47 protein-coding genes are annotated in these 57,149 nt (G+C 65.0%); 22 read left to right on the top strand and 25 right to left on the bottom strand.

Going from position 1 to position 57,149, the window contains the following annotated elements; all coding sequences use genetic code 11:
- Positions 1-84 precede the first annotated feature (84 nt).
- Positions 85-918 carry an AraC family transcriptional regulator gene (locus Q8O96_RS21770; protein WP_102864572.1) on the top strand — a complete coding sequence of 278 codons (834 nt, stop codon included), beginning with the start codon at positions 85-87 and terminating at the stop codon, positions 916-918.
- On the opposite strand, the gene Q8O96_RS21765 is transcribed toward Q8O96_RS21770, so the two are convergent.
- From Q8O96_RS21765 to Q8O96_RS21750, 4 genes are all read right to left on the bottom strand, one after another.
- Positions 915-1,499 (bottom strand): LysE family translocator, encoded by a 585-nt coding sequence (locus tag Q8O96_RS21765; protein ID WP_250330196.1) that lies wholly within the window; start codon positions 1,497-1,499, stop codon positions 915-917. The genes Q8O96_RS21770 and Q8O96_RS21765 overlap by 4 nt on opposite strands.
- 92 nt (positions 1,500-1,591) lie before the next feature.
- Entirely contained in the window at positions 1,592-1,921 is a 330-nt protein-coding gene (locus tag Q8O96_RS21760; protein ID WP_060839043.1) for a DUF6388 family protein, read from the bottom strand.
- 61 nt (positions 1,922-1,982) lie between these two features.
- Positions 1,983-2,915, bottom strand: coding sequence for a chemotaxis protein CheV (locus Q8O96_RS21755; protein WP_102864570.1), 933 nt, complete (start codon positions 2,913-2,915; stop codon positions 1,983-1,985).
- A 69-nt stretch (positions 2,916-2,984) separates the two neighbouring features.
- Positions 2,985-4,550, bottom strand: a complete 1,566-nt coding sequence (locus Q8O96_RS21750) for a PAS domain-containing methyl-accepting chemotaxis protein (protein ID WP_102864569.1) — start codon at positions 4,548-4,550, stop codon at positions 2,985-2,987.
- A gap of 466 nt (positions 4,551-5,016) precedes the next feature.
- On the opposite strand from Q8O96_RS21750, the gene Q8O96_RS21745 reads away from it, so the two are divergent.
- From Q8O96_RS21745 to dapA, 6 genes are all read left to right on the top strand, one after another.
- A complete protein-coding gene (locus tag Q8O96_RS21745; protein WP_102864568.1) occupies positions 5,017-5,490 on the top strand; it encodes a GNAT family N-acetyltransferase in 474 nt (157 codons plus the stop codon).
- A 184-nt stretch (positions 5,491-5,674) separates the two neighbouring features.
- The gene (locus tag Q8O96_RS21740; RefSeq protein WP_305949376.1) at positions 5,675-6,220 is read left to right on the top strand and encodes a GNAT family N-acetyltransferase; all 546 of its coding nucleotides are present in this window, start codon (positions 5,675-5,677) and stop codon (positions 6,218-6,220) included.
- A 113-nt stretch (positions 6,221-6,333) separates the two neighbouring features.
- The gene (locus Q8O96_RS21735; protein WP_102864566.1) at positions 6,334-6,873 is read left to right on the top strand and encodes a DUF3455 domain-containing protein; all 540 of its coding nucleotides are present in this window, start codon (positions 6,334-6,336) and stop codon (positions 6,871-6,873) included.
- A 107-nt stretch (positions 6,874-6,980) separates the two neighbouring features.
- Complete coding sequence (locus tag Q8O96_RS21730) at positions 6,981-7,538, top strand: sigma-70 family RNA polymerase sigma factor (RefSeq protein WP_371826198.1); 558 nt, start codon at positions 6,981-6,983, stop codon at positions 7,536-7,538.
- On the top strand, positions 7,535-8,254 hold the full coding sequence (locus Q8O96_RS21725) for an anti-sigma factor domain-containing protein (RefSeq protein ID WP_102864564.1): 720 nt from the start codon (positions 7,535-7,537) through the stop codon (positions 8,252-8,254). The genes Q8O96_RS21730 and Q8O96_RS21725 overlap by 4 nt, the downstream gene beginning before the upstream one ends.
- A gap of 352 nt (positions 8,255-8,606) precedes the next feature.
- Positions 8,607-9,470, top strand: a complete 864-nt coding sequence (dapA, locus tag Q8O96_RS21720; RefSeq protein ID WP_115582346.1) for a 4-hydroxy-tetrahydrodipicolinate synthase — start codon at positions 8,607-8,609, stop codon at positions 9,468-9,470.
- A 178-nt stretch (positions 9,471-9,648) separates the two neighbouring features.
- Here dapA and Q8O96_RS21715 read toward each other — a convergent pair whose 3' ends face one another.
- Positions 9,649-10,305 carry a ribonuclease T2 gene (locus tag Q8O96_RS21715; RefSeq protein ID WP_102864562.1) on the bottom strand — a complete coding sequence of 219 codons (657 nt, stop codon included), beginning with the start codon at positions 10,303-10,305 and terminating at the stop codon, positions 9,649-9,651.
- 258 nt (positions 10,306-10,563) lie between these two features.
- On the bottom strand, positions 10,564-11,922 hold the full coding sequence (locus tag Q8O96_RS21710) for an HD domain-containing phosphohydrolase (RefSeq protein WP_102864561.1): 1,359 nt from the start codon (positions 11,920-11,922) through the stop codon (positions 10,564-10,566).
- A 198-nt stretch (positions 11,923-12,120) separates the two neighbouring features.
- Here Q8O96_RS21710 and Q8O96_RS21705 point away from each other — a divergent pair, with 198 nt between their 5' ends.
- Genes Q8O96_RS21705 through Q8O96_RS21690 form a run of 4 tightly spaced genes read left to right on the top strand, consistent with a single transcriptional unit; the run spans position 12,121 to position 18,248 of the window.
- Positions 12,121-14,046 (top strand): bifunctional diguanylate cyclase/phosphodiesterase, encoded by a 1,926-nt coding sequence (locus Q8O96_RS21705; protein WP_250330193.1) that lies wholly within the window; start codon positions 12,121-12,123, stop codon positions 14,044-14,046.
- Positions 14,036-15,031: a cytochrome-c peroxidase gene (locus Q8O96_RS21700; protein ID WP_180988605.1), complete on the top strand. Its 996-nt coding sequence runs from the start codon at positions 14,036-14,038 to the stop codon at positions 15,029-15,031. The genes Q8O96_RS21705 and Q8O96_RS21700 overlap by 11 nt, the downstream gene beginning before the upstream one ends.
- Positions 15,028-16,833 carry a DAHL domain-containing protein gene (locus tag Q8O96_RS21695; RefSeq protein WP_115582343.1) on the top strand — a complete coding sequence of 602 codons (1,806 nt, stop codon included), beginning with the start codon at positions 15,028-15,030 and terminating at the stop codon, positions 16,831-16,833. The genes Q8O96_RS21700 and Q8O96_RS21695 overlap by 4 nt, the downstream gene beginning before the upstream one ends.
- Entirely contained in the window at positions 16,833-18,248 is a 1,416-nt protein-coding gene (locus Q8O96_RS21690; RefSeq protein ID WP_207167760.1) for an ATP-binding protein, read from the top strand. Before Q8O96_RS21695 ends, Q8O96_RS21690 begins: the two co-directional genes overlap by 1 nt.
- Positions 18,249-18,324: 76 nt before the next feature.
- Here Q8O96_RS21690 and Q8O96_RS21685 read toward each other — a convergent pair whose 3' ends face one another.
- The 7 genes from Q8O96_RS21685 to Q8O96_RS21655 form a co-directional block, all read right to left on the bottom strand.
- Positions 18,325-20,895, bottom strand: coding sequence for an EAL domain-containing protein (locus Q8O96_RS21685; protein ID WP_102864557.1), 2,571 nt, complete (start codon positions 20,893-20,895; stop codon positions 18,325-18,327).
- A 237-nt stretch (positions 20,896-21,132) separates the two neighbouring features.
- On the bottom strand, positions 21,133-22,104 hold the full coding sequence (locus Q8O96_RS21680; protein WP_305949375.1) for an NUDIX domain-containing protein: 972 nt from the start codon (positions 22,102-22,104) through the stop codon (positions 21,133-21,135).
- Complete coding sequence (locus tag Q8O96_RS21675; protein ID WP_305949374.1) at positions 22,101-23,090, bottom strand: SMI1/KNR4 family protein; 990 nt, start codon at positions 23,088-23,090, stop codon at positions 22,101-22,103. Before Q8O96_RS21675 ends, Q8O96_RS21680 begins: the two co-directional genes overlap by 4 nt.
- Positions 23,091-23,158: 68 nt before the next feature.
- Positions 23,159-23,470, bottom strand: a complete 312-nt coding sequence (locus Q8O96_RS21670) for an AzlD domain-containing protein (protein ID WP_162884178.1) — start codon at positions 23,468-23,470, stop codon at positions 23,159-23,161.
- A complete protein-coding gene (locus tag Q8O96_RS21665; protein ID WP_115582340.1) occupies positions 23,470-24,168 on the bottom strand; it encodes an AzlC family ABC transporter permease in 699 nt (232 codons plus the stop codon). The genes Q8O96_RS21670 and Q8O96_RS21665 overlap by 1 nt, the downstream gene beginning before the upstream one ends.
- Positions 24,169-24,397: 229 nt before the next feature.
- Positions 24,398-25,594, bottom strand: a complete 1,197-nt coding sequence (gene fabV, locus Q8O96_RS21660) for an enoyl-ACP reductase FabV (RefSeq protein WP_102864552.1) — start codon at positions 25,592-25,594, stop codon at positions 24,398-24,400.
- Between the two features lie 277 nt (positions 25,595-25,871).
- Complete coding sequence (locus Q8O96_RS21655; protein ID WP_102864551.1) at positions 25,872-26,903, bottom strand: lysozyme inhibitor LprI family protein; 1,032 nt, start codon at positions 26,901-26,903, stop codon at positions 25,872-25,874.
- Between the two features lie 211 nt (positions 26,904-27,114).
- Between Q8O96_RS21655 and Q8O96_RS21650 the strand changes: the two genes are divergently transcribed.
- The 4 genes from Q8O96_RS21650 (at position 27,115) to Q8O96_RS21635 (ending at position 32,937) form a co-directional block, all read left to right on the top strand.
- The gene (locus tag Q8O96_RS21650; RefSeq protein ID WP_305949373.1) at positions 27,115-29,607 is read left to right on the top strand and encodes a hypothetical protein; all 2,493 of its coding nucleotides are present in this window, start codon (positions 27,115-27,117) and stop codon (positions 29,605-29,607) included.
- On the top strand, positions 29,604-31,187 hold the full coding sequence (locus tag Q8O96_RS21645) for a hypothetical protein (RefSeq protein WP_305949372.1): 1,584 nt from the start codon (positions 29,604-29,606) through the stop codon (positions 31,185-31,187). Before Q8O96_RS21650 ends, Q8O96_RS21645 begins: the two co-directional genes overlap by 4 nt.
- Before the next feature lie 74 nt (positions 31,188-31,261).
- Entirely contained in the window at positions 31,262-32,002 is a 741-nt protein-coding gene (locus Q8O96_RS21640; RefSeq protein ID WP_102864548.1) for an ABC transporter substrate-binding protein, read from the top strand.
- Positions 32,003-32,124: 122 nt separating this feature from the next.
- Complete coding sequence (locus Q8O96_RS21635) at positions 32,125-32,937, top strand: DeoR/GlpR family DNA-binding transcription regulator (protein ID WP_250330188.1); 813 nt, start codon at positions 32,125-32,127, stop codon at positions 32,935-32,937.
- A 352-nt stretch (positions 32,938-33,289) separates the two neighbouring features.
- Here Q8O96_RS21635 and Q8O96_RS21630 read toward each other — a convergent pair whose 3' ends face one another.
- From Q8O96_RS21630 to ltnD, 6 genes are all read right to left on the bottom strand, one after another.
- Positions 33,290-34,357, bottom strand: a complete 1,068-nt coding sequence (locus Q8O96_RS21630) for an alpha/beta fold hydrolase (protein ID WP_250330187.1) — start codon at positions 34,355-34,357, stop codon at positions 33,290-33,292.
- Between the two features lie 507 nt (positions 34,358-34,864).
- Positions 34,865-35,662: a 2-oxo-tetronate isomerase gene (gene otnI / locus Q8O96_RS21625; RefSeq protein WP_305949371.1), complete on the bottom strand. Its 798-nt coding sequence runs from the start codon at positions 35,660-35,662 to the stop codon at positions 34,865-34,867.
- A 21-nt stretch (positions 35,663-35,683) separates the two neighbouring features.
- Positions 35,684-37,147: an SLC13 family permease gene (locus Q8O96_RS21620; RefSeq protein ID WP_102864544.1), complete on the bottom strand. Its 1,464-nt coding sequence runs from the start codon at positions 37,145-37,147 to the stop codon at positions 35,684-35,686.
- A 186-nt stretch (positions 37,148-37,333) separates the two neighbouring features.
- A complete protein-coding gene (locus tag Q8O96_RS21615) occupies positions 37,334-37,972 on the bottom strand; it encodes an aldolase (RefSeq protein WP_060839012.1) in 639 nt (212 codons plus the stop codon).
- Positions 37,969-39,261 carry a 3-oxo-tetronate kinase gene (gene otnK / locus Q8O96_RS21610; protein ID WP_060839011.1) on the bottom strand — a complete coding sequence of 431 codons (1,293 nt, stop codon included), beginning with the start codon at positions 39,259-39,261 and terminating at the stop codon, positions 37,969-37,971. The genes Q8O96_RS21615 and otnK overlap by 4 nt, the downstream gene beginning before the upstream one ends.
- Before the next feature lie 10 nt (positions 39,262-39,271).
- Entirely contained in the window at positions 39,272-40,177 is a 906-nt protein-coding gene (ltnD, locus tag Q8O96_RS21605; protein ID WP_060843417.1) for an L-threonate dehydrogenase, read from the bottom strand.
- A 559-nt stretch (positions 40,178-40,736) separates the two neighbouring features.
- On the opposite strand from ltnD, the gene Q8O96_RS21600 reads away from it, so the two are divergent.
- The 7 genes from Q8O96_RS21600 (at position 40,737) to Q8O96_RS21570 (ending at position 48,058) form a co-directional block, all read left to right on the top strand.
- A complete protein-coding gene (locus tag Q8O96_RS21600) occupies positions 40,737-41,087 on the top strand; it encodes a hypothetical protein (protein ID WP_102864542.1) in 351 nt (116 codons plus the stop codon).
- Between the two features lie 403 nt (positions 41,088-41,490).
- Positions 41,491-41,781, top strand: a complete 291-nt coding sequence (locus tag Q8O96_RS21595; protein WP_102864541.1) for a hypothetical protein — start codon at positions 41,491-41,493, stop codon at positions 41,779-41,781.
- A 285-nt stretch (positions 41,782-42,066) separates the two neighbouring features.
- Complete coding sequence (gene mgtA, locus Q8O96_RS21590) at positions 42,067-44,778, top strand: magnesium-translocating P-type ATPase (RefSeq protein ID WP_305949370.1); 2,712 nt, start codon at positions 42,067-42,069, stop codon at positions 44,776-44,778.
- A gap of 138 nt (positions 44,779-44,916) precedes the next feature.
- Positions 44,917-45,117, top strand: a complete 201-nt coding sequence (locus Q8O96_RS21585) for a hypothetical protein (protein WP_102864539.1) — start codon at positions 44,917-44,919, stop codon at positions 45,115-45,117.
- A 27-nt stretch (positions 45,118-45,144) separates the two neighbouring features.
- Positions 45,145-46,860 carry a Na/Pi cotransporter family protein gene (locus tag Q8O96_RS21580; RefSeq protein ID WP_305949369.1) on the top strand — a complete coding sequence of 572 codons (1,716 nt, stop codon included), beginning with the start codon at positions 45,145-45,147 and terminating at the stop codon, positions 46,858-46,860.
- A complete protein-coding gene (locus Q8O96_RS21575) occupies positions 46,848-47,198 on the top strand; it encodes a DUF2493 domain-containing protein (protein WP_060839003.1) in 351 nt (116 codons plus the stop codon). Before Q8O96_RS21580 ends, Q8O96_RS21575 begins: the two co-directional genes overlap by 13 nt.
- A gap of 74 nt (positions 47,199-47,272) precedes the next feature.
- On the top strand, positions 47,273-48,058 hold the full coding sequence (locus tag Q8O96_RS21570; RefSeq protein ID WP_305949368.1) for a hypothetical protein: 786 nt from the start codon (positions 47,273-47,275) through the stop codon (positions 48,056-48,058).
- Positions 48,059-48,659: 601 nt separating this feature from the next.
- Here the strand turns inward: Q8O96_RS21570 and Q8O96_RS21565 are convergent.
- The 6 genes from Q8O96_RS21565 to Q8O96_RS21540 form a co-directional block, all read right to left on the bottom strand.
- A complete protein-coding gene (locus tag Q8O96_RS21565; RefSeq protein ID WP_305949367.1) occupies positions 48,660-49,364 on the bottom strand; it encodes an NAD(P)H-dependent oxidoreductase in 705 nt (234 codons plus the stop codon).
- 9 nt (positions 49,365-49,373) lie between these two features.
- Positions 49,374-50,582 carry a pyridoxal phosphate-dependent aminotransferase gene (locus tag Q8O96_RS21560; RefSeq protein WP_305949366.1) on the bottom strand — a complete coding sequence of 403 codons (1,209 nt, stop codon included), beginning with the start codon at positions 50,580-50,582 and terminating at the stop codon, positions 49,374-49,376.
- Positions 50,583-50,609: 27 nt separating this feature from the next.
- Positions 50,610-52,217 carry a 5-guanidino-2-oxopentanoate decarboxylase gene (locus Q8O96_RS21555; RefSeq protein WP_305949365.1) on the bottom strand — a complete coding sequence of 536 codons (1,608 nt, stop codon included), beginning with the start codon at positions 52,215-52,217 and terminating at the stop codon, positions 50,610-50,612.
- A gap of 10 nt (positions 52,218-52,227) precedes the next feature.
- Positions 52,228-54,327, bottom strand: a complete 2,100-nt coding sequence (locus tag Q8O96_RS21550) for an acetate--CoA ligase family protein (RefSeq protein WP_305949364.1) — start codon at positions 54,325-54,327, stop codon at positions 52,228-52,230.
- A gap of 21 nt (positions 54,328-54,348) precedes the next feature.
- A complete protein-coding gene (locus tag Q8O96_RS21545; protein ID WP_060838997.1) occupies positions 54,349-55,509 on the bottom strand; it encodes an acyl-CoA dehydrogenase family protein in 1,161 nt (386 codons plus the stop codon).
- 217 nt (positions 55,510-55,726) lie between these two features.
- Complete coding sequence (locus tag Q8O96_RS21540) at positions 55,727-56,518, bottom strand: enoyl-CoA hydratase/isomerase family protein (protein ID WP_305949363.1); 792 nt, start codon at positions 56,516-56,518, stop codon at positions 55,727-55,729.
- Positions 56,519-57,149: the final 631 nt, after the last annotated feature.

Here is a 57,149-nt window from a genome sequence, read left to right as displayed (position 1 = left end):
TTTCAACGCAGCATCACCGAGTATCAAGGCTTTTCGTACAAAGCCTTATACAATCGCGCCAGCTTTCGCAGACGGACAACCTCAATGAAGCCTGCCCTCACCGCCGACCAGGAACCGCAGTTCTGGCGCGACCCTGCCCTGCCGTTCATCGAAGCCCGCTCCATCGCCGATGGCCGCAAGGTCTGCTACAGCCGCCATGCCCACCAACAGTTCTCCATCGGCAGCATCACCGCGGGTGTCAGCACTTACCTCAGCGGCCACTCGCAGTGGCGGGTCAGCCGCGGCACCGTGGTGCTGATGAACCCGGGGGTGGTGCACGCCTGCAACCCGATCGACGATCAGCCCTGGTCCTATCGCATGCTGTATGTCGACACGCCCTGGCTGACCGCCCTGCAGCAGGACCTGGGCTTTTGCGCCGAGCTGGGCTTTCGGCCGTTTCGCGAGACTCACAGCCGCGACCCGCAGCTGTTCGCCGAGCTGGAGCAGCTGTACCGGACCCTGGTGGCCGCCGAGGCCGAGCCCCTGCTCAAGCACAGCGCCGTGGTGAGCTTTTTCAGCGACCTGCAGCAGCGCCTGAACCCCGCCGAGGCGCCGCCCCGGGGCGACAACCGCAAACTGCAGGAAGCCGCCGACTACATCCGCCGGCATTGCACCCAGGCCCTGAGCCTGGACGACCTGTGCCAGGCGGCGCAGCTGTCACCGTCCTACCTGATCCGCGCTTTCAAGCAGCAGTTCGGCATGCCGCCCCACGCCTACCTGGTGAACCAGCGGGTGCAGTTCGCCCAGGCCCGCCTGCGCAGCGGCGCGCCGATCGCCGAGGTGGCGCTGGAGGCCGGCTTTGCCGATCAGGCGCATTTCCAGCGCGCCTTCAAACAGCACCTGGCGGCCACTCCCGGCCAGTACCGCGGCCAGCGCTAGAACAGCAGATAAGCCGCGCTGGCAGCCAGCAACGCCGCCATGCTGCGGTTGAACAGACGCACCCCCGGCGGATGACTCAGGTAGTGGCGCAGGCAGCTGCCGACATAGGCCCAGCAGGCAATCGACAGGTAGCAGATCACCAGGTACACCGCGGTAAACAGCCACACCTGGCGCAGCTCGCCGTCGGCGGCAAAGGCCCCCATGCCGGCCACGCAGGCCAGCCACGCCTTGGGGTTGAGCCATTGCATCAGCGCGCCATACCAGGCCGAAGGCGCCCGCGCCTGGCCCTGGGTGTCGAGCCGGCCATCGTCGCTGGCCAGTTTCCAGGCCATGAACAGCAGGAAGGCCACGCCAAACAGGCGAATGCCCTGGGTCAGGATCGGCCATTGGCGCAGCAGTTCGTGCAGTCCCAGGCCGATCAGCACCAGCAGCCCGACGAAGCCCAAGGTGGCTCCGGTCACATGGCGCATGCTGCTGCGCAAGCCAAAACGCGCGCCGCTGCTGAGGGCGACGATGTTTACCGGCCCCGGAGTGATGGAAGCGGCCAGGGCAAAGGCCGCCATGGAAAACACCAGGCTCATGTCTTGTTTCTCCAATCTGGGTCGGATTGACCGCCGCCCAGATTAGGGAGCCAGGATCGCAGCGTATTGAAGAAAACTGCCCTCGTCGGCCTCTAGCAGTGCAAGTGATTGAGCTGGCAATACTGGTCCCACTCCATGTCCACCATCTCGGCGATTTCCCGATGCGCCTCAAGGGTCATCCGCTTCAGTTCCTGGGGCGTGCGGGCAATGAACGACAGCGCCAGCTCCCAGTTGCCCATGCCGCGCAAGCGGGCTTCTTCGTCAAACAGCCGACTGGCGTGCTGGATCTGCAACTCGCTCAGGTCCCCGGGTTGCCAGGGGCGCCCCGAGGATGGCCCGAGCCCCAGCTGGGCCGCGAGTTCCGGACGTTCGGCGAGGTAACGCAGCAAGGCTTGCTGATAGTCGAGTTCAGACATTTGCATGGCGCTCACTCCCATCATGAAATCAATCCCGGGCACTGCCTCACTGCCCCGGGGGGCCGGCTCACGCCGGCGTCAGGCTGGCGATCCGGTCCACCACCCGCCCGGCCAGATCGTCGGGGCGGAACTTGGCGAGAAAATCATCGGCACCGACCTTCTTCACCATGGCCTGGTTGAAGGCCCCGGACAGCGAGGTATGGAGCACGATGTAGAGTTGCCTCATGCGCGGGTCGTTGCGCACCTCGGCGGTGAGGGTGTAGCCGTCCATTTCCGGCATTTCGATATCGGAGATCATCATCAGGAACTCCTCGTCCGGGCGCTTGCCCGCGTCGAGCAGGGCCTGCAGGTACTCCAGCGCCTCGCGGCCGTCCTTCAACGACACCACTTGCACCCCGACGCTCTCCAGGCAGCGGGTCACCTGCTTGCGTGCCACCGCCGAGTCGTCCACCGTCAGCACCCGCCAATGGGCCGCAGCGACCTGGGTCTGCGGCGTGATCACCCCCTGGGAGATGTCCTCGCAGACCGGCGACACCTCGGCCAGGACCTTCTCCACGTCGATGATCTCCACCATGCGCTCGCCGACCCGGGTCACCGCCGTCAGGTAGTTGTCCAGGCCGCTGCCTTTGGGTGGCGGGTGAATTTCCTCCCAGTTCAGGTTGACGATGTGCTCCACCGCACTGACCAGGAAACCCTGGGTCTTGTTGTTGTACTCGGTAATGATCACGTAAGCGTTGTCGATATCCTCGACTCCGGGCAAACCGGTGGCCAGTGCCAGGTCAAGTATCGGAATGGATACACCGCGAACATTGGCCACGCCACACACCACCGAATGTGACATAGGCAGTACATTCAACTTGGGGCACTTGAGAACTTCTCTGACTTTAAAGACGTTGATGCCGTACAACTGTGACTCATTAAATCGAAACAACAATAGTTCCAGACGATTCTGCCCGGCCAACTGAGTACGGCTATTCACCGTTTCCATCACACTGGACATACGAGCCCCCTGCCCTGATCTAGTTGATCAATCGGCGATTAAATGAAAGTTGCTGACGGTCATTAGCGTTCAACTATTGAAACGGGTCACCAAGGCGTTCAGTTCGTGAGCGGTGGACTCCAGATCGCCGCCCACGGTGGACGAATGCACGGCAATCTCGGCGTTCTGATCCGAAACCCGGGCAATCTTGGTGATCTGCTCGGAGATTTCCTCAGCGACATGGGCCTGCTGCTCCGAAGCGGCGGCCATTTGCTGGCTCATCTGGTGAATGCGTTCCACCGCCGAGTTGATGCCATTCAGGGCTTCCTGGGTGCTGATCACCTGGGCTACGCCGGAACGCGCTTCGACACTGCCCTGGCGCGCCACTTCCACCGCCTGGGTGGCCACTTCCTGCAGGGTGACGATGATGCGCTGGATGCTCTGGGTCGACTCCTGGGTCTTGGAGGCCAGGGCCCGGACCTCGTCGGCCACCACCGCGAAACCGCGGCCCTGCTCACCGGCCCGGGCGGCCTCGATCGCCGCGTTGAGGGCCAGCAGATTGGTTTGCTCGGCAATGGAGCGGATCATGTTGGCCGCCTGCTGGATCGACTGGGTTTCCGCGGCCAGGCCCTCCACGGACTGGCTGACCGCATCCACGGTGTCCGCCAGCTTCTCGATCACCACCCGGGTTTTCTGGGCTTCCTCGGAGCCCACCTGGGTCAGGTTGTTGACCTGATCGGCGGCCGAGGCGGTGTCGTGGATATGCACCGACACCTCGGAAATCGACGAGGCCATCTGGTTCATCGCGGTGGCCGCCATGTCCGCTTCGTCGCGCTGCTTGCCCAGGGCGGTTTCCGCCTGCTTGGACAGACTCTGGCTGGTGGACGCCAGGGACGCCGCCTGGTTGGCATAGTCGCCAAGCCGGCTGAGGGCGGTGCGGATTTTCGCCGATTCGCTGATCAGGATCATCTGCAACTGGGCCACCGGGCCGTGTTCGTCGGTGTAGGTACGGGCGATCAGCTCGCTGTCGAAACTGCCCAGGGACACCGAGCTGATGCGTTGCAACATCTGCCGCGCGCGATAGAAGGCATATCCCTGTACCGCGAAATAACCGGGAACCGCCGCCCCCAGTGCCGCCCAGGGGCCACCCAGCCAATAGGCCCCGGCCGTAGCCGCGAGGGCCAGCAGCGGCGGCAAGGCAAAGCCGCAAACCCTGGCCACCCGGTAGCTCCAGGGCAAGGCCAGGTTGTCGCTACGCATGCGTTGATACAGTGCGCCGGCGCGTTCCACCTGTTCGCGCTCGGGCTTGACCCGCACCGACTCGTAGCCGGCGATCACGCCCTTGCTGAAGATCGGCGTGACGTAGGCGTTGACCCAGTAGTGGTCACCGTTGCTGCTGCGATTCTTGACGATGCCCATCCAGCTCTTGCCGTCCTTGAGGTAGGACCACATGTGCGCGAACACCGCTTCGGGCATGTCCGGATGGCGCACGATATTGTGCGGGCTGCCGATCAGTTCTTCGCGGCTGAAACCGCTGACCGCGACAAACTCGTCATTGCAGTAAGTGATCTTGCCGTGAACATCGGTGGCGGAAATCAGCCGCTGTTCGGCGGGAAACACCAGCTCGCGCTGGGTCACAGGAAGATTGTTTCTCATTCTGAAATGCCTCGCAGGAAAGTATTCAATTGCTATTCACGATCAAACAACAACTTCCGCATCCTGCGATGACCTGAAGACATCCTCTGCTTACCCGCAGAACTTTCCAGAGCCAAGTCAATTATTGCAAATGGCCACTATCGATCCAGTCGACTTAAGTCTAGATTCGAGCCTTAATCAGGGTGTGAAAACTTCATCAAGCAATCCCACTTGAACGAGCCGAATTAAAGACTTTTATGACTTACATCAACATTCGCCTAAACATAGGAAGCTAGCTTTCTAATTATTGAGAAGCATTATTTCCAAAATACTCAGCGCCGCTGCAAACTCCATCTTCCGCACATGAAAAACAAACTCGTCAAAGCCTTCCCGCGCGCATTGATCAGTGGCAGATTCCCTTTAACACCCCCCATTTTTCACCACCACCCGTTGTGCCTCGGACCGATCGGGGCTGGAGTCGCCCTTGATGGACCATCTTGAACTGCGCCCGGCCGCTCGCGACGACTGGCCCTGCCTGGAAAACCTCATGCAGTTCTATCTCTATGAGCTCAGTCAGTGGCTGCCACTCAAATTCGCAGCCCAGGGGCTGTACGCCATCCAGGCCCTGGACGATTACTGGCGCCACCCGGCCACCCATCCCTGGCTGATCCTGGTGGCGGGGGAGCTGACCGGCTTTGCCGTCGTCGACCAGCAACGCTGCGACAGCGATGCGCGGTACAACCTCGGCTACCTGTTCATCGCCCGACGGCTGCGCCGCCTGGGCGTCGGCCGGCAGGTGACGCAACAACTGTTCGAGCACTACAAGGGGCCCTGGCAGGTGATGCACTTCAGCGCCAACCTGCCCGCCCGGGATTTCTGGCAGGCCATGCTGCCGGGGCAAACCCCGACACCGATCATCGCCCAGGGCTATCCCGCCAGCCTCTACCGTTGGCCAGGCTGACGCCACAGCGGCGGCAAGCGGTTCGTTGCGCAGGCTGGGCCCTGCTCGCGGCTTCCGGCACCGCGCCCTGACGACAATGGCAAAGTCCGGGGCGATCACCTACCTTCTCCGGGACCACCCGCACAGGCCTGACCACCACCTGCCACCCGGCGCTCCATCTCATCTGAAGCAAAGAGCCTCGCCCATGTTGTCGTCCACCACCCGCACCACACGCCTGCTGTTACGTCCACCAACCCTGGCCGACCTGCCGCAGGCCTGTGCCATCCACGGCGACCCGCAGACCCACCGCTTCAACCCCAGCGGCCCCGACAGCGCCGAAGCCACCAGCGACCGGCTGCACAGCTGGATTGCCCATTGGCAGCAGTACGGCTTTGGCTACTGGGCCATCGCCCGGCTGGACGCTCCGCAACAGATCATCGGCTTTGGCGGGCTCATGCGGGCGCACTTCGGGCAGGAGGCCGGGCTGAACCTGTACTTTCGCTTCACCCCCCAAGCCTGGGGCCAGGGTTTCGCCAACGAGATGGCCCAGGCGGCCCTGCAACTGGCCTTCGGCGAACTGCTGGCGCCTCGGGTCACCGGCTTGGTGCGGCCCGACAACCTGCCATCCAGGCGGGCCCTGGAACGCCTGGGGATGACGCTGGACGGCGAGCAGGAGGACTTTCCCGGGCAGCCACCGAGCCTGCTGTACCGGCTCAACGCCCAGGATCACCGGATGACCCGCAGCGGATGAGTTTTGGCTGCGCTGACTATTTTTTCTCGGCGCTGCATCCAGATACGTCGCTCAGGGGTAGTACCCATAGCAGTCCTGAAAACTGCCGAACCGATCCCCAATGGAGAGCCACCATGCACGCCAAACAACGTCTTCTCTGCCTCAGCGCAACCTTGACCATCGCCTGCCTGGGCGCCCTGCCTGTGGCCCAGGCGCAGAGCGCATTGCCCGACAGCATCAAGGTGCCAGAGGGCCACAAAGTTGCCCTGGAAACCGTGGGCACCGGTGAAATCACCTACGAGTGCCGGGACAAGGCCAATGCACCGGGCGAGACCGAATGGGTCTTCGTCGGCCCCAAGGCGGTGCTCAGCGATCGCAGCGGCAAAGTGCTGGGTGACTACTTCGGCCCACCAGCCACCTGGCAGGCCAAGGACGGTTCGAAGATCACCGGGACCCAGGTCGCCGTGGCGCCGTCCAGCGCCGGCAACCTGCCCTATCAACTGGTCAAGGCCAATCCGGCCGAAGGCAAGGGGCTGATGAGCGGCGTCAGCTACATTCAGCGAGTGGCCCTCAAGGGTGGCGTGGCCCCCAGCAGCGCGTGCACCGCCGCTAACAAGGGCACCCGTGAAACAGTGAAGTACCAGGCGGACTACATCTTCTGGGCGGCCCGCTGATTCGCCGCCCAAGATGCAAGGCCAGGCATAGGCAACTGGTCTACGCTGCTGACAGCCACTGCACCGCTTGGGTGGCGGTGGCTGTCATCTGTCGCAGGTAAATGCCCTTGTCTCTACCCGAACCCCTGTTTGACCACGCAGGCTGCATCGCCGCTTGTGCCCGAGGTGAGCGCCAGGCTCTGGAAGCCCTTTATCACGAGGAAGGGCCGCGCTTGCTCGGCGTCGCCAAACGCCTGGTACGCGACACGGCCCTGGCCGAAGACATCCTGCACGACGCCTTTATCCGAATCTGGCAAGGCGCAAGCAGTTTCGACCCGGAACGGGGCAGTGCCCGCGGCTGGATGTTCAGCATCACCCGGCATCTGGCGCTGAATTTCCTGCGCCGCCATGGCCGTGAGGTGCCTATTGAAGAACCTTATGCAGACCACCCGGACACCCTTGACGGGCTGGCCATGAACACAGAGGCGGTCACCGCGCTGGCTGATGCCGGACGTCTTCAGCATTGCCTGGGGCAACTGCCCTCACAGCGCCGCGAGTGTCTCCTGCTGGCCTATCTGGACGGCTATTCACACATGGAGATTGCCGCCAGAATGACCACCCCGCTGGGGACGGTCAAAGCCTGGATCAAGCGCAGTCTCAGTGCCTTACGGGAGTGCCTGGGATGAATATCGGTCCACGGGACGACAGCGATCCCACGCTCCAGACCCTGGCCAGTGAATATGTCCTGGGCACCCTGGACGCCGAACAACGGCGCCTGCTCGAACAGCGCCTGCCCCATGACCCCGCCCTGCGCAGCGCCGTGCAAAGCTGGGAACAGCGCCTGCATCCCCTCACCGCTTTGGCCGATCCCGTCACGCCGTCGCCCTGGCTTTGGCGGCGTATAGAACGCAGCCTGGAGCAACTGGCTGAACCGGAGCCGGTCTCGGCCGCAAATAGCGCCAGGCGCTTCAACCCTCTGGCGCTGTGGCGCGGATTGGCCGCTGCCGGCCTGGCCGCCAGTGTCCTGTTGGCCAGCCTGCTGATGCTGCGCCCCGATGCCCCTCCCAGTTACCTGGTGGTGCTGGTAGCCCCTCAGGACAAATCACCCGGCTGGGTGGTGCAAGCCAATGACACCCGGGAGTTGCAGTTGATTCCACTGGGCAGCATCGAGGTTCCGGCGGACAAGGCCCTGGAGTTCTGGACCAAGGCCGACGACTGGAAGGGCCCGGTGTCTCTTGGGCTGGTCAAGCCCGGCCAGCCGTTGCGTGTGCCGCTTGATCACCTGCCACCCCTGCAAACCAATCAATTGTTCGAGCTGACCCTGGAAGATCGCCAAGGCTCGGCGGTGGGCAGGCCTACCGGCCCCGTGCAGTTCATCGGCCGCGCCGTCAAGACTTTGTGACCAGGGGAGAACCCGCCTTGACCCGGCGTGGCAGCGGCCAATCAACCGAGCCCTGTTCGAGGATTGACAAACTCCGCGCTGGCTTTTAAAACTGTGCGCCTGATTTCAGAGTCTGCCTCAGCCATGTCCCAAGCCCTTACCCTCGATTCTCGCGCCATTGGCCTGCTGGCCAAGGCCGGAGCCTGGGTGGCTTGCAACTCTAAATCGAAGAAACAGTCGCTCATGTGACCGGGGCGCTGTGTCCCGTCAGATGAGCTGACAGGACATCAAGCGCTACGGACACCCGCCCCCTGCTTAACGCCCTTCTACTCTTCTGACGACGACCCGACGGTCAACCATCAGGAGAACACGCATGTCATCGTTTCAAGGAATCTGGGTCCCCATCGTCACGCCCTTTCACAATGGCGCCATCGACTTTGCCGCCCTGCGGCGCCTGAGCGCCCATCTGCTGGAAAGCGGCGTGGCCGGTTTGGTGGTCTGCGGCACCACCGGTGAAGCCGCGGCCCTGGACAAGGACGAACAACTGGCGGTACTCGACGCCGTGCTCGAACAGGCCCCCGCCGGGCGAGTCATCATGGGCCTGGCAGGCAACAACCTGAAATCGCTGCTGAACCTGCAAACGGAAATCCTCAAGCGCCCGGTGGCGGCCCTGCTGGTGCCTGCGCCCTATTACATCCGCCCCTCCCAGGCGGCCCTGGAAAGCTTCTTCCACAGCGTCGCCGATGCCTCCAGCGTGCCGCTGATCGTCTACGACATTCCCTATCGCACCGGGGTCAACCTGGACAAGGACACCCTGCTCAACATCGTGCGTCATCCGCGGATTGCCGCCGTCAAGGACTGTGGCGGCAACCTGGACAAGACCCTGGCGCTGCTGGCCAGCGGCACGGTAGAGGTGCTGTGCGGCGAGGACCTGCAACTGTTCAGCGCCCTGTGCCTGGGGGCTAGCGGAGCCATTGCGGCGGCGGCGCACATTCGTCCGGAGTTGTTCGTGCAGTTGCAGCGCCAGGTCCGCGACCAGCAGCTGGATGCGGCGCGGACCACCTTCCGGCAACTGGTGCCGCTGATTCAGGCGCTGTTCGCCGAGCCCAACCCGGCCCCCGTGAAAGCCTTGCTGGCCCATCAGGGACTGATCGAGCCACACCTGCGGGCACCGATGCACGATTGCAGCGCCGCCACCGCCGTACACCTGCAAAACCTGTTGGCCGACCTGCCCTGATACGGAACATCGGAATTGACGTGCCTGTGGCCCGTAGGAGCTGGCGTGCCAGCGAAAGCGTCCTCAAGCCCGGTGCAAGGTTCGAGGACCTCTTCGCCGGCAAGCCGGCTCCTACGGCAGCGGGGGCACGACAATCTCGATGCCCCGTCAGCGCCGATCGGGCGGTGCGCGCACGCTTTCAGCGGATCGGCGGGATACGGATCTGGCCGGCGCGGCACTGGTTTTTCACGCCTTTGCCGCACGGGCCAAAGTCCAGGTCCTTGGTCAGGCAGACCCGGACTTCGGAAAGCTCGGGGCCGCTGCAGAGAATGGCGATGCCGTTTTCGGCGATCCCCGGGTTGCTCTGGCGAAACTGCTGGGCAATCTGCGTGGCTTCAAAGTAACGCACCGCGGTCGAAGGCTGCAGCGCTTGCGGTATCTGCACCGTCGCCAGGGCCTTGTCCGTCGCATCCAGGTACCCCATGCCCCCCAGGCCACTGCAGGTGCCGTGCTTGGTCCATTCGTGGTTCATCAGTTTGGCGGTGGGAAACAGGGTCAGGCCCTTGGCCCGCTCCTCCTGCGTCAGCGGGGTCAAGGGTGGGCAGGACTGGGGCCAGCCGCCCTTGGCGTATTGCGGCCACAGGCCGTGGAGGACAAACCCATAGCCCTTGCCCGAGCACTGTTCGTTCTCCGGATGCATCAGGCAAAAGGTCGGTGACCAGGACAAAGCCAGCAGGTAGTAGTCAAAAGCCCCCGCCACCGACTCGCGCTGCTGTTTGGGCTGACGTGCGTCGCTGATGCCCACCATCCCCAGGGTCAGCACCAGGGCCGCCATCAGGGCAAAAAACTTTCTCATCGTTACCTCTCCTAGGGAAATCGGATCGTCCTGGCCCCGCCATCGGGTTACTGCGGCAGGCACACAGCTTCACTTTCTTGGCATGCCGGGGTTGCAGGAACATGACATTCGCCGCGCCGTGCCCCGGCAAAGCCGGTCAGGCGCGACGAACGCCGAGCGAACGTCGGCCGAGGCGCCAGCGGGACACTGCGCCAGGGCCTGGGGCGGCGCGCGGTGCGAAAGATGACGGAACAACCGGGCACAGATCAAGAGCGGCGATCAGTGCCCGATGTCCAGAGACGGCCCTGGGGCTTCAGGCACGCTGACAAAAATGCTGTAGTGCCCCCCTTCCATGGCCTCAAAGGCGATCAGCTTCTGCACCAGCGGCTCGCTGATCACCTTGCCGGCATTGAGCAGCAGCATGCCGTTGTCGGCATTGAGGTTGCGCCGCAGGACCATCCCCGCCTGCAGATCACGGGTGCCCAGCACCCGGACCGTCGGATCATCGACGGTCACGTCATTGAGGTAGGCCGCACAGACCCGAACAAAGCCTTCCACCATGTTCGGGTCATACAGACGGCCGGCGTACTTGCGAATGAACAGCAAAGCCTCGTCGCTGTTCATGCGCCGCTCCAGAATCAACCCGCACTGCAACTCGATGAAATCCACCACCAGCTTCAGCAGCCGGGCACCCCAGGGAATCGCCTCGCCCCGCAGATGCTGGGGAAAGCCGCTGCCATCCCAGCGTTCCTGATGATGGAGGATCAGCCGCGCCGCATCCTGCATCGGCTCCAGCGTCATCAGCAGCGACTCGCTCTGGGAGGGATAGGCCCGATAGCGCTCCTGATCGGCGTGCCGCAACAGCTCCGCCGGAGCGGCCAGCATGGCATCGCTCCAGCTCAGCTTGCCGATGTTGTACAAGGCGGCGGCCATGGTCAGGTCACGGCTGGCGGTTTCGTCCAGGCCATAGCTTGCACAGCAGGCGCGCACCAGTTCGATGATCTTGCGGTTGGTCTGCTTGTCCGCCGGCAGGCGCAGGTTGGCCAGCAGCGAGAACACCTCGGTGCCGGTCACATAGCTGTGCTTGAGCTCTTCATAGGCCAGGTCCAGCATGTCGGCGGTCTGTTGCAGCTCGGCGGTCCGGGACGCCACGCGCTTTTCCAGTTCGGCGTTGCTCACCTTGAGCTGGCGGTTCTGCTCCAGCACCAGTTGCTGCAGGCGCTTGAGCTCGCGCTCGGCGTGCTGGTATTCCAGGGTCTGGCGCAGGATCAGCAGCAGCTCTTCGTCGTTCCAGGGTTTGCTCAGGTACTGGTGGATCTGCCCTTCGTTGACGGCCTTGACGATGGTGCTCAGGTCGGCGTAGCCGGTGAGCAGAATCCTGCGGGTGGCCGGGTAGCCCTCGCGCACCCGGGCCAGCAGGGTGGCGCCGTCCATGTCGGGCATGCGCGCATCGCTCATCACCAGGTCAACGGGACGCTGGGCCAGGATTTCCAGGGCCCTGGCACCGCTGTCGGCCAGCAGCACTTCATAGGGCTGGCTGCGTAGCAGGCGCCGCAGGCTGTTGAGGATCGATTCTTCGTCATCCACCAGCAACAGGCTTGGACGCTGTCCTGGTTCGGTGGGCGGCAACGCTTCCATGGTGAGTCCCCCTGTCCTGCATCTCGTTCCCCGGACAGTGCCGCCCGGCCAGCGCCCAGCGGCGCTACAGCCCAGACAATCCTAGCTATTTTTTTGATGTTCACCCGGGAATATCCGCCAAAAAATCCTCTCACGGTGCATGTTCCAGTGACTATGCTCACAGCGTTGGACGCACGCTCAGGACGCTAGGGAAAGTCAATGAACACTGGCTGCGACGCACAGACAAATTCGCAAGACCCCTCGGATACGCCGCCATCTGCGCGAGTCAACCGACGGGTGCTGATTGTGGATGACAGCCTCTCCATTCATGAGGACTTCCACAAAATCCTCATGCCCTCGCAGAACCTGGCCCTGAGCCAGGTCGAAGACCAGTTGTTCGGCAGCGTCAGCCCCCGCCCGCTCCAGGTGTTCAGCCTGGATTCGGCGTTCCAGGGTCGCGAGGCCCTGGCCATGGTCGAGTCGGCCCTGGCCCGTGACACGCCCTATGCCATGGCCTTCATCGACATGCGCATGCCGCCGGGCTGGGACGGCCTGGAAACCATCGAGCAATTGTGGAAGGTCGACCCGGATCTGCAGATCGCGCTGTGTACCGCCTATTCGGACTATTCCTGGGAAACCATGGCCGAGCGCCTGGCCTTTGGCGACCAGTTGCTGATCCTGAAAAAGCCCTTCGACAGCCTGGAAATCCGCCAGATGGCCAGTGCCCTGACCTGGAAGTGGCAGATGACCCAGGATGCGCGGCACAAGCTCGACGATCTGCAGCGCACCATCGAGGAACGGGTCGCGGAACTGCTCAAGGTCTCCCACCTGCTGCACTACGATACCCTCACCGGGTTGCCCTCCAGCGCCTTGCTTGGCGATCGCCTGGGCCAGGCCATGGCCCGGGCCCGGCGTTATGGGCAACAGCTGGCGGTGATGTTCCTCGGGCTGGACCGTTTCAAGCGGATCAACAATGCCCTGGGCTACCCGGCAGGCGACGAGTTGCTCAAGAGGATCGCCCACAGCCTGCAGCACAGCATGCGCGAGTCGGACTCGGTGTTCCGCTACGGCTCCGACGAATTCGTGGTGCTGCTCCATGATCAGGAGCCGCCGCCCCAGGTTCGTAGCGTCGCCGAAAAGCTCCTGGCGACGGTGAGCCAGCCCCACGATGTGGCCGGGCACGACCTGCGGGTCACCGCCAGCCTGGGGATCAGCCTCTACCCCGAGGATGGCCAGGATGCCCTGAGCCTGATCAAGAAGGCCGAGATGGCCATGCGCAACAGCAAGGAGCAGGCACCGGGGGGCTACGGTTTCTTTACCGAGGACATGACCCACCGCGCCCGGGAACGCCAACACCTGGAATCGGGCATCCGCCAGGCCCTGGAGCGCCAGGAGTTGAGTTTGCACTACCAGCCCAAGATCCACCTGGCCTCGGGCCAGGTGGTGGGCGCCGAGGCGCTGATTCGCTGGTTCAGCCCGCAACAGGGCTGGATCAGCCCCGCCCAGTTCATTCCAGTGGCCGAGGACAGTGGCCTGATCAACCGGATCAGTCAGTGGGTCGTGGGCGAAGCTACCCGCCAGTCCCGTGCCTGGCAGCAGGCGGGACTGGCGCCGATCCGCCTGTCGGTCAACCTCTCGGCCAACGACTTCAGGCAACCGCAGCTGCTCCAGCAGTTGCAGCACGCACTGCGGGACAGTGCCCTGGACCCGACCCTGCTGGAACTGGAAATCACCGAAGGGGTACTGATGCAGAACGTCGAAGCCACCCTCGCCACCCTGCAAGCCATCAAGGCCCTGGGGGTGCGCCTGGCGGTAGACGATTTCGGCACCGGCTATTCCAGCCTCAGCTACCTGCGCAAGTTCCCGGTGGACGTGCTGAAGATCGACCAGTCCTTCATCCATGGCCTGAGTCACGAGCCCAAGGACGCCGCCCTGGTCAGCGCGATTATCCAACTGGGGCGCAGCCTGAACCTGAGCATCATCGCCGAAGGGGTGGAAACCCAGGAGCAACTGGCGTTCCTCAAGCAACAGGGCTGCGAGGAAGGCCAGGGCTTTTACTTCAGCAAGGCCCTGCCGGCCGACAGTTTTGCCCGCCTGCTGCGGGCCCAGGCGTCCCAGCAGCAGGTAGTCGACCATGATCGCTGAACAGCAGCCCAGACAACGCCGACGCCGCTCGCACAGCCTCATCGGCCTGCTGCTCTGGGCGATGGCCGCTGTCGCCCCGCCGGCCTTCCCGGCACCGCTGGACGAACCGCTCAAGCCCCTGCCCGCAGTACCCGCCCTCGATCCCCAGCGTGTGGAGCTGGGCCGCCGGCTGTTCAACGAGCCGCGCCTGTCCCTGGACAACAGCCTCTCTTGCGCCAGCTGTCATCGGCTGGACCAGGGTGGGGCCGACGCGCAGGTCAAGTCCCTGGGCATCAAGGGCCAGCTTTCCCAGGTCAACACCCCCAGCGTGTTCAACGCTGCGCTGAACTTTCGCCAGTTCTGGGACGGTCGCGTCGAGACCCTCCAGGCGCAGATCGACAACGTGGTGCAAAGCCCCACCGAGATGGGCAACAACTGGCCCAACCTGCTGCGCACCCTGAATGACGACGCCAGCTACCGCCAGGCCTTCGGCGCGCTGTACCCGGACGCCATCACCGCGGCCAACGTGCAGGACGCCCTGGCCAGTTATGAACGGACGCTGCTCAGTGCCGGCTCGCGCTTCGACCAGTACCTGCAAGGCAACACCGAGATCCTCAGCCGGGAGGAGAAGTACGGCTACCAGCGGTTCAAGGACTACGGCTGCATCGCCTGCCATCAAGGGGTCAATATCGGCGGCAACATGTTCCAGAAGTTCGGCGTGATGAATGACTACTTTGCCGACCGGGGCAACCCCACCGACGCCGATCTGGGGCGTTTCCTGATCACCGGCGACGAGCAGGACCGCAACGTGTTCAAGGTCCCCAGCCTGCGCAATGTGGCGGTCACCGCCCCCTACTTCCACGACGGCTCGGCCACGACCCTGGAACAGGCCGTGGAGGTGATGTTCAAGTACCAGTTGGGCCGTACCCCCAACCCCCAGGACACCCGCCTGATCGTCAAGTTTCTCCAGACCCTCACCGGGCAATGGCAGGGCAAGCCGCTATGAAGTTGCGCCGCCGCTGGCCCTCCATGCTCCTGACCCTGGTGGCCCTGGGCCTGGTCCTGGCGCTGGCGTTGCTCTACTTCAAGACCATGATCGGCCAATCCCCGAACTTCGCCCTGTCCCGGGACCTGATCGGCCAGATCAAGCAATTGAACGCCCAATGGGAAACCGAAGTGCTCAAGGCGCGCATCGCCATTACCCACGACTACGATCCGCTGGTGCAGCCGGTGCAGCAGATCAACCAGCTGTGGCAGCGCTTGGATCAGCTCTCGCAACAGGGTCACAGCGCCCCGGCGGCCTGGCAGGCCAGTCACCAGGCGTTCCTCAATGCGTTCCAGGAAAAAGCCGGCCTGGTGGAACGGTTCAAATCCCACAACGCGGTGCTGCGCAACTCACTGGCATTCCTGCCCTACGCCGAGGACGACATCCAGCGCCGGCTGGCCGACCTCGATGATCAGCAGCGACTGGCGCTGCAGAATTTTGCCATCGACACCTACGACCTGCTGCTCAGCAGCCTGGAGTTCGCCCAGATCTCCAGCAGCGACAAAGCCGCGGACATCCTGGTAGGGCTGAACAAACTGACGGTCAACAAGGAACGCCTGCCCACCGCCATGCACGAACCGGTGGACATCCTCAGCAAGCACGTCGCCGTGGTCCTGCGCGAGCAGCCGGTGGTCAATGAACTGCTGGAGCGGCTCACCTCGGTCCCGGTGGCCGAACGCCTGGACGACATCACCCGCCTGCTCAACAACGACCAGCTCCAGGCCGACCTGCAGGACCAGAAGTCCCACCAGTATCTGCTGGCATTCTCGGTGCTGCTGGTGCTGTTGATCCTCTATCTGGCGATCCGCCTGATCAGCAGCTTTGCCGTCATCCGTCGGGTCAACACCGCCCTGCAGAGCGCCAACGAACACCTGGAGCAGCGGGTCGAGGAACGCACCCGGGAACTCAAGGAGGCCCAGAGCGAGTTGCTGGACGCCGCGCGCCAGGCCGGCATGGCGGAAATCGCCACCAATGTCCTGCACAACGTCGGCAACGTACTCAACAGCGTGAACATCTCCAGCGAGATGCTCAGCCGCACCCTACGCTCCAGCAAGGCTCAGGGCCTGGGCAAGGCGATGGAACTGATCAATCAGCATCAACACGATCTGGGGCATTTTTTCAGTGAGGACGAAAAAGGCAAGCTGCTCCCCGGCTACCTCAACCAACTGGTGCAAGCCATTGCCAGCGAGCAACAGGGCATGAGCGGCGAACTGGCACAGCTTGGGCGCAGCGTCGACCACATCAAGGAAATCGTCGCCACCCAGCAGTCCTACGCCGGGGCCTCGCGGCTGATCGAGCCGTTGCAGGTCGGCGAACTGATCGATGACGCCTTGCGCATGAATTCCGGCGCCCTGGCCCGGCATCAGGTCACGGTGGTCAAGGACTACACCCAGGTGCCACCGGTCCTGGGCGACAAGCACCGCCTGCTGCTGATCCTGATCAACCTGATCAGCAACGCCAAGTACGCCATGTCCGATCTCGACGAACACTCCCGGACCCTGACCCTGAGTGCCCATGTGATCGACAACCGGACCTTGCGCATTCAAGTCCGCGACCGCGGAGAAGGCATTGCCGCCGAGAACCTGACGCGAATCTTTGCCCACGGTTTCACCACCCGCAAGGAAGGGCACGGCTTCGGCCTGCACAGTTGCGCCCTGGCCGCCATGGAAATGGACGGGCAGCTCAGCGTGCACAGTGACGGGCCGGGGCTGGGAGCGACCTTTACCCTGGACATACCGCTGATCAGCGTTGAGGGCCACTGATGGACGATCTGAGCAACCGGCGAATTCTGCTGATCGACGACACCCCGTCGATCCACGACGACTTTCGCAAAATCCTCACCCCGCCTGCGGCGGACGCCAACAGCCTGGACGACCTGGAAGCGCAGTTGTTCGGCGCCCAGGCCAAGCCCCGGCAACAGCCCTTTGAACTGGACTCGGCCTACGGCGGCCAGGAAGGCTTGAACAAGGTCTGCCAGGCCCTGGAGCAGCAGCGCCCCTATGCCCTGGCCTTCGTCGACATGCGCATGCCCCAGGGCTGGGACGGAGCCCAGACCATCGAGCGCCTCTGGCAAGAGGACCCGCGCCTGCAGGTGGTGGTGTGCACTGCCTATTCCGACTACTCCTGGGAGGACCTGCTGGAGCGACTGCACGGCCACAACCGCCTGCTGATCCTGAAGAAGCCCTTCGACAACATCGAAGTCCAGCAGATGGCCAGCACCCTCACCAGCAAATGGGAGATGACCGCCCGTGCCCTGCTGCAGATGCACCATCTCGAAGATCTGGTGGAGCAGCGCACCGAGGACCTGAGACAGGCCGGCGCGGCCCTGCAACAGGAAATCGACGAGCGCAAGCAACTGGAAAACCAGCTGGTGCAATCGGAGAAACTGGCCTCCCTCGGGCAATTGGCGGCCGGGGTCGCCCACGAGATCAACAACCCCATCGGCTTCGTCGCCTCCAATCTCGGCAGCCTGGCGGGCTACCTGGAACAGATCAGCCAGCTGCTCACGGCCTATCGCCAGAGTGAAGAGGCCATCGCCGCGCCGGAGCTGCGCAAGCGCCTGCAAAGCCTGCGCGAAAGCATCGACCTGGACTTTCTCCAGGAGGACATCCCGTTGCTGATCAAGGAGTCCAAGGACGGCATCGGCCGGGTCGAGCAGATCGTCAGGGACCTGAAGAATTTCTCCCGGGTCGACAGCGACCAGCATTGGCAAATGGCGGACCTGCAGCAGGGCATCGACTCGACCCTGAACATCGTCGCCAGCGAACTCAAGTACAAGGCCGACCTGATCAAGCACTACCAGCCGCTGCCAGAGATCGAGTGCCTGCCCTCCCAGCTCAATCAGGTGGTGATGAACCTGGTGATCAATGCCGCCCAGGCCATAGGCCCCGAGCGCGGCACCATCACCCTGAGCAACGGCGTGGCAGGCGAGCGGGTCTGGCTGGAAGTCAGCGACAGTGGCTGCGGCATCGACGAGCAGCACCTGCAGAAGATCTTCGACCCCTTTTTCACCACCAAGCCGGTGGGCCAGGGCACAGGGCTGGGCCTGTCGCTGTCCTACGGGATCGTCAAGAAACACGGCGGGCAAATCAGCGTCCGCAGCCAGTTGGGGGTGGGCAGCACCTTTCGGGTGGAACTGCCGATCCGCCAGGGCCCCCATCGTCCGGACCCGGCCTGAACCGGGTGCGCCCTCCCCGTCCCTGGCGCTGATTGCGAGCGCGGCACAACGGCCAGCGAGTGCTGCAAGGCCCGCCTTAAGTGGTAGAGCGGCTGGCCTGGGACAGCTCGGTGCACAGCCTCACCCAGGCGTCGCTGTCCAGAGGCGGACTCAGGTGCGGCCCCTGGGCCTGATCGCACTGAATGTCCTGCAGCGCCTGGTACTGCTCCGGGCTTTCCACACCTTCGGCAATCACTGTCAGACTCAAGGCATGCCCCAGGTCGACGATGGCCTGGACAATCGAATGCCCGGCCTGATTGCCGCCCAGTCCCGCCACCAGGCTGCTGTCGATCTTCAGGCCGTCCAGGGGAAAGGTCCGCAGGTACTGCAGCGCCGAGTAGCCGCTGCCGAAATCGTCCATCAGCAGTTGCACCCCAAGGGCCTTGAGCCCCTGCATGATCTCCAGCACCTGGCGACCGTCGTCCAGCAGCGCCTTGTCGGTCATTTCCAGCACCAGCCGCGAGGGCGCCAGCCCGCTCTGGCCCAGGACGGTCCTGATCCTGGCCACCAGTTGCCCGCGCTGGAACTCGGCGGCCGACAGGTTGACCGCCAGCAGCAGGCGTTCGGGCCAGGCCCGGGCGGCGCGGCAGGCGGCGTGCAGCACCCAATTGCTCAAGGGCAGGATCAGCCCGGTGTCCTCGGCGATCGGTGAGAACACCTCGGGCCCCAGCAGCCCACGCTGAGGATGCTGCCAGCGCACCACCGCCTCGGCGCCCACCAGCTGTCCGTCCGCCAGCCGATAGCGTGGCTGGAACTGCAGCAGCAACTGATCCTGCTCGATGGCGTGGCGCAGGTCGCGCTCCAGGCCGCGGCGTTCGATGATCCGCACATTCATGTCGCTGGCATAGAACCGCCAGGTACTGCGCCCCGCCGCCTTGGCCTCATACAGGGCGATGTCGGCAAAACGCAGCAGCTCCTCCGCCAGGCTGGCATCCACCGGCGCCCGGGCAATGCCGATGCTGGCACTGATGAAGACTTCATGCTCGGCAATGTAGAAAGGCTCTTCGATCCGCTCGATCAGGCGCCGGCACAGGCCTTCGATCTCGGGTTGGGCAACCTGCCCCGGGACCACCAGGACAAACTCGTCGCCCCCGACCCGGGCCACCAGATCCTCGCCCCGCAGGCATTGGGCCAGACGCTGGGACACCTCATGCAGCACCTGGTCGCCCGCCGCATGCCCCAGCAGATCGTTCACCGGCTTGAAGCGATCGAGGTCGACGCTGAGCATCAACAAGGGCTCCTGCAGGGTCGGCAGGGCCAACAGCTTGCCTTCGAGAAACTCCTGCATGCGCGTACGGTTGGCCAGTCCGGTGAGGGCATCGTGCTGGGACAGGTACTCGATCCGCCGCCTTGCGGCGACCTCCTCGGTAATGTCGCTGGCGGTGCCCCGATAACCACCGGCGGCCATGGCTCGCACCGAAAGGCGGCAGATCCGCGGCTGCCGGTGGCCATCCAGGTAAGCGCATTGCAGGATCGCCTGGGAGCGCCGCTCCGGGGCCGCAAGCCAGTTGAGCAGCGACCCCTGCTCGGAGCTCAGCAGCTCGTTCATCGGCCGCCCCAGCGCGGACTCCCGAGAGAGTCCGGTGACCACCTCGAAACGCTCGGACAGGTAGGTAAAACACAAGTGCCGGTCCACTTCCCAGATCCAGTCGGACGCTGCTTCGGCGACGTCGCGAAAGCGTTCTTCACTGGCCAGCAAGGCGCTACGACTGACCCGCAGGGCCTGGACCTGATCGTCCATGACCCGAGCCGCCGCGCCGGCCCGGCGCAACAGGAAGCCGGCCATGATGCCCGCCAGCAGGCCCGCCAACAGCAGCAACGGCATCACCAGTACCAGCAACTGATGCCCGGGGCGGGTCGGTTGCCATTGCAGGACTCCGGCGCCGTCGGGCAGGGTCAGGGACGGCAGTGCGGCGGCCGGCACGGGGCCGGCCACCTGCAACTGTTCGATGCCCAGTCCCTGCCCCAGCGCCAACAATCGCGACGGTTCCAGGCGCGCAACGAAAATCAGCACCGACTGAGGCCCGCTGTCGGCACGCACTTGCGGGTCGTTGCCTGGGTTCAACAGGTCGGCCACCACCAGCGCCGGGGTCCCGGCGATGGCATGGTAACGGCTGATGGCCTTGCCGCCGGCTTGCGAACGCACCTCCTCCACCAGGGGCGCCAGCTGTTCCCCCAGCCAGTCCCGGGCATCCATCGACGCCAATCGCCCAGCCACCAGGGAATACACGGTGCGGCCTGCCGGACCGATCACGAACACGCCGTCAAAACCCAGATCGTAGTACAGGGTCGGACCGAAGTTCTGCCGGGTGTAGGCCCAGTCGAGGTCGACCCGCAGGTGCAGGTGCTGGTAGGCGTCACCCCACAGGGCATAGTCCTTGAGCGTGGTGCGGGCATTGCTGTCCAGAGACTGCAGGGCCTTTTCGATATCCAGGCGATTGTGCTGTTCGGCGGAAAGGTTCTGGTCGAGGGCGATGTACACCAGCAGCACGCCGGTGAAGAGGAACAGCGCCAGCAGCAGCCCCGAGCACCCCAGCAAGGTGGCACGAGTCAGCGCCTGATTGGAGGTGCTGCGTCCTTGAGATGGGTCCTGACCGAGGTTTTCCATAATGCTCCAGGCGCCATGGCGACAAACTGACCGCTGAGGCCCTGCCCCACACAGTCCTTGACGAAGCTCGCGCTTGCCTATTGACGATAGACAGTATTTTCCCGCGGGGCCTGGAAATGCCGGGTGCACGAAGGCTGCGGCTGTGCTGAGGGGGTTCTTGAAAGGTGGGGTGCAGGCGCTGACGGCCAGCGCAGGCGATCGATCCGCCCCCGCGCTGCGCTGAATCAGTCGTCGGGATCAGCGGTCGGAATCAGCCCGGAGCGCGCCCGGCGTCACAGCCGGCAATTGCTCCACCCGGTGATAGACACTCAGGCCCAGGCGCTCGGCGACCCGCACCATGGCGTCGCAGCCCGCCGAGGCCGCGCCGATGCGCAGCACGGCATCACAGCGCTCCAGCAGGCGTTCGGCATAGGCGTGGAACTGCGCGTTGTAGATCTCATCGCCCACCGCCAGGGACCCCGCCAACCGGGTCATGGGCAACGCCACCCACTCCCCCAGCACCGGAAAATGTCCGGCCGCCAGCACCTGGGCAGCGCACTGCTCCATGGCCGCGACATTGCGTGCCAGCACCGCCGGATCGTCGCCGCTGCCAGAGCGGTACGGGCCGGCCACCAGCACCATCAGGCTGCGCGGCTTGAGCACATGCAGCTGCAGGTATTGCAGGAGCATGATGGTCTTGCCGTCGATGATTTCGCCGCTGTCGATCATGCCCAGGGCCTGGTCGATGTCCAGCTCCAGGACCTCGATGTCCTCGCCTTCGTGCTCCAGTCCGCCGCCTTCATCGATGCGGTCCTCGGCCTGGTAATGACCGATGAAGAAATGCACCCGCTCGGTCACCGAACCCGGGCTCATGAAGGCTTCGAAAACCTTCTGCACCTCGCCTACCCGGCAACCGATTTCCTCCTGTGCTTCCTGACGGATGCGCACCTCCGGGCTGGCGTTGTCCAGCAGGCCGGCAGCGGTCTCGATCAGGTAGCCGTGGTGGTCGTTGACGAAGGCCGGCATGCGGAACTGCCGGGTCAGCAGCACCGTGCGCCGCTTGAGGTTGTACAGCAGGATGGTCGCGCCATTGCCCCGGTCATAGACCTCACGGTCCTGGGCCTGCCAGCTGCCGTCGCGGCGACGCAGCTCGAAGCTGTACTTCTTCAGCACGTACCAATTATCAGAAAGGGTCTGTTCGGCGGTGATGCGAATCGATGCCTCGCTCATGGCTGCTCCTGAGAGTCTGGGCTGAGGGGGCGAAACCCCGAGAGTTGTTCCAGCAACTGCGCGCGATAGGCTGGCGTCAAGACCAACCCGCCCGCCGCCTGGCGCATTTGGCCGCCGGCCAGCCGTGCCCGAAACCAGTCGTGGATGAAGTCCGGGGCATAGCCACCGGTGCCGAAGCCCTTGGCGAAGGCGATCATGTCGCAGTAGACCTGCAGGTACGACTCTTTGTCGTTGACCGGATAGCAGTTGCGGTACAGCCAGAACTGCAGGTCATACAGCAGTTGCGACAGCGGATCGGCGTGCAGCGCGAAGTAGCGTTTTTCATGGACGATGCGCAAGGCGATCTGGCGGATCAGCGGCCCCAGGTCGGGCACTTCGTGGAACTGTTCGAGCAACTCCTCCAGCAGCGCTGAGAACGGCGCGCTGGCGACCTTGTCCAGATCGTCCAGGTAATCCTGCTCCGAGGTGTCGTAGACCTCGGGGGACACCAGAGCGCGGATAAAGGCCTCGAAATTCGGCGCCAGCACGGTCACTGCATAGTCGCGTTCCTGATCCACGTGCACCACCCGCGGCTCGCCCTCGGGGCCGCATTCGCGGTAGTCCAGAGCCACCATGTCGTGCCCGGCAGACGGGCAATTGCAGATGTACACCCCGAGGTCCGGGTAACCCCATTTCTCGATTTTGAAACGACTGCCCAGGCTGCCGCCCAACGAATAGGCGGCGTCGCGGCCAATGCTCAGGAAGCTGTCGATCGCGCAGTGGTCCTCAGCCCAGGAGGTGCCTTGTTCGGTGGGGAAACAGCACAGGTGCGGGCGCCCGCCGTTGTAGCGATTCATGAACGCCACATAGGACGGCGGCAGGCGATAGCCCAGCTCGGCTTGCAGCTCGGCGATCATGGCGGCGCTGGCCGGTGCCTGGTTGATCTTGCAGTGGGTGGCCCGGTCCCAGAACGCGTCCAGGTCGATATCGTGGGGGAAGTCGCTCATCCGATGCATCCGTTGCGGTTTAAAGGTCGGCCTGCGCCGAAAACGGCACAGGCTAACGCAAATGGCCCTCAGAGCCACCAGCGCAGAAAGAAAAAGAACCCCATGCTCAGCAACATGCTGACCAGGGTGTTGCGGGTGTAGATCACCAGCGCAATGGCCACCAGCGAGCTCAGCAGGTAGGGATTGTCCCAGTGCAGGTTCAACTGGTGATCGGGCATGAACACGATCGGCCCGCAGATGGCGGTGAGCATGCCCGGCACCGCAAAGCCGAGGAACTGCCGGGCATTGCTGCTCAGGCGCAGCGGCAGGCGCGGTTCGAGAAACACGTAGCGATTGAGAAAGACCAACAGGCCCATGCCGAAGATGACTGCCCAGACCATCATGCTTGCCCCCGATACAGTTTGTTGCAGACAAAACCCGCAGCCATCCCCGCCAGGCCCGCCAGTACCAGCGCCGAGCCCCACTGCCAGTAGCTGAACAGCACCGAGCACAGCAGCGACACTGCGACACAGACCACGGTGGGCACATTGCGCACCAGCGGCGTGATCAGGGCGATGAAGGTGGCGGCGATGGAAAAGTCCAGGCCCAGGTGCTCCAGGCCCGGAATGCTCTTGCCCAGCACGATGCCCAGCAGGGTGAACAGGTTCCAGGCCACATAAAAGGTCAGGCCCACGCCCAGGGCGTACCAGCGGTCGAACTGCTGCTTGTCGTGGGCGCTGGTCAAGGCGAACAGCTCATCGGTGAGCAGAAAGCCCAGGCCCACCCGCCAGCGCCCGGGCAAGGGCGAGATCACCGAGCGCAGGCTCATGCCGTAGAGCAAGTGCTGGGACGTGAGCAGCAAGGTGGTCAGCAGGATCGAGAAGATCCCTGCCCCGCCCTTGAGCATGCCGATGGCCACCAGTTGCGCGGCGCCGGCAAAGACGATGCTCGACAACCCCTGGCCCTGCAGCGGCGTGAGATTGGCTTCGATGGCCATGGAACCGGCCAGCAGCCCCCAAGGCGCGGTGGCCAGGGACAGCGGCATGATGGCGATGGCGCCGCGGATAAAGGCGGCACGAGGTAAGAGAACGCTGGACATGACACCCTGCACACAGATAACGGACGCTGACTGTGCCATCTGCCGGCGCCCCCTGGCTTGAACAATCTTGCGCAATTGCACCACCACCCTAGGAGCTGGCTTGCCAGCGAAGGCGTCGCCAAGACCCGCACAAGGCATGCACCGGCAAGCCGGCTCCTCGATGAAATACGGGGGCAGAAACGACAACGCCCCTCACGAAGGAGGGGCGCTGGCTGACGCTAGACGCGGATTACAGCTGGATCAGGTTGCTGATCTTCACGTCCGGATCGACGTCGGCTTCGTAGTCGACCCCTTCGATCTCGAAACCGAACAGGCGCAGGAACTCTTGCTTGTAACCGACGAAATCGGTCATTTCGTAGAGGTTCTCGCTGGTGACCTGGTCCCACAGCTGCTTGACCCGATCCTGGACTTCGGGTTGCAGTTCCTTGTAGTCGGCACGCAGGCGGCCTTCCTGGTCGATCACCGGCTCGCTGTTGTACAGGCTGTCCTTGTACAGGCCGTAGACCTGCTCGATGCAACCTTCGTGGCTGCCCTGCTCCTTCATCACCTTGAACAGCAGCGACAGGTACAGCGGCATGATCGGAATCGCCGAGCTGGCCTGGGTGACCACGGCCTTGAGCACCGACACCCGAGCGTCGCCGCCCAGGTCGGCCAGTTGCTGGCGCATGCCGATGACTTTCTGGTCCAGGTCCTTCTTGGCTTCGCCAATCGAACCGTTCCAGTAGATGTCGTGGGTCAGCTTCTCGCCCAGGTAGGTAAAGGCGGTGGTTTTCGCGCCTTCGGCCAGGACACCGGCGTCGTGCAGGGCGTCGATCCACATCTGCCAGTCTTCGCCGCCCATCACCGCCACGGTGCCGTCGATCTCTTCCTGGGTCGCCGGTTGCAGGGTGGTTTCCTTGACGATTTCCTTGTCGGTGTCGACACCGCGCAGGGTCACGGACTTGCCCAGGGGCTTGAGGGTCGAACTCAGCACTTCACCGGTCTTGGGGTGGGTGCGACGCGGCGCCGCCAGGCTGTAGACCACCAGGTCGATCTTGCCCAGGTCGCGCTTGATGGTTTCGATGGTCTCGGCCTTGACCGCGTCGGAGAAGGCGTCACCGTTGATGCTCTTGGCGTACAGGCCCTTTTCTTCGGCGAACTTGTGGAACGCCGCGGTGTTGTACCAGCCGGCGGTGCCCAGCTTGCCGTCAACGCTGCCGCGCTCGAAGAACACCCCCAGGGTGTTGGCGCCGCAACCGAAGGCGGCGGTGATCCGCGCGGCCAGGCCGTAGCCGGTGGATGCGCCGAGGACCAGCACGTTCTTCGGCCCTGCGTCGATGGCGCCCTGCTGGGTGACGTAATCGATCTGCTGCTTGACGTTGGCTTCGCAACCCACCGGATGGGTCGTCACACAGATAAAGCCGCGAACGCGGGGTTTGATGACCATTTACAATCTCCCAATTTCAATGTGCCAGGCGCCGGTAACGGCGGCGGCAGTGTCACTTGCTAAGGTCGTAGACGCTCACAATGGCTTCGCGTCACCAACTGATGGAATTTGCCCGGCAGGCCAAGGCCTGGCGTCCCTGTGCCGGCACCCTCGGGGCGATATCCAGGCGGCCCGGGCCGAGACTCTAGCAGTTGCACCGGCCGGCTTGTGCATCCACTCGGCGAAATTTCTGCGGCCACGTTCATCAACAGATGATGAAGTCCGGCCGGCCTGTGCTTCAGGGCATCCTGTCCAGCGGCAGTTGCTGGCCCTGGCTGCGCGCCTCGTACCAGCGCTGTACCACGTCCGGCAGGCGCTGCTTCCACGCAGGCTCGGTGGTGTAGTAGCGCACCCGCACTTCATCGGCGGGGCCCACCACTGCCAGCAGCGCGACCCACAACTCACCCTTGGCACCGCGCACGAAAATCGCCGCATGGGTGCTAGCCAGCCCCTGCAGCCACATATCGGTGACCTCGGCGCCCGGAAGCTCGGCCGAGGTGTCCTGGGAGAACGCCGAGCCGCTGTCGAGCAGGGTCTGGTAATCCTGTTGCAGCAGCTTGCGGGCGCGCAGATCTTCCTCCTCAGTGCGCACCAGCGCGGTGGACAGCAAATCGTACGGGTTCTCCAGGATTTGCCGGGAGGCCACATAGAGCCCGTCGTAATACACCCCCGAACCGGCGCCGCAGGCATAGGCATCGCCCTCCTGGGTCACCTGCAACAGGCCGTTGCGCGGGGTGAAGCGCAGCTTGCAGCCCTCGACGCCGTAGCGGGCTTCACCGTCCTTGAGCTGCAGCTTGCCCGCCAGCGCACCGGAATTGGCGCCGCCCATGGCCGACAGGTCGAAGCTCAGACGATCTTCGCCGCTGCGCCGGATCACCAGCTCACCGCCATAGAACGGGCTGACCGAGACCCGCTGCCAGGTGCCCTGCCAGCTGAACGGGATGTTCACATAGCGCAGCACCGTCAGCCGGCTCAGGTATTGGCTGCGCAGACAGCCCAGGTCGGCCTGGCACTGGTCGCGCTGCTTGAGCCATTCACGCTGGCCCAGGCGCAGCGCCTTGGGGTCCTTGGCCTCGGCCAGGGTCGCCGTCCAGGCCTTGCCCAGCCGGCTGTCCAGCCCGGCGGTATAGGGGTCGGCGCAGATGGCCTTCTCACTGGCACTGGCGGCCTTGGCGCAGTCGAAGCTGCTGGCCTGGGTCGCGGTGGCACAGGCCAGGACAGCGAGCAGCAGGCCACTGGCCCGCAGTGGACGTACAAGGGAGGCGGACATGGTTCGATTCCATTCAAAAAGGGCTTTGCAAGAATACCTGCGTCGACTTCTTACTCACGCAGCATTCATGAAAAAAATCCCTCTGCCCCCGCCTTCCCGGCCTCATGACCACCCATGCAAGCACTGTGACATCACCGACACTTGCAACAGCGCTGCGTTGCCCGATAATCAGCCACCGACTTGAGCCTCGCCCCATGGACTGGAGAACACGATGGCATCCCCCCCCACCCCCTCAGGCCCGAACGGACCGTCGCCACTGCACTTCATCGAAAACGGCCCGTGGAAAGAGGCACTGTTCACCACCTATGCCCTGAGCCTGACCTACTTCGAAAGCTACGTGCTGCCTCGACTGCGCGAAGCCGGCTGTGAAAAAGTCACCCTGCTGGTGGATATCCAGGGTTACCGCGCCTCGATGATGGAATTGCGGGCGCGGCATGTGGGCAAGGATTACGCCTTGATTCCGGTACGGGTCAAAGACGGCATTTTCCACCCGAAGATCACCTACCTGCGCGGCGAGGACCAGGACCTGCTGATGGTCGGTAGCGGCAACCTGACCTTTGGCGGCCACGGCGGCAATGTCGAGGTACTGGAAGTCCTCAGCGCCGGGGAGCAGCCGGGGGCTTTCGCCGACTTCGCCGACTTCCTGGAAAATCTCTGCACCCGGCCGCACCTGCAGATCGCCGACGACAGCGCCCTCTTGCCCTTCATTCAACGGGCCCGGGCCCTCAGCCAGCAGTTTCATGATCAGGCCCCACCGCAGCCGGTGGAACTGCTGCATTCCCTGGACACCGCCATCACCGAGCAATTGATCGAGCGCGCCGCAGGCCGGCGCTGGCACAGCCTGCTGCTGCTTTCGCCCTTCCACAGCCGTGATGGACAGTCCCTGGGCCATCTGCTCAAGACCTTGGGCATCCCTCGGCTCACCGTTGGGGTTCCAGGCAACGGCGTCTGCTCCTTTCCCCTGGAGCAGACCAGAGACTGGCCAGTCGAGATCGACTGGGTGACGCCCAAGGTCGAACACAACCAGCGACGGCTGCACGCCAAGTGGCTGGAGTTGCGCGGCGCCGGCAGCTGGACCCTGACCGGCAGCGTGAATGCCACCCGGACCTCCATGGACAGCACCGACAACGTGGAAGTGGCGGTACTGCGCAAGCTCGACAGCGCCACGGATGAGTGCTGGGAGCCCGTCGAAGCACCGCGCTATGAAGCGGACGCCTTCGAGCGCCAGGACCAGGAGGCGACCCTGTGCGTCTATGCACGCCTCAACGAAGAACAGCAGTTGGAAGGCCGGCTGATCGGTCAGCAAGCGCTGGCCGGAGAATGGCTGGCGACCCTGGAGTGCGCCGAAGAAGTCCTCGAAACGGCGCCACTGCAACTGACCGCGCAAGGTGGCTTCGTCTGGCCGCTGCAGCGGACCCTGGACACCAGACTGGACGAGGGGCTGCAACTGCGCTTGGAGCGCGCGACACAAAGTGCCCGAGGCTGGGTCTGCATTGACGCCTACCTGAGCATGCCCCTGCCGATTCGCAGCCTGTGCGGGGCTCTTGGCCGACTGCTGGGGGGCAACCAGGCCCAGGGCGACCTGCAGATCCTGCTCAACTGCCTGGTGCTGCACGCGCAACAACTGCCCGAAGAGCCCGATGCACCGCTACGCACTGAGCCCGCCACGACGCCCGTCAACCCGCCAGGCGGCACTGAGCCGCCTGCGCTACAGCCGCCCCAGCGCCCTCGCCACTGGCTGCCGAGCGTGGCCAAAGCCGCTACCGGCCGCGATGGCAGTTGGGCGTTGCTCCAGGCCATCGCAGGCTTGCTGCACCACGCCAACCCCGGGCAAGGACCCGTGGGGCACGGTGATGCGGCACCTATCATCGAACGGGACGATGGTCGAGAGGACAGCGACTTCGATCCGGCGTCGGACCCCAACCTCGAATCGCTGCCCTCTCCCAACCTGATCAACGAGTTCAACCAGACCCTGCAGAGTCTGGTCAACCTCAAGGGCCTGAGCAGCCGCAAGAAAGCCCAGCTGCTGTATGTCTGGTGCCATGTCGCCCTGGACTTCTATTTGCGTCGCCTGCACCTGCCGGTCAATGCCCGGGATTTTGCCCAGCGCTGGCTCAACTGCGTCGACCATGCGCAACTGGCTGCCGAAGATCGCCCACTGGTGGACGAAGCGGTCTACGGCCTGGCCGCCACCCTGGCGCTGCCGGGCAGGCTGACCTCTGCCGCAACCCTGGGGACGCTGGACGCCACCACCCTGCATGAGTACCTGGAACGCTACGGCCAGGGGCCCGTGGACTTCGTCCAGGCCCGGCACCTGGCACAACGCTGGTTCAACCAGGAACCTGCGCAACGGCTGGTGGACCACGGGGTGGCCGAGGCCCTGGCGGCCCTGGATGCGGTGCAACACACCCGTACCTTGCGGGCGTTGCTCAGCCACTACATCGAAGATCGTCAACAGGCCCGCCAGCAACGCCTGCCGGCGGATCGTTTCACTGCGCAAGAGATCACCGCGCTGCAACACATCCACTCCCCCAACAGCTCCCGGCCGGGTTACTACCGGGTCAACCACCGCACCATCCGCAGTTGCCCTAACACCCGCCAGTGCTACGCCCCGGTGGAGCGCGAAGCCCTTGCTCGCCTGAAACAACGTCGCATCAACCAATGCCAGTATTGCCAGGCCCTGATGGTGTCACTCGAACCATGAACCCATTGCCACAACGTGCCTTTTTCGTCTCCCCCTCCGTGCGTGAGAGCGGCGGCGTGGATTACCTCGGACTGCGACAGGCCAACCTGGAACTGATGGACCAGTTCATGCCCGGGATCAACAACGGTACCCAATGGATTCGTCCGTATTCAGTGATGTGCTGGGCGGTATGGATCTTCAATCAGCACAACCAGACCTACTCGGGCGAACTGCCCGCGGGTCAGCGCTTCCAACGCTTCAGGGAAAAGATCGAGGTGCTGTTCGGCTGGAGCCATCAGTTGGTCGGTGACGGTGCCTACATGGCCGGCAATCGCCAGTACAGCCCGCCCGGCAACGGCCCTTTCACCCTGGACTTCAAGACCTGGCATCGCGGCCCCAGCTGGTTCGATGCGGTGCAGTACGGCCCCTCGTTCAAGCCTGACACCGGCCTGGGCCTGGCCTGGCCGCAACCCGACGGCACCTACGGCGTCACCGAAGCGGGTGAAGCACTGGCCCGGGCCCTGGATAAAGGTTTGCGTACGCTGGCGCTCTATCCGTGGCTGATCTGCGTCGAAGACCTGCAGGGCAGTGCCAAGCAGGCCGGCGCCGTGCATCTGAAGTGGGATCGCAATTGGCCAACCCGCCAGGAAGCACGGATTTTTCGCGATGAGTTCTACCCACCGGCGGGAACGGCGAAAAACCCCAGGGCCAGCCACCGCGAGTGTTCCATCAACCTGATCCGCGCCACGTTGCAGGTGCTGGGCAGCGAAACCAGCCTGCCGGTGCTGCGCCGGGCCATGGCGCTGCTGCCCCTGTCCGACTTCCCGGCCGAGCAGGTGGCCGGACTGGCCCCGACCCAGGCACTGTGGCGAGTCCTGCAATTGCGCCAGGCCCAGCGCCTGGCCTTTGAAAGCCTGTTCGGCTGGATGGAACTGCATATCGCCCAGGGCCTGCACAGCAGTGAGGCACTGCGCGACCGACTGCTGTCCCTGGACTGCATCCCACTGCGGGCCGAGAGCTCGGTGCAAGCGGTCCTGGAACATTACCGGGCCTTGTCCCCGCAGGCCGCGAACTTGCTGGAGGCGGGGCTGCAAGTGGCCGAGCTGGATCTGTTCGAGCGCATCGACCGTCTGCAGGGATACATCGCCAACCACGACGAGCAAGCCGTCGGCGAGGCCTTGCAGTTGCTGTTTCTGGTGGCGGCCATCACCCAGGACCTCAGCGCCTGCCCCCGGCACAGCGCCTATCTGGACCAGGGGGGCCAGGCGCGGCTGTCATTGCAGTACTGGGCTCGCTCACTGCAGCGCAAACAACAGATCAGCCTGTCGGAACTGGTCCTCAACCTGATCGAGAACAACCTGCTGAGCCAGCACTTCGGCATCGCTGCCATCCGCATGACCGAGGCCAAGCCAAGGCTGCGCATCAGCCTCGAGGACCAAGGCCTGGTGTCCCTGCTGTCCGGTACCGACAAGGCCTGGCAACCCGGACTGACCGAAGACCGGCTGTATTCAACCCTGGCCTTGATGACGGAAAGCCGGCTGCTGCAGTGTCGTCAGTGTGACGAGACCAACGCCCGGCTCTATCGGCGTGCCGACCCATGACGCCTTGTTTTTTCTGGCGACGCCTCGTAGGGGCTCGTACTAAGCTCTGCTCTTCTGTCTATTCAAGGAACACGATGAACTGGGTACTGGGGACCATGCTGTCGCTGTTGAGCCTCACCGCTCACGCTGGCGAGTTGCGCATGCTGACCGACAACCACCCGCCGCTGCACTTTCAGCAGGGCGAGCACATGACCGGCTTCGCTGTGGAGGTGGTGCAAGCCCTGGCGCAACGCACCGGTGATCCGGTGCAGGTGCAGCAACGGCCGATGTTGCGCGCCTTGCGCGATGCCAGCGAGGCCGAAGACACCGCGGTGTTTACCATTTTGCGCACGGCCGAGCGCGAGTCGCGCTATCAGTGGGTGGGGCCGCTGATGCAGACCGAAACCGCGCTGTACGCCCGCACTGGCGACCACAGCGCGGTCACCGACCTGCACCAGACCCGGGGACAGATTGCCGTACCGCGCAAGTGGCTGGTCTATCGCTACCTCAAGCAACAGGGGCTGGACAATCTGTGGGGTGTGGACAGCCCGCAGGTCATGATTCGCCTGCTGCGACTGGGACGGGTGCAATACCTGGTGGCCGACACCATGAGCATCAGCACCTTCGCCGCCGAAGAAGGCATGCCCTTCGATCAGTTGAGCTACCAGATGCCGCTGATGCGCCAGGACGCCTACATCGCCTTTTCCCCCAAGGTCGACGCCGCCCGGGTCGCCCGCTGGCAGCGGGCCCTGGAGGCGATGAAACGCGATGGCAGCCTGCAACGGCTCAAACAGCGCTGGCATATCGACCGCACTGCCTGCTCAAGCGACTGCTGACGACGGCCTCAAGATAGAATTTGCTGACTCGTGAACGGCAGTAAATCTCGTCCGCGGCGGCGAGTTTCGCTACTATGACGAGCCCATTTCTGTCGTTGCCGACCCGCCAATCCGGAGCCCCAATGCCCAGTCCCAAGGACCTCGCCACTGACAGCAACGCCCCGATGATTCCGGAACAGCGCCGCGAGCAGATCCTGCGCCAGTTGCGCAAGCATCAGGTACTCAGCGTGCATCAGCTGATGGAGATGTTCGACTGCTCGCACATGACGGTGCGCCGGGATATCGCCCTGCTGGAACAGGAAGGCCGCGCCCATTCGGTGACCGGTGGCGTGCGCATCGCCAGTCAGTTGCACAGCGAGCCCAGCCATCAATCCAAGGCCGTGGTGGAACTGCCGCAGAAGCAGGCCATGGCCAAGCTCGCGGCGGGCCTGTTGCATGCGGACATGACGGTGTACCTGGATGCCGGCACCAGCACCCTGGAGATCGTGCCCTACATCAAGGCGCTGTCGGGCATGACCGTGATCACCAACGATTTCGGCGTGGTCCAGGCGTTGCTCGACGCGCCCCAAGTGACAGTGATCCACACCGGTGGGCAGTTGGACCATTCCAACCATTCCTGCGTTGGCGGGCTGGCAGTGGCGACTCTGCGCCAGGTGGTCACGGACGTGGCCTTTATCTCCACCAGTTCCTGGGACCTGCGCCGGGGCATCACCACGCCCTCGGCGTTGAAGGTCGAGGTCAAGCAGGTGGCAATGCAATCGGCGACCCAGGTGGTGCTGGTGGCCAGCAGCTCCAAGTACGGCACCTTCGGCATGTACAAGATCGCCGACCTGGAGCAGTTCGACATCATCATCAGCGACGCCGCCCTGGCCCCCGCAGCGGCGGACGGCATTCGCAAGCACGGTGTGGAATTGCTGCTGCCGGCACAATCCTGAGCCAGCGATAGCCCCCAACACCTGCAATCCGTGGCCAGGGAACTTGCTCCCACTCATCTGCGCAGCAGACGCAATGCCTGATGCCCCTCAATCCCCGAAAGGTCGCGCCGTCCGGGTTTGGGGCGGCGGCGCCACCCGGCATGAGCAGGCTCCCTCGCCACAAAGAGTGAACAGCCCTCCCTAGGCTTTGTACGAAAAGCCTTGATACGCGGTGATGCTGCGTGGAAAACGGTCTCGTGCGCGAGTCCGATCGGAAGGCTCATCTACACCCCGTAAAGTCGAACGTGCCCCGGCCGTTCCTCGAGCGTTTTCGCCTTGCCTGACCTTCGTCTCAACACTGTTGGGACAGAGCCTAGTGGGCTCTCTCGGTGTCGGCCATGAACTGCCCCAGCTCACGAGCATAGAACCGGGCCATGCCGGTGGTGCCGTGCCCGCGAGTTTCGGCGCTGGCGGGAATCAACAGCAGGCGAGCATCTTTCACTTGCTTGAGCGCCGCTTGCAGGGTGCCGGTTTCCGGTGGGTTGCGCTCATCGTCCGCGGCGTTGATCACCAGCACCGGCGCCTGGATCTTGCTCAACCCCGGCGCGGCGTTGTAGTCCGCCGAAGACTGCCACTGGTAGATGAAGTCGTTGGCATCGGCGGTCTGTGGCGCCTTGAGGCGTTCATCCACCAACTGGTCGGCCTGGGCCCGGGTCGGCGCCAGGGCCTGATAGGCCAGGGTGCCGCCGCTGGTGCCAGTGGCGAACAACGCATTGGCCAGACGCAGAGACGGCGGCTGGACCCGGTAATTGCCGTTGTCCCAGGCCGGGTCCTGCTTGATCGACTCCACCAGCAGCCGGCGCATCATCCAGTTGCGCGAGGACATTTCCCCGGGCTGGGAGGCCATGGGCACCAGCGCGTCCATCATCTGCGGCCATTGCTGGCCCCAGAGCCAGGTCTGCATGCCGCCCATGGAATTACCGATGATCAGGCGCAGGTGCTTGACCCCCAGCCCCTCGGTGACCAACCGGTACTGGGCCTGGACCATGTCGTCGTAGTTGTACTGGGGAAACCGCGCGCGCAGGCCATCGGAAGGCTTGCTCGACTGGCCGACGCCAATGCCGTCGGTGGCGATGATGTAATACTTGCTCGCGTCCAGAGGTTGCCCCGGGCCGAACAGCTCGCCGCCAAAATCCTTGCTCAGCAGGTCGCTGGCCGGCCGATAGGTGCCGTGCAGATAGAGGATCGCCGGGTGCTTGGGGTTGCCCAGGGTGATGTAGTGCAGTTTCAGGTTGGCCAGCTGTTCGCCGTTGTGGAAAGTGAACTGCGGAGCGACCCAATCGCCCTCGGTGGCCGGCGGCAGGCTCGCGGCCGCGGCCAGGGACATACCGCCCAAGGACAGAATCAGGCCGAACGCGGCCCGGCAGACAAGACGCTGCATGAAAAAACTCCTGTGTTTATCGCTACGAATCATCGCAAGCCGTTCGTGGCCTGCGTACCCTCTGTAGCCGCTGCCGCAGGCTGCGCAAGGCACCGCAGGGGCCTCGGCGGCCGGGGGATCGCTGCGAGCCTACGGCTCGTTCGCAGCCTTCGGCAGCGGCTACATAAAGCGATGCGCGAAGGCCCGCAGGGGCCTCGGCGGCCGGGGAATCGCTGCGAGCCTACGGCTCGTTCGCAGCCTTCGGCAGCGGCTACATAAAACGATGCGCGAAGGCCCGCAGTGGCCTCGGCGGTCGCGGAATCGCTGCGAGCCTGCGGCTCGTTCGCAGCCTTCGGCAGCGGCTACATAAAGCGATGCGCGAAGGCCCGCAGGGGCCTCGGCGGTCGCGGAATCGCTGCGAGCCTACGGCTCGTTCGCAGCCTTCGGCAGCGGCTACATAAAGCGATGCCCGCAGGGCCTTGCGCGACGCTCCCCAGATACCTTTTCCTGCGCAACCTGCAGTAGCGGCTACACCGCCGAGCCTTGGCGCGCCTGCCAGTCGCGCAGCCATTGCAGGCCGGCGGAGGTGTCGCCACGCGGGCGGTATTCGCAACCGACCCAGCCGTCATAGCCGAGCTCGTCCATCAATTGGAACAGGTAGGGATAGTTCAGCTCGCCAAGGTCCGGCTCGTGACGATCCGGCACTCCGGCGATCTGGATATGGCCGATGCCCGGCAGATCCCGACGCAGCTTCACCGCCAGGTCGCCTTCGACGATCTGGCAGTGGTAGCAGTCGAACTGCACCTTGAGGTTGGCCGCACCGACTTCCTTGCAGAGGGCCTGGGCCTGGTCCTGGCGATTGAGGAAGAACCCCGGCATGTCCCGGGTGTTGATCGGCTCCAGCAGCACGGTGACTCCGACCTTGTCCGCCTGGGTCGCAGCGTGGGCCAGGTTCTCCAGGTACACCGCGTGATGGCGGGCCCGGTCCTGTTCCGACGGCAGCAGGCCGGCCATCACGTGGATCCGTGAATTGCCCAGCACCGCGGCGTACTCCAGGGCTTTGTCGAAGCCCTGGCGGAACTCCTGCTCGCGTCCGGGCAGGGAGACGATGCCGCGCTCCCCCGCCGCCCAGTCACCGGGCGGCGCGTTGAACAGGGCCTGCTGCAGGCCGTTATCGTCCAGGCGCTGTTTCAGTTGCGCGGGGCTGTAGTCGTAGGGAAACAGGTATTCCACCGCGCTGAAACCATCGGCCGCCGCAGCGGCAAACCGCTCAAGGAAGTCGTGTTGCGGGTAGAGCATGCTGAGGTTGGCAGCAAAACGAGGCATGGGAACTCCTGGGACAAAGGGTCAGACAAACGGCCAGATCAGCAGGGTAATACAGAACCCCAAGGTGCCGAGCAAGGTGGTAATCACGGTCCAGGTGCGCAGGCCATCGGCGACGTTGAGCCCGGCCAGCTTGGTGAAGATCCAGTACCCGGCGTCATTGATGTGGGACATCGCCAGCCCGCCACCACCCATGGCCAGGCACAGCAGGGCCATGTGGTTAGGGCTCAGGTTAAGGGTGGCGATCAGCGGCGCGATGATGCCCGCCGTGGTCACCAGGGCCACGGTGGTGGAGCCCTGCACGGCGCGCAGCAGCATGGTCAGCAAGAAGCCCAGGGCCAGGACCGGCAGGCCGGTGGTGCGCAGCAGGTCGGAGACCACGGCACCGATCCCGGTGTCCACCAGGACCTTGCCGAACACCCCGCCGGCCCCGGCAATCAGGATCACCATGGCCACCCCGGGCAGCGCCGAGCCGATCACGTCGGAGACCTGGCTGCGGCTCCAGCCACGGCGCGAACCCAGCAGCCAGGCACAGAGCAAGGTGTCCAGCAGCAGCGCCACCAGCGGCGCACCGAGCACGGTCAAGACCCCGCGCAGGGTGGATTCCAGAGGCAGCAAGGACGTGGCCAGGGTGCCCAGCAGGATCAACACGATAGGCAGCAGGATCAGGCTGACGATCAGGCCGAAACCCGGTGGCGGCGCCGGCGGCAGTTTCGCCGCCAGAGTGCCGGTGGATTCCTCCAGGCCCATATGGGCCACGGCCGCCAGTGCTTGCGGGCTGGCCGATTGCTCGGCGCCACTGTTCCAGGCTGCCAGGTCTTCATTGGTGACATGCGGGCCATAGACTTCGGCGCGGATATCGTCGGTCATCGGGTAGTTGCGCCGGGTCATGCGCCCCGCCACGCGGTAGCCGACATAGCACAGCAGCGCGGTCAGCGGCAGGCCGAACATCAGCACCCGGCCCAGGTCCGCGCCCAGTTGGCTGGCCGCCGCCACCGCGCCCGGATGGGGCGGCAGGAAGGCATGCACGGTGAGCAAGGCGGCACACATCGGCAAGGCGAATACCAGCAGCGGCTTGCGCGCACTGCGGGCCACGCCGTAGGCCAGGGGCATGAGGATGATCACCCCGACTTCGAAGAACACCGGCACGCCGATGATGAAGCCGGCGATGGTCAGGGCCAGGGGCGTGCGGCGGTTGCCGAAGCGTTCGATCAGGGTCTTGGCCAGGGCCTCGGCACCGCCGGACAGTTCGATGATGCGGCCGATCATGGCGCCCAGGGCAATGATGATGGCGATGTGGCCAAGGGTCTTGCCCATGCCGCCTTCGATGGTGGCCACCAGTTCCGCCGGTTTCACCCCGGCCACCAGCGCCACCAGGATGCTCACCAGCATCAGCGCGACAAAGGGCTGGAACTTGTACTTAAGCACCAGAAACAGCAACAGGGCGATACCGGCCCCGGCGGTGATCATCAGAATCAGCGGGCTCATTGGCCAAACCCTCCACACAGTGGCTGGCAGGTGTGGCAGGTGACGCTGGAACCCGTAAAGCACATGCAGTCATTCATCTCGGGAAGTCCTGTTGTTATTGTTTTTACCGGCAAGCCGCTCCCCACAGGAGTCCTGTCAAGGCTCCCGGGGACAGGCTTGCATCAAGCGTTGGCAGTCGTGCTGCGTTTACCAGGCGGCGCCGAAGGCGTCCCGCAGTTCATCCAGCGCGGTCTGGTCTAGAGGCGCCGGGCGCGGCTGGGTGAGCAACCACAGGCGCGCGGTTTCCTCCAGTTCCTCCAGGGCATAGCTGGCCTTGGACACGCTGCTTTCCCAGACCACCGGGCCCAGGCGTTCGAGCATCACCCCGCGCACCCGGTTGGCCAGTTGCGCCACCTGCTCGGCGACCTTGGGCGAACCCGGACGCTGGTAGCCGATCAGTGGAATGTGCCCGACCTTCATCACCTGGTACGGGGTCAGCGGCGGCAGGATGTCGTCGTCGCGCCAGACCCCGGCCAGGGTCAGTGCCACCAGATGGGTGGAATGGGTGTGCACCACCCCGCCCACCCCCGGATTGCGGTCATACACCTGGCGATGCAGGGCCAGGGTCTTGGATGGCTTGTCGCCGCTGACCCACTCCCCCGCTAGGTTGACCTTGGCGATGGCCGCCGGATCGAGGCGCCCGAGGCACACGTCGGTGGGGGTGATCAGCCAACCATCATCGAGCCGCGCGCTGATGTTGCCGGCGCTGCCCACGGTGTAGCCGCGCTGATAGAGGCTGCGGCCGACGTCGCAGATTTCTTCGCGCAGAGCGTTTTCCCGGCTCATGGCTGACCTCCGGCCAGTTGGCCCAGGGCCTTGCTGAAAAAGTCGCGACCGCCGAAGTTGCCGGACTTCAGGGCCAGGGCCAGGGGCTCGCCGCCGCTGCTGACCGTGGCCGGCACCCCGGGATCGATCTGCGCGCCGATCTGCAACAGGCGCACGCCCAGGGCCTTGACCACCGCTCCGGAGGTTTCGCCGCCGGCCACCACGAAGCGGCGCACGCCGTTATCCCGCAGGCCGCGGGCGATCTCGCCCAGGGCGTTCTCCACCAGGGCCCCGGCGCGCTCGACGCCCAATTGCCGCTGCACCGCCTTGACCTGCTCGGGGGTGCTGGTGGCGTAGATCAGCACGGTGTCCTGCTGGGCCTGGACAAAAGCCAGGGCCTGGGCCACCACCGGTTCACCGGCCGCCAGGGCCAGGGGGTCGATGCGTAGGGCTGGGCGCTCGGCTTCCAGCCAGGCGTCGACCTGGGCATTAGTCGCTGCCGAGGCACTGCCGGCCAGCACCACTTCGCCACCGGCCACCGGCGGCAGGCTCGCGGCGTCCAGGTCCCGCAGCTTGCCGGCGCGGCGGAAGTTCTCCGGCAGGCCCAGGGCCAGCCCGGAACCGCCGGTCAACAGCGGCAGGTCGGCGCAGGCCGCGCCGAGGGTATAGAGGTCGGCATCGGACAGCGCATCGGCAATCGCCATGGCGACGCCCTTGCCCCGCAGTTCGGCGATCTTCGCCCGCACCGCGTCCACGCCCTGGGCGACGCTGTCGTAACGCAGCAGGCCCACCGGCAGCACAGTCTGCGCTTGCAGCACCCGCACCAGGTTGGCGTCGGTCATCGGCGTCAGCGGGTGATGCTGCATGCCCGATTCATTGAGCAACTGGTCCTGGACAAACAGATGGCCACGGAAAATCGTCCGGCCGTTCTCCGGAAACGCCGGGCAAGCCAGGGTGAAATCGCTGCCCAGGGCCTTGAGCAAGGCCTCGCTGACCTGACCGATATTGCCCGCCGCGGTGGAGTCGAAGGTCGAGCAGTACTTGAAGAAGATCTGTTCGCAGCCCTGCTCGCGCAGCCAGTGCAGCGCCGCCAGGGATTCGGCCACCGCCTCGCCCACCGGGGTGGTGCGGGACTTCAGGGCGATCACCACGGCGTCGGCGTCCAGGCCGGCGGCCACTTCGGCGCTGGGAATGCCAATGCTCTGCACCGTGCGCATGCCGCCGCGCACCAGCATGTTGGCCAGGTCGGTGGCGCCGGTGAAGTCATCGGCGATGCAACCCAGCAACGGGCGTGGAGTGGAAGTCGTCATCACAGGCTCCTCAAACGGCATCAGGCTTGGCCACGGGCAGCTCGATGCCCGGGAAGATCTTGATCACCGCCGAATCGTCCTCGCGGCCGAAACCGGCGCTGGAGGCCTGCATGAACATCTGGTGCGCGGTGGCCGACAGCGGCAGCGGGAACTTGCTGGCCCGGGCGGTATCCAGCACCAGGCCCAGGTCCTTGACGAAGATGTCCACCGCGGACAGTGGCGTGTAGTCGGCCTTGAGGATATGCGGCACGCGGTTCTCGAACATCCACGAGTTGCCGGCGCTGTGGGTGATCACCTCGTACAGGGCATCGGCGTCCACCCCTTCGCGCAGGCCCAGGGCCATGGCTTCGGCGGAGGCGGCAATGTGCACCCCGGCCAGCAACTGGTTGATGATCTTGACCTTGGAGCCCAGGCCATGGGCATCCCCCAGGCGGTAGACCTTGCCCGCCATGCCCGCAAGGATCGCCTCGGCCTTGGCGTAAGCGCCGGCCGGGCCAGAGGTCATCATGGTCATCTCGCCGGCGGCGGCCTTGGCCGCGCCCCCGGAAATCGGTGCATCCAGATAGAGCAAGCCCAGGGCCTCCAGGCGCTGGCCCAGGTCCACGGCGTAGGTCGGGGCCACAGTGGCGCAACCGATCACCAGGCTGCCAGGGCGCAATGCCGCCACCGCCCCGCCCTCGCCAAACAGCACGCTCTCGGTCTGCTCGGCATTGACCACCACGGTGATGATTACCTCGCACTGCTCCGCCAGCTGGGCGGCCGAGGCGCAGGCCACGCCGCCTTCAGCGGCGAACTGCTCGGTGACGGCGGCACGCACGTCACAGGCATGCACCTTGAAACCGCTGCGCAGCAACGACCGGGCGATGCCCAGGCCCATGGCGCCAAGACCGATGACACCGACATTGTTGTTATTCATGGGGGACTCCAGAAATAGACCAGGACTGTGCCGCGCCGGACAGGCGCCGGGCAAGAACCGGGCAGGACAGGGAAATCCGGATTGCAGGTCCGGCAAATGCAACACAGAGAGCGGCAACAGGCGCAGCGCCAGACGGCAAGCCCGGAAGGTGCATGGCACCGTGAACCGGTGCCGAGAGAGGCAGGAGCGAAGCGATCATCATGGCCATCCTGTTGCTGTTGTTATCAGGTTGAGCGTTGGCTGTGAACGATCATCCACCAATGAACGGATTATGTGAAGATATTTTTCAACCTAACATTTTTTAACATCGCTTTTTCCCGCCCCCTGCCTCCGGCCCGCGCCCGCCACTGGTCGGAACATCGAGGTCCAGTCGCCATCCCCTGCTACAACCTTTCACAGCCCTGATCTGGATCAGCATTGAGCGCGAGATCCTGACCGAGGCTCAGGACATGAAGCGTGCTGACTGGCGGTAGCACCCTTCATCGCAACCCCGTTGACGCCCCCACTGACCAGGGGCTCAATGGTCCGTCTCGTTATGCTTGGATAAGGATGATTCAACATGGCAAATATTGAAGTTTTATCGGGCGATTTTCTGCAGGGCGCCGGCGAGTACCGCCACGGCACCTTCAGGCTCAAGACAGTGCTCAACAGCGCCGGTGTCGAGATCAAGGCATCGGCCTTCAAGAGCCTGGAAATCGCCACTGAAAGCCCCGTCGCCAACAAGGACGCCTTCGGTTATGGCGTGGCCGGCGCCATGCTGCTGGGGCCGGTAGGCGCGATTGCCGGTTACCTGATGGCGGGCACGGAAAACGAAGTGACCTTCATCGGCACCTTAAAGGATGGACGGCAACTGATGGCCGCCACCGACAGCAACACTTACAAGGATATCTCCCGGCACTTGCTGAACTGATAATCCGCGAAGTTATATTCAGTGCTCATGACGCCCCATCGGTCATGGGCACTTTTTATTTGTATCCCTTATATGTTTCCCACTCTCGACGCCTGCACTCATCCCTCAAGCTGAACCTCACCTGAAACTTCATCATCGAACAACGATTCAGGGCAATTTAACCTTGACTCGATGAACCCTCCTGAGTAAATTGCGCGGGCCGGGAAATCCGGCCTTTTTTCAACTCACTAAAGAAGCCAATGGACACAGTATCTAGACGCTGTCTGGTCACTGCCGCTGCGCAGCGCCAGGCACCCCTGAACAATGACGGGACTCGACTCCGCGGTCGGGTGAGCTGCGCTAGGGCTTGACGCTCCAACGTAACTTGCCTCCCCGGAACCAGTCCGGTCACGAGGCACAAGTTATGCACTTCACATCTTCTGTAATGCCCGGCGTACGCGCCTTTGCCGCCACCATGCGGGTCAAGCTGTGCCGTGAGCCCAAGGCTCTGGCACGCTCGCCGTTCTCCTCATCCTCACCTTGCGCCGCCACCGCCCTGCGGGCCAATTGGCGTGTCTGCCCGATGACCGGCCAGCTCCAGCAACGCTGGAGCCTGGACGACAGCCAGGACCCGCAGAGTCGGGGCGCGGCCCTGCTCTTGCAGCAGGCCGGACTGATCTTCGGCCTGTACCTCGGGGCGCGCACTTACCCATAAATCAACGGTCACTTTCCGTTGTTTCCACACAAACTTCTTACTTGGAAGTTTGACGGCGCCTTATTGCCTTCTCGTTAATAAAACTTGCTGGAGAAAGTTATGGAAGAGGCCAGTAGTAGGTTCGCTGTCCATTCAACTTCATTGTTTGGGCAGCGAACGTTAAAACCTGAAAAACGCCAAGATCCGTATCGATCGCTAACCTGCGGCTCGACATACTTTCGCTCGTCTTTAATTAGTTGAGTGGTCGCTGTGTCGTGCCGTAGTCAGGCGGCAGGAGCACACGCAATGACTGAAAAAACCACAACTTCCCGCAACACCAGCGCCACCCGCGACAGCAACAAACTGTCGATGCGTGCCGCCCGCGAAGCCCAGAACGGCCTGGCCGTGACCCTGGCCAACGTCAACTCCAGCACCGCTGGCCTGACTGAACTGGACGCCGAAGGCCGCCTGCAACGCGACGGCCACAACGAGGTCGCCCACGACCGTCCGCCTCACGCCCTGGTGCAATTGCTGCAAGCCTTCAACAACCCCTTCATCTATGTGTTGATGACCCTGACCGGTATCAGTTTCTTCACCGACTTCTGGCTGCCGCTGCAAGCCGGCGAAGAAACTGATCTGACCGGCGTGATCATCGTCCTGGTGATGGTGCTGGCCAGCGGCCTGATGCGCTTCTGGCAGGAACACCGCTCGGCCAAGGCCGCCGAAGCCCTCAAGGCCATGGTCCGCACCACTGCCGCGGTGCTGCGCCGCGAGCAGATGGGCATGCAGGCCCGGGTTCGCGAAGTCCCCATGCGCGAACTGGTGGTGGGCGACATCATCCAGCTGTCGGCCGGCGACATGATCCCGGCGGACATCCGCCTGATCGAATCCCGCGACCTGTTCATCAGCCAGGCGGTGCTCACCGGCGAAGCCCTGCCGGTGGAGAAATACGACACCCTGGGCGCCGTGCAGGAAAAATCCGCCCAGGCCCTGGCCGCCGACCAGCAGGACCTGCTGGACCTGCCGAACATCTGCTTCATGGGCACCAACGTGGTCAGCGGCACCGCCACCGCGGTGGTGGTGGCCACCGGCGGGCGCACCTACTTCGGCTCCCTGGCCCGCTCCATCGTCGGCTCGCGCACCCAGACCGCCTTCGACCGTGGGGTCAACAGCGTCAGCTGGCTGCTGATCCGCTTCATGCTGGTGATGGTGCCCATCGTCCTGCTGATCAACGGCTTCACCAAGGGCGACTGGGCCGATGCCTTCATGTTCGCCCTGGCGGTGGCGGTCGGCCTGACCCCGGAAATGCTGCCGATGATCGTCAGCGCCAACCTGGCCAAGGGCGCCGCGGCCATGGCCAAGCGCAAGGTGGTGGTCAAGCGCCTCAACGCGATCCAGAACTTCGGCGCCATGGACGTGCTGTGCACCGACAAGACCGGCACCCTGACCCAGGACCGGATCATCCTCGAACACCACGTCGACATCAGCGGCAGCCGCTGCGATGCGGTGCTGCAACTGGCCTGGCTCAACAGCCACCACCAGAGCGGCATGAAGAACCTGATGGACCGCGCCGTGGTCGCCTTCGCCGAGGGCAACCCGCACTTCACCCCGCCCTCCGCCTGGCGCAAGGTCGATGAACTGCCCTTCGACTTCGTCCGTCGGCGCCTGTCGGTGATCCTTGCCGATGCCCGTGGCGATCACCTGTTGGTGTGCAAGGGCGCGGTGGAAGAGATGCTCGAAACCGCCACCCGGGTCCGCCAGGACGGACTGGCCGTGAGCCTCGACGCCGAGCGCCGCGCCGCCCTGCTGCAACTGGCCGAGGACTACAACCGCGACGGCTTCCGCGTGCTGCTGGTGGGCACCCGGGACCTGCCCAAGGGCCAGACCCGCAGCCAGTACAGCGCCAGCGACGAACGCGAGCTGGTGATCGAAGGTTTCCTGACCTTCCTCGATCCGCCCAAGGAAACCGCCGGCCCGGCCATCGCCGCCCTGCGTGACAACGGCGTGACGGTCAAGGTGCTGACCGGCGACAACCCCATCGTCACCGCGAAGATCTGCCGCGAAGTGGGCCTGGAAGCGGGCGAGCCGCTGCTGGGTCGCGACATCGAGCACATGGATGACCAGGTGCTCGGGCGCCTGGTGGAAGAGCGCACGGTGTTTGCCAAGCTCACCCCGCTGCAGAAGTCCCGGGTGCTCAAGGCCCTGCAAGCCAACGGCCACACCGTGGGCTTCCTCGGCGACGGCATCAACGACGCCCCGGCCCTGCGCGATGCCGACGTCGGCATCTCGGTGGACAGCGGCACCGACATCGCCAAGGAATCGGCGGACATCATCCTCCTGGAAAAGAGCCTGATGGTGCTGGAAGAAGGGGTGATCAAGGGCCGCGAGACCTTCGGCAACATCATGAAGTACCTGAACATGACCGCCAGCTCCAACTTCGGCAACGTGTTCTCGGTGCTGGTGGCCAGTGCCTTCATCCCCTTCCTGCCGATGCTGGCGATCCACCTGCTGCTGCAGAACCTGATGTACGACTTCTCCCAGCTGGCCCTGCCCTGGGACAAGATGGACAAGGAATACCTGGCCAAGCCGCGCAAGTGGGACGCCAACAACATCGGGCGCTTCATGCTGTGGATCGGGCCGACCTCGTCGATCTTCGACATCACCACCTTCGCCCTGATGTGGTACGTGTTCGCCGCCAACAGCGTGGAAATGGCCGCCCTGTTCCAGTCCGGCTGGTTCATCGAGGGGCTGCTGTCCCAGACCCTGGTGGTGCACATGCTGCGCACCCGCAAGATCCCGTTCATCCAGAGCACCGCGGCCCTGCCGGTGATGCTGGCCACGGGACTGGTGATGGCCCTGGGGATCTACGTGCCCTTCTCGCCCCTGGGCAGCATGGTCGGCCTGGTGCCGCTGCCGTGGGAATACTTCCCGTGGCTGGTGGGCACCCTGCTCAGCTACTGCGTGGTCGCCCAGACCATGAAGACCCTGTACATCCGCCGCTTCAAGCAGTGGTTCTAAGGGCCTGGTTCTAAGGGCGTGAGCCCGGCGCGGCCGCCCTCGGACGGCCGCGCCCGATACACCTGACCAACGATGCCACCGTCGGCGCGGCCAGCGCCCTGCCGACGGCGACGCTGTTCGCCCGAAAGGAGCATCGCCATGTATCTCAAGCCTTTTTCCATGGTGCAACGCGGCCTCCAGGCCCTGCTGGTCTGCTGCCTGTGCACCAGCGCCCGCCTGCTCACCCGCGTGAGCATCCGGCTGTATGTCCGCGGCCTGCTGAGCGCCGTTGAAATTCGTTTTCTGCTGGGTTTCAGCGCCGCCATTACCCGCGCCTCGCTGCGGGTGGCGATCGCCTGAACCCGTCACCGACCCGGGAGCACACTCATGTCGGGCACCACACTTCTGATCAACCTGGCCGGGGCCATCGCCCTGCTGCTCTGGGGCTCGCAGATGATTTCCGGATCCCTGCTGCGCGGCTTCGGCAGCCCGCTGCGGCACTGGCTCGGACAACACCTGAACAACCGCTGGCTGGCGCTGCTGTGCGGCGTCGGCATCACCGGCGTGCTGCAAAGCAGCACCGCGGTGAGCCTGATGGCCAGCTCCTTTACCGCCGCCGGCACCCTGGGCCTGGCCCCGGCGCTGGCGGTCATGCTCGGGGCCAATATCGGCTCGACCCTGGTGGTCCAGCTGCTCAGCCTCGACCTGTCGCTGCTGGCCCCGGTACTGCTGCTGGCGGGTTTCCTGACCTTCCGCCTGCGGGACGACTCGCGCTTTGAAAGCATCGGCTGCGCGCTGATCGGCCTGGGCCTGATGCTGCTGGCCCTGGGCATGCTCGGCGCCACCCTGGGCGCGGTGGAAAGCACCCCGGTGTTCCAGCTGGTGATGACCAGCCTCGACGGCGACCTGTTGCTGGCGCTGCTGGTGGCCATGCTGCTGACCTGGATGTGCCACTCCAGCGTCGCGGTGGTGCTGCTGATCGCCTCCCTGGCCGGCACCGGCCTGCTGTCGCCGGCCACCAGCATGGCCCTGGTGCTGGGGGTCAACCTCGGCGGCACCCTGCCATCCCTGCTCGGCGCCAGCGGTAACGTGGCCCGGCGCCTGCCCCTGGGCAACCTGCTGGTGCGCCTGGTGGGCGTGGTCCTGGTGCTGCCGTGGATCACCGCCCTGGCCCGCCTGGACGCAGTGCAAGCCCTGGCACCGGAGTTGCTGGTGGTCTACCTGCACAGCGCCTTCAGCCTGATCCTCGGTCTGCTGTTCATTGGCTTCACCGAGCTCCTGGGCAAGCTGCTGACCCGGCTGCTGCCGGCCCCCGCCCCGGTCACCGACCCGGGCATGCCGCTGTACCTGGACCAGGCCGGCCTGGAAGTGGCCAATATCGGCCTGGCCAACGCCGCCCGCGAAGCCCTGCGCATGGCCGACATGCTTTCGAGCATGCTCGACCGGGTGCTGCAGCTGTTTCGCACCTCAAGCATCACCCATGCCGAGCAGGTGCGGCACATCGACCAGTCCCTGGACCTGCTCAGCGCGGCCATCCGCGCCTACCTGGCGGACATCGGCAAGGAAGGCATCAGCGACCAGGATGCCGACCGCTCCCAGGAGATCCTGCTGCTGGTGATCAACCTGGAGCACGCCGGCGACATCCTCGCCACCAGCCTGGCGCAACTGGCGGTGCGCCGCCTGCGCCGAGGCGAAGCCTTCTCCGAGTTCGAGCTGGGCACCCTGTACCCACTGCACCAGGAGTTGCTGGACAGCCTGAGCCTGGCCATCACCGTGTTCCTGCGCGAAGACCTGCCCACCGCCCACCAGTTGCTGGCGCGCAAGGAAAACGTGCGGCGCCTGGAAGCCGCCGCCGGCCGCGAGCACTTTCGCCAACTGCGCGAAGACCAGAGCGCCTGGGCCGAGTCCGGGGACATCTTCCAGCGCCTGCTGCGGGACTACCGCCGGGTCCACCACCACATCGCCGCCCTGGCCTACCCGGCCCTGGAGCGCGCCGGCGAGCGCGACATCGAGCACGGCTACCTCAGCGAGCCCCTGGCCGAAGCGCCGGGCGCCGAGCATCCCGTGGCCGGGCTCAAGGAGGACAGCCCATGCGCGTCCTGATCTGCGCCGGCCGCTACTACGCCGACAGCCGCCTGTGCCGCCGGGTCCTGGAAGCCTTCCAGCGCCTGCACGAAGTGCGGGTGGTGATCCACGGCGGCAGCCAGTTCCTCGGTGCCCACATCGAGGACTGGGCCCGGGAAACCGGGGCCCACATCGTCCGCTACCCGCCCAACTGGCAACTGCACGGCAAACACGCCGAGCGCCTGCGCAACAGCTTCATGCTGGCCGACAGCCGCCCGGACATCGTCCTCGCCCTGCCCGGCGGGGAAGACACCGAAGAACTGCTGGCCCAGGCCCGGGTCCGCGGCATCCAGACCCTATCGGTGGACGCCCAGTAAACACCCCACGCAGCACCCACCCGCGCCGGCTCCCCAACCAAACGGTCCGGCGCCCCAACAGAACGAGACCTGCCATGTCCAAGCACCGCCCACATCGCTCCTCGCGTTGCGCCTCCTGGGGCCACACCCTGCCTGCCGCGAAAAGCCGCATGCTCAAACGCAACCTGCTGTTCCTCGCCCTCACCGCCGGGGCCACCGCGACCCTGGCCCTGTGCTTCAAGGCCCAGGCCGCCGGCGGCGCCTATGTAGTGGATGACGGCGCCATCAACGCCCCCGGGGAATGCAACGTCGATGCCTGGTACCAGAGCACCCGGCATCAAGGCTCCAGCCACAACAGCGTGATCGCCCCGGCCTGCACCTTCAGCCAACTGCCCTGGGTACAAGTGGGAGCCGCGGTACAGCGCCAGCAGGCTGACGGCCAGGGCGAAACCCAGGTCAGCCCCCAGCTCAAGATCGCCCTGCTGGACCGCGCGGACCTGGGCCTGCAACTGGCCCTGGCCGGCTCCGCCCACTGGGCCCTGAACCGCCACCACAGCTTCGACGGCGGCGACCTCACCCTGCCCCTGACCTTCAGCGCCAGCGACCGCCTGCGGCTGAACCTGAATGCCGGCTGGACCCACGCCTACGACGATGGCGAGCAGAACCACCGCTGGACCTGGGGCAGCGGAGTCGAATACGACCTCATGCCGAGCCTGACCCTGATTGCCGAGCGCTACGGCCAGCGCGGCGGCGAACAAGGCTGGCAGGCTGGCCCGCGCCTGCACGTGGGCCAGCACCTTGACCTGGACCTGATCCTGGGCCAGCACCTGACCGAAGCCCGCGACCGCTGGCTGACCACCGGCGCAACCCTGCGCTTCTGAGCGCCCCATAGCGTCGCCGCCCCTGTAGCCGCTGCTGAGCCTGCGAAGCTGCGCAAAGGCCCGCAGGGCCTTGCCTGACGATCTTGGGCAGCCTCAAGATCACCGCGTCTCCTGCGGAGCCGTTCGCAGCCTGCGGCAGCGGCTACACGAAACGCGGCGAATCCTGTAGCCGCTGCTGAGCCTTAGCGAAGCTGCGAAAAGGTCCGCAGGACCTTGCCTGACGATCGCCTGCCAAACCTCTATCGTTTTTGAGAACCCTGCGTCCCTGCGGGCCGTTCGCAGCCTGCGGCAGCGGCTACACGAAACGCGGCGAATCCTGTAGCCGCTGCTGAGCCTTAGCGAGGCTGCGAAAAGGTCCGCAGGACCTTGCCTGACGATCGCCTGCCAAACCTCTATCGTTCTTGAGAACCCTGCGTCCCTACGGGCCGTTCGCAGCCTGCGGCAGCGGCTACACGAAACGCGGCGAATCCTGTAGCCGCTGCCGAGCCTTAGCGAGGCTGCGAAAAGGCCCGCAGGGCCTTGCCTGACGATCGCCTGCCAAACCTCTATCGCTGTTGAGAACCCTGCGTCCCTACGGGCCGTTCGCAGCCTGCGGCAGCGGCTACAGGGGCAGTGGATGCAGGGCTTCGTCGAATTGGTCCAGGCGCGGGAAGACCAGGGGTTGGTCGTTCGCCAGGTGCTGCAGGCGTTGACGGTAGCGGTGCAGGAAATCTTCTCGGGCTTCCTGGCTGATGTAGGGCACGTGCCAGGCCACGAACGGTTCCAGCACCTCGCACCCGACATAGGCCAAGGTGCCCCGCAGCAGCGGGCGCAGCATGTCCTGCAGCGGTCCATGGATCGCGCCTTCGCCAAACATGTGTTCGCGTCCGCCCAGGGTCAGGGTCACCAGGGCTTTCTTGCCCGCCAGCCCGCCCTGGTCATAGAAGCGCTTGCCGCCATAACACACTCCCGACACCAGCACCCGGTCGATCCAGCCCTTGAGCATGGCCGGCACCGAGAACCAGAACACCGGGAAGTTGAGGATCAACAGGTCGGCCCACAGCAGCTTGTCCAGCTCGCCCTGGATGTCGGCGGCGATGCTCTGGTTCTTCACCCCCAGGCGTTGCTCCAGGGCGTACACCAGGTACTCCGGATTATCCCGGGCGGCAAAGTCGGCGGCGCTGGCCACCGGGTTCCAGTTCATCGCGTACAGGTCGCTGACCTGCACCTGGTGCCCCTGGGCCTCCAGGGTGCTGCGGGCCTGGTCGCGCAGGGCGGCAGTGAAGGATTGCGGTTCGGGGTGGGCGTGAACGATCAGTACCTTCATGAAGACTCCTCAAACGGTGGGCAAAGTGGCGGGGGCAACGCGGCGGCTCAGGCAGTGTTCGGCGCACAGGGCAATGCGCCGGCAGGCTTCGCGCAAGTCCTCCGGCTGCAGCACCAGCCCCAGGCGGATATGCCCGGCGGCGCTGGGGCCGAAGGCTTCGCCGGCCAGTACCGAGACGCCCTGCTCGTCCAGCAGGCGCTGGCTGAAGGCCTGGGCGCTGAGCCCGGTGGCGCGGATGTCGACCATGACGAACATGCCGCCATCCGGCTTCAGCGGCCGGGCGCCGAGGCAATCGGCCAGACAGTCGCAGACCAGATCCCGGCGCTGGCGGTAGGCCTCGGCCATCTCCCGCAACTGCGGCAAGGGTTGCTCCAGGGCCACGATGGCCGCGTCCTGGATGAATTCCGGCGAGCCGTAGAGCATGCACAGGGCGAGGTTTTCCAGGTGCGCGGCCAGGGCCGTCGGCGCCACCACCCAGCCCAGGCGCCAGCCGGTCATGGCGTGGGACTTGGACAGGCTGTTGAGGGTCGCGGTGCGCTCGGCCATGCCCGGCAAGCTGGCCGGGCTGACATGTTCGCCCTCGTACAGCAGCTCGCTGTAGACCTCGTCGCAGATCAGCCACAGGTCATGCTCGATGCACAGCGCCGCCAGGGCTTCCCAGGTGGCACGGGGGATGCTGGCGCCGGTGGGGTTGTGCGGGCTGTTGAGCACCAGGGCCCGGGTCTTGCCGGTGATGCGCGCCGCCACCGCCTCGGGCTGCACCCGAAAGCCGTCCTCGGCCCGCACCGGCAGCGGCACCACCTGGGCATTGCAGGCGCCGAACACCGCTTCATAGGTGACGTACATCGGCTCGGCCACGATCACTTCGTCACCCGGGTCCAGCAGGCACTGGGCCACGCTGTACAGGGCGCACTGGGCACCGGCCAGTACCACCACTTGCTCGGCCTCCACTACTTGCCCGCTGCGCTGCTGATGACGGCGGGCAATGGCCTCGCGCAAGGCGCGCTTGCCGCGCACATCGGCGTAATGGGTATGGCCGGCCTGCAGGCTGTCGATGGCCGCCTGGACGATAGGCTGGGGGGTGTCGAAATCCGGGTCGCCCACCGACAGCAACCAGACCTCTTCGCCACGTTCGCGTTTGGCCAGGGCCCGGTAATGAATGTCCCAGGCGGCGGCGCCGTCTCCGGCAATACGTTGGGTCAGTTGAGAAAAGCGCATGCTCAGGCTCCAGGCAAAAAGGGATGGTCAGCGCGCACAGGCGTGCTTGAGTTCGATCAGGCTCAGGCCGTTGCGGGCAAAGCCGTCGCGCAGTGCCTGCTGCAACTCGTCGAGGCTGGCGGGTTGGCTGACGCTGCAACCAAAGGCCCGGGCCAGGGCGGCAAAATCCGGGTTGCGCGGCAGCACGCCGATGGGCTCGATGTTCAGATCCAGCATGTCGTCGCGGATCTGCCCCAGGGCGTCGTTGTTCCACAGCAAGACCACCAGCGGGCTGTCCAGCTCCTCCACCGCCGTGGCCAGCTCCTGCACCGTGTAGAGAAAACCGCCGTCGCCCACCAGCACCAGCCCCGGACGCTCGGGGGCACCGAGCTTGGCGCCGATGCCCGCCGGCAAGCCGTAGCCGAGGGTGCCGTAGCCGGTGGGATGCAGCCAGCTGCGGGTGGCCCGGCTCGGGTACAGGTAGTTGCCGCTGTAGGCCAGCTGGGTCATGTCGCTGGCGATAAAGCCGTGTTCCGGCAGCTCGGCGGCAATGCGTTGCAGGATCGAACGGTGGATCTGTTGCAAGGGCCCCTGCCCGTTGTGCACCGCCTGACGCAGATCGGCCACCGCGTGAATCGCCGCCCCGGCTTCGGCCGGTGTGGGTGGCAAGGCCTGGAGCAAGGCATCCAGGGTGGCGCGGGCATCGCCGTTCAAGGCCACCGCGCACGGATAGAAGTCATTGAACTTGCGCGGGTCGATGTCCAGGCGCAGCAGCTCACCATTGAGCGGCAAGCGTTCGCGCCAGTAGTCGGTGTCGGCCATCTCGGTGCCCACCGCCAGCACCACATCGGCCTGGCTGATCAGCTGCCAGCCGGGCTCCACGCACAGGGTCGCCCCGGCATTGAGCGGCGCCTCGTCCGGCAGCAGGCCCTTGCCGGCGACGCTGCTGAAAAACACCGCGCCCAGGCGTGTGCTCAAGGCCCGCAACTGCTCGGCCGCATGCAGCGCGCCACCACCGGCAATGATCATCGGCCGCTTGGCGCGGCGCAGCTTGTCCGCCGCCTGCTGGATATCTGCCGCCGCGGCCGGGCCACGGGCGGGACGCCGGCGCACCTCGCCGGTCCAGTCCCGGGCGACCCTGGCCGCCAGCACATCCAGGGGCACGCTGATGTGCACCGGGCGCGGGCGCTCGCTGTCGAACACGGCAAAGGCCCGGGCGATCAGCTCTGGCAGGTCTTCCGGGCTCAGGGCCAGGGCCGAGAACGCGGTGATTGGCGCGGTGATGGCGCGCTGGTCCTGGGTTTCATGCAGCGAGCCCCAGCCCTTGCCCAGGCTGGCGCTGTGGTTGACGCTGGAAATCACCAGCAGCGGGATCGAGTCGGCATAAGCCTGGCCAATGGGCGTGGCGACGTTGGTCACCCCCGGGCCGCTGATGACGAAACACACCCCGGGCTTGCCACTGACCCGGGCGTAACCGTCGGCCATGAAGCCCGCGCCCTGCTCATGCCGGGTCAGCACATGGCGAATGCCGCTGCCGGGCAGGCCGCGATACAGCTCCAGGGTGTGCACCCCGGGAATGCCGAACACCGTGTCGACGCCGTAGCCGGCCAGCAGGCGCACCAGGGCCTGGCCACCGGTCAAGGTCTGATCGTGCATGTCTCTCTCCTCAAGCCTGGCCAAGGCGAATCAACGCATCGACCGCGACGGTGCCCTGGGCACCGACCAACAATGGGTTCACATCCAGTTCCAGCAATTGCCCGGCGTGTTCGCAGGCGTAGTCCGCCACCGCGCCGATGGCCGCCACCAGGGCATCGAGATCGGCCCGCGGGCGCCCGCGAAAGCCCTGCAGCAAGGCGGCGCTGCGCAGGCTGAGCACGGCCTGGCGGATCGCCCCTTCGGTGGTCGGCAGCAGCAGGCTGCGACTGTCCTTGAGCAATTCCACCAGCACCCCGCCGGCACCGATCACCAGGGCCAGGCCGAAGTCGTTCTCACGCTTGATGCCAACAATCAGCTCCGCCAGGGGCGGCGCGGCCATGGGCTCCAGCAGCACCCGCTCAAAGGCCACGCCCGGCGCATGCTCGGCGATCCGCGTGTGCATCAGGCGCAGGGCTGCGCCCAGGGCTTCAGGGTCCTTGAGATTGAGGGCCACCGCCCCGGCCTCGGTCTTGTGCGGCAACTGCGCGCTGACCGCCTTGAGCACCAGCGGATAACCGACCGCAGCCGCCGCGCTCAGGGCCTGCTCGGGGCTGCTCAACACCCCGTCCGGGATGCTCAGGCCGAAGCCGCGCAAGGCCTGCTTGGACTGCCACTCGTCCAGCAGCACCCCGGCACCGGGCAGGGCCTGCGGGCACAGCGGCACCAGGGCCGATTCGCCCAGGGCCAGCAACGCTGGACGCCGCTGTTGATAGGCGACGATCCGGCCCCAGGCCGCCAGGCCATCCTCCACCCCTTGCAAGGCGGGAATGCCATGGGCATGCAGACGCTCGCGGGCGCTGGCCGGCAACAGCTCGGGAAAGGCCGAGGTGACAAAACCGCGCAGGCCGTGGCGTTGCAGCGCGGCGCAGAACAGCTCCAGCAGCAGGTCGCATTCCTTGCGCTCACCGGTGAACTCGGCCGGGTAATCCAGCACCAGCATGGCGCTGTCGGCCTCGGTACGCAGGGCCGTGCCGAGCATGGCTTGCAAGGCCTGGGCATCGCCCCAGATGGCGGTGGTGAAATCCAGCGGGTTGACCAGATTGGCGTAGCCGGGCAGTACCTGGGCCAGCTCGGCGCATTGCCCGGCCGCAAGCTTGGGCAACTGCAGGCCGTTGCGCTCGGCGTAGTCGGCGATCAACCCGGCATCGCCCCCGGAACAGGCCAGGGCCATCAGCTGTGGGCCGGCCGGAAACTGCCCGCAGGAGGCGGCCTTCAAGGTCTCGACAAAACTCACCGGGCCGCTGACCCGGATCACCCCCAGACGCTGGAACAGTGCGTCGTACAGCGCGTCCGATCCCGACAGCGAACTGGTGTGACTCAAGGCCAGCTCGGCGCCGATCTGCGACACCCCGGTCTTCAGGGCGATGAGCGGAATGCCCTTCTCCAGGGCCTTGTGCGCCGCCCGGGCAAACCCTGGCACATTCTTCAGCCCTTCCAGGTGCAGGCCGATGGCGGTGACCCGGGGTTCGTCCAGCAGCACGTCCATCAGCTCGGCAATGCCCAGCTGCGCCTGATTGCCCACCGAGGCCATGTAGGCCACCGGCAGCGAGCGATCGCTCATGGACAGGTTGTAGGCAAAGTTGCCGCTCTGGGTCAGCACCGCCACGCCCCGCTCCACCGGCTTGCCACCATGGGCCACCGGCCACAGCGCGGCGCTGTGCAGGTAGTCCAGCAGGCCGTAGCAGTTGGGGCCCAGCAGCGCCATGTCGCCGGCGGCCGCAAGCAGTTGCCGTTGCAGGGCCTGGCCCTGGGCGCCGGTTTCGGCAAAGCCCGAGGCGTAGCAGATCGCCCCGCCCGCGCCCTTGGCCGCCAACGCCGCGACGCAGCTCAGGGTCAGCTCACGGTTGGTGGCGACGAACACCGCGTCCGGGCCGCAGGGCAGTTGGTCGATGCTGGCCACACAGGGCACGCCATCGAGCTCGGCATGCTGCGGGTTGACCAGCCACATGGGCCCGGCAAACCCGCCTTCGGCGCAGCGCTTGAGGGCCCGGGCCATGCTGCGCCCGCCGACAAAGGCCAGATGCCGGGGCGCCAGCAAACGCTTGAGATTGTCACGAAGAGTCTGGGACATGACGGCAGTTCTCCAGGGCGCTCAGCGCATCAGCGGCCGCAGCAGTTCACGGGAAATGATGTGGCGCTGGATCTCCGACGTGCCTTCCCAGATGCGCTCGATCCGCGCATTGCGCCAGATGCGTTCCACCGGGCCTTCGTCCATCAAACCCATGCCGCCGTAGATCTGCACCGCCTCGTCGGCCACCCGGCCCAGCACTTCACTGGCGAACAGCTTGGCCATGCCGGCCTCGCCGTCGGTCATGCTGCCCTGGTCCATCTTCCACGCGGTGTGCAGGGTCAGCAGCTCGGCGGCGCGGATCTGCGTGGCCATGTCCGCCAGCTTGAACGACACCCCCTGGTAACTGCCGATGGCCTGGCCGAACTGCTTGCGATCCGCCGCCCATTGCAGGGAGGCATCCAGGGCGCGCTGGGCCTGCCCGACGCAGTTGGCCGCCACCATCACCCGCCCGGCGGTGAGCCAGGCGTTGGCCACTTCCCAGCCCTTGCCCACCTCCCCCAGCACCTTGTTGGCCGGTACCCGGCAGTCGTCGAAGAACATCTCGAAGGTGTGGTAGCCCCGGTTGCTCACGCACTTGGGGCCACGGCGGATAGTCAGGCCCGGGGTGTCGCGGTCCACCAGGAACGCGGTCACCGCGTTGCGCTGGCGGCCGTTGTGCTCATAGGTGCCGGTGACCGCAAAGACAATGGCGAAATCCGCATGCCCGGCGTGGCTGATGAAGTGCTTGCTGCCGTTGAGCACGAAGTCGCCGCCATCGCGCACGGCGCGGGTCTTGATCGCATTGGCATCGGAACCGGCGCCGGGCTCGGTCAGCGCAAAGCAGTCAACCTTGCGCCCCTGCACGCAGGGCAGCAGGTAATCGCCGATCTGCGAGCCGGTACAGGCCATGAGGATCTTCGACGGCCGGGCAACGAACACATGCAAGGCCCAGGAACACTTGGCCAGCTCGCGCTCGATCAGCGCCTGGGACAGGTAATCCAGGCCACCGCCGCCCACCTCCTCCGGCATGTTGAAGGCATAGAAACCGGCGGCGATGGCCTTGCTGCGGATCTCCCCGGCGAGGTCGGCGCTGACCTCATCGGCGCGGTCCACCGCCTCTTCGTGGGGCAGCAACTCCTTGCTGACAAAACTGCGAACCGCGTCCACCAGCATTTCTTGTTCTTGGCTGAGTTGGAAATTCATGGCGCTACCTGTGAGTGAGTGACGGTGCAAAAAAACCAGTGATCGGGCAGGACGACCTGCCGAAAAATCCTTCCCGCAGGAGCCGGCCTGCTGGCGAAGAGACCCTTGAATAAGGCGCTGTTCTTGCGGGCGCCTTCGCCGGCAAGCCAGCTCCTACAAAATGGGCGCATGGCCCAGGGGCCCTTTCGCCGGCAAACGGAGCGCCGCCCGGCCGCTCCTACATGCCCTGGAAACGTGGCGGGCGTTTTTCCGTGGCGGCGCGCAGGGCTTCGGCACCATCGGCACTGCGCCCGCACAGCAGGCCGGCGGCCAGCTCGGCCGCCAACTGCTGCGGCAAACTGCGCTCGGCCCCCTGGCGGATCAACTTCTTGGTCTGGGCAAAGGCAAAGGTCGGGCCCGCCGCCAAGCGCGCCGCCAACTCGCCGACGTTGCCGATCAGTTGCTCGTCGGCGCACACCTCACCCACCAACCCGGCGGCCAGGGCCCGTTCGGCGCTCCACAACTCATCGAGAAACAGCAGGCGCTTGGCCTGTTCACTGCCGATCAAGCGCGACAGGTGCCAACTGGCCCCGGCATCCGGCGAGTAGGCCATGCTGGTGTAGCCGGCCTTGAACCGCGCCGACTGCGCCGCCACCCGCAGATCGCAGCACAGACTCAAGTCCATGCCCGCGCCCACCGCAGTGCCGTTGATGGCGGCGATGGTGGGTTTGTCCAGACTGTGCAGGCGGGTCATCAAGGCGTGGGCGGTTTCGGTCCAGCCGTAGCTTTCCAGGGCGCCGCGGGCTTCGGCTTCGGCCCACTCCGCCAGATCGGCCCCAGCGCAGAAACTGCGGCCGCTGCCGGTGAGTACCACGGCTCGGACGCTGGGGTCGCTGTTGCAGGTGTCCAGCAGGCGGTGCAGCGCCTGGAGACTGGGGATGTCCAGGGCGTTGCGTTGCGCCGGGCGGTTGAGGGTGATCCAGGCTACGCCGGCTTCGATCCGGCTGAGCAGCGACGATGAAAGGGTCATGGGCGTCCTCGAATTATTGTGGTTGGCGTGAGGGGGTGGCTTGAGGGTGATACTAAACGAGTGTTCAACAAGGCGGCAATTGGGGGGCTTGGGGGGAGTTTTGGTCGATTTTTTGAAGTATCCCTTTGTTTTTATTAGGTAAAAATCTGGGCATTGGGGGTTGTTGCGTGGGGGTTGTTACAACTTCGAACAAGCCTCGACAAAAGGGGGTTGGGGGAGGTTTTTTGTGGCGAGGGAGCTTGCTCCCGCTCGGGTGGGTGGCGGCCGTAAACCTGAGGGGGCGGTCTGATTGGTGGGCATATCCGTTGCTGCGGGTGCGACGGCTTATGGTTTCGCTTTTACAGCGGGGGTTGGGTACATATCCGTTCCTGCGGGTGCGGCCGCTTACGGTTCCGCTCTTACAGCGGCTCACTTTTGAAGAGCGCAAAAGTAAGCAAAACGCTCTGCCCCTCCACTCGGTGCCTCGCTTAGGCTCGGCATGCCCTCACTCCGGCATTGATCCGTGGGCCGCCGCCACCGGCCATCCATGGCCGGGTGGCGGCTAACCCGGCGTCCTGCCGGGTTACCCACGGATCAATGCCTGCGTTCGGCCATCGTGGTTAACGGGGCGTTCAGATCAAAATCAAAAGCA

The sequence above is a fragment of the Pseudomonas sp. LPH60 genome (genome assembly GCF_030718165.1).
Lineage (GTDB): Bacteria > Pseudomonadota > Gammaproteobacteria > Pseudomonadales > Pseudomonadaceae > Aquipseudomonas > Aquipseudomonas danubii.
This window is presented reverse-complemented; position numbering and strand designations above follow the sequence as displayed.

Coding starts and splice junctions, on each gene's coding strand:
- Q8O96_RS21770 (WP_102864572.1), top strand. CDS start 85: ATGAAGCCTGCCCTCACCGCCGACCAGGAACCGCAGTTCTGGCGCGAC.
- Q8O96_RS21765 (WP_250330196.1), bottom strand. CDS start 1,499: ATGAGCCTGGTGTTTTCCATGGCGGCCTTTGCCCTGGCCGCTTCCATC.
- Q8O96_RS21760 (WP_060839043.1), bottom strand. CDS start 1,921: ATGCAAATGTCTGAACTCGACTATCAGCAAGCCTTGCTGCGTTACCTC.
- Q8O96_RS21755 (WP_102864570.1), bottom strand. CDS start 2,915: ATGTCCAGTGTGATGGAAACGGTGAATAGCCGTACTCAGTTGGCCGGG.
- Q8O96_RS21750 (WP_102864569.1), bottom strand. CDS start 4,550: ATGAGAAACAATCTTCCTGTGACCCAGCGCGAGCTGGTGTTTCCCGCC.
- Q8O96_RS21745 (WP_102864568.1), top strand. CDS start 5,017: ATGGACCATCTTGAACTGCGCCCGGCCGCTCGCGACGACTGGCCCTGC.
- Q8O96_RS21740 (WP_305949376.1), top strand. CDS start 5,675: ATGTTGTCGTCCACCACCCGCACCACACGCCTGCTGTTACGTCCACCA.
- Q8O96_RS21735 (WP_102864566.1), top strand. CDS start 6,334: ATGCACGCCAAACAACGTCTTCTCTGCCTCAGCGCAACCTTGACCATC.
- Q8O96_RS21725 (WP_102864564.1), top strand. CDS start 7,535: ATGAATATCGGTCCACGGGACGACAGCGATCCCACGCTCCAGACCCTG.
- dapA (WP_115582346.1), top strand. CDS start 8,607: ATGTCATCGTTTCAAGGAATCTGGGTCCCCATCGTCACGCCCTTTCAC.
- Q8O96_RS21715 (WP_102864562.1), bottom strand. CDS start 10,305: ATGAGAAAGTTTTTTGCCCTGATGGCGGCCCTGGTGCTGACCCTGGGG.
- Q8O96_RS21710 (WP_102864561.1), bottom strand. CDS start 11,922: ATGGAAGCGTTGCCGCCCACCGAACCAGGACAGCGTCCAAGCCTGTTG.
- Q8O96_RS21705 (WP_250330193.1), top strand. CDS start 12,121: ATGAACACTGGCTGCGACGCACAGACAAATTCGCAAGACCCCTCGGAT.
- Q8O96_RS21700 (WP_180988605.1), top strand. CDS start 14,036: ATGATCGCTGAACAGCAGCCCAGACAACGCCGACGCCGCTCGCACAGC.
- Q8O96_RS21695 (WP_115582343.1), top strand. CDS start 15,028: ATGAAGTTGCGCCGCCGCTGGCCCTCCATGCTCCTGACCCTGGTGGCC.
- Q8O96_RS21690 (WP_207167760.1), top strand. CDS start 16,833: ATGGACGATCTGAGCAACCGGCGAATTCTGCTGATCGACGACACCCCG.
- Q8O96_RS21685 (WP_102864557.1), bottom strand. CDS start 20,895: ATGGAAAACCTCGGTCAGGACCCATCTCAAGGACGCAGCACCTCCAAT.
- Q8O96_RS21680 (WP_305949375.1), bottom strand. CDS start 22,104: ATGAGCGAGGCATCGATTCGCATCACCGCCGAACAGACCCTTTCTGAT.
- Q8O96_RS21675 (WP_305949374.1), bottom strand. CDS start 23,090: ATGAGCGACTTCCCCCACGATATCGACCTGGACGCGTTCTGGGACCGG.
- Q8O96_RS21670 (WP_162884178.1), bottom strand. CDS start 23,470: ATGGTCTGGGCAGTCATCTTCGGCATGGGCCTGTTGGTCTTTCTCAAT.
- Q8O96_RS21665 (WP_115582340.1), bottom strand. CDS start 24,168: ATGTCCAGCGTTCTCTTACCTCGTGCCGCCTTTATCCGCGGCGCCATC.
- fabV (WP_102864552.1), bottom strand. CDS start 25,594: ATGGTCATCAAACCCCGCGTTCGCGGCTTTATCTGTGTGACGACCCAT.
- Q8O96_RS21655 (WP_102864551.1), bottom strand. CDS start 26,903: ATGTCCGCCTCCCTTGTACGTCCACTGCGGGCCAGTGGCCTGCTGCTC.
- Q8O96_RS21650 (WP_305949373.1), top strand. CDS start 27,115: ATGGCATCCCCCCCCACCCCCTCAGGCCCGAACGGACCGTCGCCACTG.
- Q8O96_RS21645 (WP_305949372.1), top strand. CDS start 29,604: ATGAACCCATTGCCACAACGTGCCTTTTTCGTCTCCCCCTCCGTGCGT.
- Q8O96_RS21640 (WP_102864548.1), top strand. CDS start 31,262: ATGAACTGGGTACTGGGGACCATGCTGTCGCTGTTGAGCCTCACCGCT.
- Q8O96_RS21635 (WP_250330188.1), top strand. CDS start 32,125: ATGCCCAGTCCCAAGGACCTCGCCACTGACAGCAACGCCCCGATGATT.
- Q8O96_RS21630 (WP_250330187.1), bottom strand. CDS start 34,357: ATGCAGCGTCTTGTCTGCCGGGCCGCGTTCGGCCTGATTCTGTCCTTG.
- otnI (WP_305949371.1), bottom strand. CDS start 35,662: ATGCCTCGTTTTGCTGCCAACCTCAGCATGCTCTACCCGCAACACGAC.
- Q8O96_RS21620 (WP_102864544.1), bottom strand. CDS start 37,147: ATGAGCCCGCTGATTCTGATGATCACCGCCGGGGCCGGTATCGCCCTG.
- Q8O96_RS21615 (WP_060839012.1), bottom strand. CDS start 37,972: ATGAGCCGGGAAAACGCTCTGCGCGAAGAAATCTGCGACGTCGGCCGC.
- otnK (WP_060839011.1), bottom strand. CDS start 39,261: ATGACGACTTCCACTCCACGCCCGTTGCTGGGTTGCATCGCCGATGAC.
- ltnD (WP_060843417.1), bottom strand. CDS start 40,177: ATGAATAACAACAATGTCGGTGTCATCGGTCTTGGCGCCATGGGCCTG.
- Q8O96_RS21600 (WP_102864542.1), top strand. CDS start 40,737: ATGGCAAATATTGAAGTTTTATCGGGCGATTTTCTGCAGGGCGCCGGC.
- Q8O96_RS21595 (WP_102864541.1), top strand. CDS start 41,491: ATGCACTTCACATCTTCTGTAATGCCCGGCGTACGCGCCTTTGCCGCC.
- mgtA (WP_305949370.1), top strand. CDS start 42,067: ATGACTGAAAAAACCACAACTTCCCGCAACACCAGCGCCACCCGCGAC.
- Q8O96_RS21585 (WP_102864539.1), top strand. CDS start 44,917: ATGTATCTCAAGCCTTTTTCCATGGTGCAACGCGGCCTCCAGGCCCTG.
- Q8O96_RS21580 (WP_305949369.1), top strand. CDS start 45,145: ATGTCGGGCACCACACTTCTGATCAACCTGGCCGGGGCCATCGCCCTG.
- Q8O96_RS21575 (WP_060839003.1), top strand. CDS start 46,848: ATGCGCGTCCTGATCTGCGCCGGCCGCTACTACGCCGACAGCCGCCTG.
- Q8O96_RS21570 (WP_305949368.1), top strand. CDS start 47,273: ATGTCCAAGCACCGCCCACATCGCTCCTCGCGTTGCGCCTCCTGGGGC.
- Q8O96_RS21565 (WP_305949367.1), bottom strand. CDS start 49,364: ATGAAGGTACTGATCGTTCACGCCCACCCCGAACCGCAATCCTTCACT.
- Q8O96_RS21560 (WP_305949366.1), bottom strand. CDS start 50,582: ATGCGCTTTTCTCAACTGACCCAACGTATTGCCGGAGACGGCGCCGCC.
- Q8O96_RS21555 (WP_305949365.1), bottom strand. CDS start 52,217: ATGCACGATCAGACCTTGACCGGTGGCCAGGCCCTGGTGCGCCTGCTG.
- Q8O96_RS21550 (WP_305949364.1), bottom strand. CDS start 54,327: ATGTCCCAGACTCTTCGTGACAATCTCAAGCGTTTGCTGGCGCCCCGG.
- Q8O96_RS21545 (WP_060838997.1), bottom strand. CDS start 55,509: ATGAATTTCCAACTCAGCCAAGAACAAGAAATGCTGGTGGACGCGGTT.
- Q8O96_RS21540 (WP_305949363.1), bottom strand. CDS start 56,518: ATGACCCTTTCATCGTCGCTGCTCAGCCGGATCGAAGCCGGCGTAGCC.